The organism is Pseudomonas sp. NPDC007930 (genome assembly GCF_042958985.1).
Lineage (GTDB): Bacteria > Pseudomonadota > Gammaproteobacteria > Pseudomonadales > Pseudomonadaceae > Aquipseudomonas.
In genome coordinates, this window is record NZ_JBIBKC010000020.1 from 1 (window position 1) to 57671 (window position 57671).

The following is a 57671-nucleotide window of genomic DNA, read 5'->3' on the forward strand; positions in this document are numbered from 1 at the left end:
ACACTTGACTCGCCTCAGAACCTCTTGAAGCGGGAGGCGAATTCTACAGCGTTACAACCTGCTGTCAACCACCTTTTTCACCGTTTCAATCCGGCTATCGGCGAACCGATACTGAAGCCACTTCCTACCACTCCGTTTCGCTAACTCCTTGTTTACCAAGGCTTTTCGCGTTCCGTTGTCGCTGGAAGTGGTGCGCATTATAGGGGGATAAAAACCGGCGTCAAGCGCTGGGTGCGGAATAACTGCGTTTATTTTTCCGGCGGTGGATCCGCCGGCTGATCACGGGCACCCGCAGCAGCATCAGCAGCGCGGCAACCGCCGCATAAATGGACCACTCCTTGAGGTCCGCCCGCACGATCCAGAGAAAGTGCAGCAGCCCCAACCCCAGCACCACGTAGGTCAGCTTATGCAGGGTTTTCCATTTAGCCCCCAGCCGGCGCTGGCTGAACCGGTTCGACGTGACCGCCAGTGCCAGCAGCATCAGGAACGCCAGCGCGCCCACGATGATATAAGGCCGCTTGCTCAGCTCTACCCCCAACTGGGACCACATCAACCCGAGCACGAAGAACAGGTATCCCGCCAGGTGCAGCACTACATAGGCAAAGCACCACAAGCCCAGTTGGCGCCGCACCACTACCCAACCGGCCCATGTGGTAACGCGCTGCAGCGGGGTCATCGCCAAGGTGACCAGCAGCAACACCAGTGCACCCAGCCCAAGGCGATCAACCAGCACCTTGCCTGGGTCTGGCCCCAACGCGAAGATCCATGCCTGGTAGAGCCAGTACACCGGCCACACGGCAATCACCACGAACACCGCCAAGCGAAACCACGGGTAGCGCATCAGTAGTTCACCCGAAGGTCGAGGTTGCTATAGAGAGAGGCGACCTCATCGGCGTAGCCGTTGAACATCTGGGTTTCTCGCACGTTGGGGCTGAACAGGCTGCTGGGCAGGCGCCGCTCGCGGGCCTGGCTCCAGCGCGGGTGGTCGACCGTGGGGTTTACGTTGGCGTAAAAGCCGTACTCGCTGGGGGCGATCTGCTGCCAGGTAGTGGCGGGCTGCTGTTCCACCAGGCTGATACGCACGATCGACTTCACCCCCTTGAAGCCGTACTTCCAGGGTACGATCAGCCGCAGCGGGGCGCCGTTCTGGTTCGGCAACTCACGGCCGTACATGCCCACCGCCAGGATGGCCAGCGGGTTCATCGCCTCGTCCATGCGCAGCCCTTCTACATAGGGCCAGTTGATCAGGGCGAAATTCGAGCGTTGCCCAGGCATGTGCTCGGGGTCTACCAGGGTTTCGAAGCGGATGTACTTGGCCTTGCTGGTGGGCTCGACCTGCTTGAGCAACGCCGACAGCGGGAAGCCCAGCCAGGGAATGACCATCGACCAGGCCTCGACGCAGCGCAGCCGGTAGATTCGCTCTTCCAGTTGGTAAGGCTTCATGAAGTCTTCGAGGGCGTACTTGCCGGGCTTGCCGACCTCACCATCGACCACCACAGTCCAAGGCTCGGTTTTCAGGCTGCCAGCGTTTTGCGCTGGGTCCCCTTTGTCAGTGCCGAACTCGTAGTAGTTGTTGTAATGGGTGGCGTCGCGGAACGGGGTGATGCTTTCACCCTGGGCCGTGATCGCCTGCCATTGGGTATTGGGCAGCTTTTGCTTGAACCAACTCGGCGGGTTGCCGGCTTCGACGCCGTCGTAGGCGGCGGGGGCCGCACCCAGCGCGAGCCCCGGCAACAAGGCACCGGCGCCCGCGAGGGCTGCGCCGCCCAGCAGGCGGCGGCGGGAGAAATAAACCCCTTCCGGGGTGACCTGCGACTCGTTGCAGTCGCTGGCCCTGGACAACTTGATGAGCATCGGGCGCCCTCCACAGGCCGTTCAAAGGTTCTGCTCGAGGTGTGACGGCGCCGCGACCGGTTTATTTCATGACTTACGCCGACGCATGCGCAACAGGTGCTGAATCGGGCCCGATACCGCATAGGCGAGGAAGATCAGCAGCAGGATGCGCGGCGGGTCACTGAATACCACGGCAAACACCAGCACCACCGCGAGGATGGCCACAAAGGGTACACGCCCACGGAAGTCGAGCTCTTTGAAACTGTTGTACTTGATATTGCTGACCATCAGCATGCCGGCGGCGGCCACCAGCAGAGCCACCAGGAACGACAGCTTGGAGCCGGGGATGTTGTAGTCGCTCAGCGCCCACACGGTACCCGCGACCACGCCCGCGGCGGCCGGGCTGGCGAGGCCGATGAAGTAGCGCTTGTCGGCCTTGCCGACCTGGGTGTTGAAGCGCGCCAGGCGCAAGGCAGCACCGGCCACGTAGATGAACGCGACCATCCAGCCGACCTTGCCCATGTCACCCAGTGCCCAGCCAAAGGCGAGCAAGGCTGGCGCCATGCCGAAGGCGACCATGTCGGACAGCGAGTCGTACTCGGCGCCAAAGGCGCTCTGGGTGTTGGTCATGCGCGCGACGCGGCCGTCGAGGCTGTCGAGCACCATGGCCACGAAAATGGCGATGGCCGCATAGGAGAAGTACTTCACCGCGTCGGCGGAGTTACCCGCGCTCAGCGCGTTCTGGGCGCTGATCGAGTTGATGATCGAGTAGAACCCGGCAAACAGGTTCGCGGTGGTGAACAGGTTGGGCAGCAGGTAGATACCGCGATGGCGGACTTTGCGCCCATCCGCATCATGCCCTTCCTCGATGTGTTCATCGATCGGCAGCAGGCTATCGGCGCCTTCGGCCTTGTTTGGCTCTTCGGGACGTTCGCTCATAACAAATACCTTGCAACGATGTGAAAAATTTCGACCCACGTTGGTGACGAGTGTTCGCCTGGTGTGCTGCACCAAACGTTGCAGCTTTATACCAGAACCGCTGGCGCCCAAACGAAAAAACGCGGCCGAAGCCGCGTTTTTCATGAGCACAGAATGTGTCAGTTCTTGCTCTTGTCGACGATCTTGTTGCTGGCGATCCACGGCATCATCGAACGCAGTTGCTCACCGATCACCTCGATGCCGTGCGCAGCGTTGTTGCGGCGGCGCGCGGTCATCGATGGGTAGTTGGCAGCGCCTTCGGCGATGAACATCTTGGCGTATTCGCCGTCCTGGATGCGCTTGAGTGCGTTGCGCATGGCCTGGCGCGACTCGGCGTTGATCACTTCCGGGCCGGTGACGTATTCGCCGTACTCAGCGTTGTTGGAAATCGAGTAGTTCATGTTGGCGATGCCGCCTTCGTACATGAGGTCAACGATCAGTTTCAGTTCGTGCAGGCACTCGAAGTAGGCCATTTCCGGAGCATAGCCGGCTTCAACCAGGGTTTCGAAACCCGCCTTGACCAGCTCGACCGCGCCACCGCACAGCACGGCTTGCTCGCCGAACAGGTCGGTTTCGGTCTCGTCCTTGAAGGTGGTTTCGATGATGCCGGTACGGCCACCGCCAACGCCCGCAGCGTAGGACAGCGCGACGTTCTTGGCATTGCCCGAGGCGTCCTGGTAGATGGCGATCAGGTCAGGGATGCCGCCGCCTTTGACGAACTCGGAGCGCACGGTGTGGCCCGGGGCCTTCGGCGCGATCATGATCACGTCGAGGTCACCACGCGGAACGACCTGGTTGTAGTGGATCGAGAAGCCGTGGGAGAAGGCCAGGGTGGCGCCTTTCTTCAGGTTCGGCTCGATTTCGTCCTTGTACAGGCGGCCCTGGAATTCGTCCGGGGTGAGGATCATGACGAAGTCAGCGGCGGCAACGGCGCTTTGTACGTCGGTGACCTTCAGGCCATGGGCTTCAGCCTTGGCAACGGTCGGGGAGCCTTTGCGCAGGCCGACGGTGACGTCGACGCCGGAGTCTTTCAGGTTGCAAGCCTGGGCGTGGCCCTGGGAGCCGTAGCCGATGATGGCGACTTTCTTGCCCTGGATGATCGACAGGTCGCAGTCTTTGTCGTAATAAACTTTCATGAAATACCCCTGGTTTTTATCTGGGCCGCGCGGGCCATCTGCAAAGTGAAAAGAGTTTAGATGCTCAGGACCTTGTCGCCACGTGCAATCCCGGTCACACCGCTACGCACGGTCTCGAGGATCGACGCCGTGCCCACGGCCTGAATGAAACTGTCGAGCTTGTCGCTGGTACCCGCCAGCTGCACGGTGTACACGCTGCTGGTCACATCGACGATCTGCCCGCGGAAAATATCGGTAGTGCGCTTGATCTCGGCGCGCTGGGCGCCGGTCGCCTTGACCTTGACCAGCATCAGTTCGCGTTCGATGTGCGAGCTTTCCGACAGGTCGACGAGCTTGACCACCTCGACCAGCTTGTTGAGGTTCTTGGTGATCTGCTCGATGGTCTCATCGTGGCCGATAGTGGTGAGCGTCAGGCGCGACAGGGTCGGGTCTTCGGTCGGGGCCACGGTCAGGCTTTCGATGTTGTAGTTGCGCTGGGAGAACAGCCCGACCACGCGGGACAGCGCCCCGGGTTCGTTTTCCAGCAACAGGGAAATGATATGCCGCATGTCAGGTACGCTCCGTCTTGCTCAGCCACATGTCACGCATCGACCCGTCCTTGATCTGCATCGGGTACACGTGTTCGCTCACGTCTACCGCGATGTCGAGGAACACCAGGCGGTCTTTCATGGCGAAGGCTTCGGCCATCATCGGCTTGAGGTCTTTCAGGTCGGTGATGCGCATGCCAACGTGGCCATAGGCCTCGGCCAGCTTGACGAAGTCCGGCAGCGATTCCATGTACGAGTGCGAGTGGCGGCTGCTGTAGTTCATGTCCTGCCACTGGCGGACCATACCCAGCACGCCGTTGTTCAGGTTGATGATCTTCACCGGCAGGCCGTACTGCATGCAGGTCGACAGCTCCTGGATGTTCATCTGGATGCTGCCTTCACCGGTCACGCAGGCGACGTCCTGGTCGGGGAAGTTGAGCTTCACGCCCATGGCCGCGGGGAAACCGAAGCCCATGGTGCCGAGGCCACCGGAGTTGATCCAGCGGTTGGGCTTGTTGAAGCGGTAGTACTGCGCCGCGAACATCTGGTGCTGGCCCACGTCGGAGCTGACGAAGGCGTCGCCGCCGGTCACGTCCCACAGGGTTTCGATCACCGTTTGTGGCTTGATGATGCTGCCGTCGCCCTTGTCGTAAGGGAACAGGCCGCGGTCACCGCGCCAGTCGTCGATCTGCTTCCACCAGGCGGCGACCGTGTCACGGTCGGGTACCTGGCCGATGTCTTTGAGGGTGGCGACCATTTCGCTCAGCACGCTCTCGACCGGGCCAACGATCGGCACGTCTGCCTTGATCGTCTTGGAGATGGACGCCGGGTCGATATCGATGTGGATAACCTTGGCGTTCGGGCAGAACTTCGCCGCGCCGTTGATCACCCGGTCGTCGAAGCGCGCGCCCACGGCGAGGATCACGTCGGCGTGGTGCATCACCAGGTTGGCGGTGTAGCTGCCATGCATGCCGAGCATGCCGATGAACTGGCGGTCGGAGCCCGGGTAGCTGCCCAGGCCCATCAGGGTGTTGGTCACCGGCGCGTTGAGCGCCTGGGCCAGCTCGGTCAGCGCGGCCGAGCCGCCCCCGAGGATGACCCCACCACCGGCGTAGATCACCGGGCGCTTGGCCGCGAGCAGCATTTCGCTGGCCTTGCGGATTTGCCCGGAGTGGCCACGCACGGCCGGCGAGTAAGAGCGCAGCTTGGCTTTTTTCGGGAAGACGTATTCGTACTTCTCGCCGGGAGTGGTCATATCCTTGGGGATATCGACGACCACCGGGCCCGGGCGGCCGGACTCGGCCAGATAGAAGGCTTTTTTCAGCACGTCGGGGATTTCCGACGGGTGCTTGATCATGAAGCTGTGCTTCACGATCGGCCGGGAAATACCGATCATGTCGGTTTCCTGGAAGGCGTCGGTGCCGACCGCGGTGCTAGGCACCTGGCCCGACAGCACGACCATCGGGATCGAGTCCATGTAGGCGGTGGCAATGCCGGTGATGGCATTGGTCGCGCCCGGGCCGGAGGTCACCAGCACCACACCGGCCTTGCCGGTGGCGCGGGCGTAGCCGTCAGCCATATGCGTGGCGGCCTGCTCATGGCGAACGAGGATATGGGAAACCTCGGGCTCCTTGAACAGCGCATCATATACATGAAGAAGGGCACCCCCAGGGTACCCGTAGATGTGCTTGACACCCTCGTCACGCAAAAAGCGGACGATCATCTCAGCGCCGGATAAGAGCTCCACGTTGTTCACCTCTAACACGCCAGAATACCGCTCGTCGCGAGCGGGTCTTAAGTAGGTTTACTGCTAAGCAGAGCATGAGCGACGGTGGTCGCCGACTACGTCAGCACTGACTGAGCAAGTATCGGGAGTGCCCCAAAATGTTGCGGGGCTTTCCCACCCAGCGCGAGGTAACGCGTTGCGGGGTAAAACAGGTCGGCGCGGGTGTGCGCCTCATGATCTGCTGAGCGGGTCTGCTTCTGGCAGTCCCTTCACAGCGGACTTTGAATTGTTGTGAATAGCCCTTTGCAAGTCAAGTGATCGATGGTTTTTCTTCAATTGTGGTAGCTTTCTCGGCAGCCCTTACCCCTTGCGGAGCCCACATGCGCCTCAAACCACTCATAGCCTTGTTGTTAGCGGCAGCCAGCACCTGCTCGAGCGCGGCGCAGATCTACAAATGGGTCGATGCCAAGGGTGTGACCCATTTTGATGCACAGCCGCCGGCGGGCAGCGCTGCCCAGCCGGTGCAGATCAACGCCCCGCAACCGGCCACCCCGCCGGGGGAAAGCGGCGGCAATGCGCCCGCCCCCAGCGCCCCCAGCACTTCGCCCGGCGAAGAGGCCAAGCAGCGCAGCGTAGATGCCCAGGTGCGCCAGCAGGTGAACCAGCAGCAACAGCAGAACGACGACTATTGCCAGCAGGCCAGGACCAACCTGGCGCAACTACGCAATAACCCGCGGGTGCAGATGGAAGTCGAAGGCCAGATGCGCCGGCTGACCGAGAAAGAGCGGCAGGACCAGATCAGCACCACCCAACAGGGCATTGCCGACCACTGCAAGGATTGATCAGCCCTGGCTGATCAGTTTGTCGAACTGCTGAAGGGCCGCGCGCAGCCTTTGCGAGGCCTGCGGGCGGTCCTGCCAGGACATCTCGGCCATGGCCAGGATGCCCGAAGCGCTGGGCAGCGGCAGGTCGCGCTCGAGGATGGCTTTCATCCGCGGCAGGAAAACCCACTGCAGCCACTGCTCGAACGCCAGGGTGTCTACGCAGAACGGCTCCTGGCTGGCGAGCAGGTGGTCGGCCGGTGGCTGCGCCTCCCACCAGCCTTGCAGGCGCAGTTCACGCTCGATCAGCAGCAGGTGGTCGGCCAGTTGTGGCACGCGGCGGTCCATCAGCCGTTGGCCCGTGCCTGTTGCCGGGCCTGGGCGGCGCCGGCGCTGTCGCCTTGCTTCTCGCGGGCCTGGGCAATGGTTTCCCACAGGCTGGCTTGCAGGTCAGGGCGGCCGTTGGCGTAGGTTAGGGCGCGGCGCGCGAGCTGCTCGGCCTGAGCCGAGTCGCCCTGGGCCAGGCGCACCTGAGCCAGGCGGAACAGCACTTGGGGCTCACGTGGGGCGATGCGCTGGGCACGCTCCAGGCTGGACGACGCACCGTTGAGGTCGCCGCCACCCTGCTGCTGCTGGGCGGTGGTCAGCAACGACAACACCGGGCCGTCGAGCTGTTCGTCGGCGGCCAGGCCGCCCGTGCTGGAGCGGCTGGGAATACCACTGGGCGCGCTTGGCGTGCTGCTCGGGGTGTTGTAGCTGGTATAGCCACTGCTGCTGCTCGGCGCGGCCGCCGGCGCCGAGGCGCCACTGGAGAAACCAGGGCCAGTGGAGAAACCGGGGCCGGTCGACAACCCGGCATTGCCGGAGCTGCTGGGGGTGATCGGCTGCGAGCTGGCGCCCTGCGGCACCATCACCTGCACGTCGTTGCTCGACGGCTGGTAGGCCTGGGCCTGGGTTTGCGCCGCTGGCGCGCGGTAGGTATTGGTGCCGCGGTTGGCGGACACACGCTCACCGTTGGACACCGCCTGGCCTTGGTCGACCACCGGGATCGAACCGCTCGGCACGCTGGCGCAACCATGCAGTACGGCCAGGGACGCTAACGCGGGAAACCACCATTTGTTCACTTCAGTTCCTCATCGATCAGTTCAGCCAGCCCTTGATCCAGTCCATCACCGGCGCGGCGGGCGATGAATCGGAGCCTGCCCCGCAGGCCGGGCCGGGTGCGGGTTCACTGCCCCGAATATACGGCATCTGTACGGCATCCGGGCACCCCTCGGCCGAGCCCTGCCCGGTGTGCGAGTTGACCCAGGCATTGACCACGTTACCCGGCAGCGGGGTTTCCAGCGGCAGCGGGTCAGCCTTCTTCATGAAGGAGGTCCAGATCTGCAGCGCGCCGGTAGCGCCGGTAAAGGGCGTTTTGCCGTTGTCGTCGCGGCCCATCCAGACCACCGCGAGCAGGTCCTGGCTGAAGCCGGCGAACCAGCTGTCACGCGAGTCGTTGGTGGTACCGGTCTTACCGGCCAGGTTCAGCGATGAAGGCAATACGTTGTACACCGAGCGCCCGGTACCTTCGCGCAGTACGCGTTGCATGGCGTTCTGCAGCAGGTAGATGGAGCCGGCGTCGAAGCGCTGCTGCACCTGGAACGGGTAGCGCTTGAGTGGTTGCCCTTCGGCGGTGAGCACGCTGCGGATCGCCCGCATCGGCGTGTTGAAGCCGCCGTTGGCGATGGTCTGGTACATGGTCGCCACCTGCAACGGCGACATCCCACCGGCGCCCAGCAGCATCGACGGGTACGCCGGCCATTCGACGTCTACCCCAAGCTTGGCGATGGTCTTGAACACGTTCGGCACGCCCAGGTCGAGGCCCAGGCGCGCGCTGGAGAGGTTCAGCGAGTGCGCCAGGCCCTGATACAGGAAGATCGTGCCATTGGCGGTGCGCTCGTAGTTTTGCGGCGTCCACACCTGGCCGTCGGCGCCCTTGACCGAGAAGGGTTCGTCCTTGATCCAAGTCGTGAGCGTGTATTGGCTCGGCTGCTCCAGCGCCGTCAAGTAAATGGACGGCTTGACCAGCGAGCCGATTGGCCGCACGGCGTCCAGCGCCCGGTTGAAACCGGCAAAGCCTGGCACCCGGCTGCCCACCACGGCCTGCACTTCGCCGCTTTCCGGGTTGGTCACGACCATGGCCGACTCCATTTCGTCCACGCCCTTGCGGCCCTTGAAGCGCTTGAAGGTGTCGAGGATCGCCCCTTCGGCCTTCATTTGGGTGATCGGGTCGAAACTGGTGAAAATCCGCAGGCCCTCTTCGGTCAGGTCTTCGTCGCGGTAGTCGTCACGCAGTTGGCGCTTGACCAGGTCGATGAAGGCCGGGAAGGAGCTGTCTGCCAGGCTGCCGCGGCCGGTCACGCCCAGTGGCATTTTCTTCGCCGCGGCGACTGCTTCAGGGGTGGCCACGCCTTGCTCCTGGAGCAGGTCGAGCACCAGGTTACGCCGCTCCAGCGCGCGGTCCGGGTAACGCCGCGGGTTGTAATACGACGGCCCCTTGACCATGCCCACCAGCAGCGCCACCTGATGCAGCTTGAGCTCCGACAACGGCTGGCCGAAGAAGAACTGGCTGGCCAGGCCGAAGCCATGCACCGCGCGCTGGCCGTCCTGGCCAACGAATACCTCGTTGAGGTAAGCCTCGAGGATTTCCTGCTTGCTGTAGTGCAGTTCCAGCAGCATGGCCATCATGGCCTCGGTCACCTTGCGGGTGATGCTGCGCTCGTTGGTCAGGTAAAAGTTCTTAACCAACTGTTGCGTAAGCGTACTGCCGCCCTGGCGCATGCGCCCGGAGCTGGCGTTGATCCACATTGCCCGCACGATACCCTTCGGCGACACCCCGAAGTGGTGGTAGAAGTCGCGGTCTTCCACCGCTACCAGGGTGTCGAGCAGGTACGGAGGCACCTGGTCGATTTTGATCAGGATGCGGTCTTCGAGGTTTTTCGGGTAAATGCCGCCGATCAGCAGCGGCTCGAGCCGCGCCACGGGGAGTTTTTCCGCGCCGTTACCGGACAACTCGGCAACGAAGTCCCCAGAGAAGCGCACGCGCACCTGGCGCGCCGGCTCCAGGCCTTCGTAGAACTGGAAACCGCGGGTGTTGAGCACCACGTTGCCACCACTGACGGCGGCATCCCCCGGCCCGGCCACCGCGCTGACGCGGCGGTAGCCCAAAGCGTCGAGCTCGGTGAGAAAATCCTTCTCATCGAGCTTCTGCCCCACGAACAGTTCGAGCGGGCGCGCGTACACCTTGGCCGGAATGCTCCAGCGCTTGCCGGCGAATTTTTCCTGGACCACCGCGTCGAGGTAAACGGCAAAGCCGGCCAGCAATACGAGGCCTACCAGGCTGAGCTTGAGGGCCCATCCCAATAGGTTGCGCAGGCGGCTCGAAGGGGGGCGTTTGGGCTTGCGTGAGGTTCGGGTACGTGTCATGGGCGCGGATTATACGCATATTGCCGAAGACGGGGCAGGTGCTTGCAGGGGCGCGCACAGCGGCCATAATGTCGCGCAAATACACTTGCCACCCAAGGACCTTCCGTGAGCCAGCCCCTGATCACCGCGCTGCAAAACCCAGCGCTGTACCCGCACCCGGTCGAAGCCATCCAGGTGATAGAAACCCATATTTCGTGGGTCGTCCTGACCGGTGAATACGCCTACAAGATCAAGAAGCCCGCGGATTTCGGCTTCCTTAATTTCACCGAGCTGGCCTCGCGCAAGCATTTTTGCGAAGAAGAACTGCGCCTGAACAGCCGGCTGACCGAGAACCTCTACCTCGAAGTGCTGCCAATTACCGGCAGTGCCGAGGCGCCGCAACTGGCCGGCGATGGCCCGGCCATCGAATACGCGCTGAAAATGCGCCAGTTCCCGCAAAGCCAACTGCTGAGCAACCTGCAAGCCAACGGCGAGCTGGGCACCGCGCACATCGACGCGATGGCCAGGCAGATCGCCGAATTCCACCTGGCCGCGCCACGGGTCCCGGCCGAGCGCGCCGAGGGCACGCCCGCATTCGCCATGGCGCCGGTCACGCAGAACTTCGAGCAAATTCGCCCCTTCCTGAGTGACAAGGCCGACCTGCAACAACTCGAAGCACTCGAGGCCTGGGCCAACGCCGAGTTCACCCGCCTTCACCCGCTGCTCGAACAACGCAAGGCCGAGGGTTACATCCGCGAATGCCACGGTGACATCCACCTGGGCAACGTCACGCTGATCGATGGCAAGGTGGTGATTTTCGACTGCATCGAGTTCAACGAGCCGTTCCGCTTCACCGATACCTGGGCCGACACCGGCTTCCTGATCATGGACCTCGAGGACCGCGGCCTCAAAGGCCTGGCGCGGCGCTTCCTGAGCCTGTACCTCGAGGCCACCGGCGACTACGCCGGGCTGGAGCTGCTGAATTTCTACAAAGCCTACCGGGCGATGGTCCGCGCCAAGATCGCGCTGTTTGGCATCCCGGCGGATGCCGATGGCCTGAAAAAGGCCACCTTGCTGCGCCAGTACCGTAACTACGCCAACCTGGCCGAGAGCTACAGCGCCATCCCGTCGCGCTTTCTGGCGGTCACCAGCGGCGTGTCGGCGGTGGGTAAAAGCCATGTGGCGATGCGCCTGGTCGAGTCGCTGGGGGCGATCCGCCTGCGTTCGGACGTTGAACGCAAACGCCTGTTCGCCGATGACCTCTATAACGAACAGGCCAGCGCCACCACCTACGAGCGCCTGCACCGCCTGGCCGACGGGGTGCTGGCCGCCGGCTTCCCAGTGGTGATCGACGCCACCTACCTCAAGCGCCCACAACGCGAGGCCGCCGAGCAGGTGGCCGAGGCCCGCGGCGTGCCATTCCTGGTGCTCGATTGCCACGCCCCGCAGGCGGTGATCGAAAGCTGGCTGGCGCAGCGCCAGGCCGAGGGCAGCGACCCCTCCGACGCCACCCTGGAGGTGATCGCCGCGCAGCAGGCCAACCGTGACCCGCTCAGCGCCGAAGAGGCGCTGCTGTCACGCCCGGTGGCGACCCACGAAGGCGCCAGCCTAGACGCCCTGGTGGAGGATATCCGGCGCCGGCTACCGGGCATCTGATTTGTTTCACCCGTGACGCAATCGGCATTGTCCAACCGTCTAAGGTGTCACTATGATGGCGCCATAAAACCAACGAGGCGCCATCATGAACCAGCCCAAGCACATCGACTCGCCCCTGTTCACCCTGCTGCGGCACGAGGATGTACAGGCGTTCAACCGGGAAAAAACCGCGCATACGCCGGTGGACTTTCGCGGTGGTGACTTCCGCGGGCTCGACCTGCGCCAGCTCGACGCCGCCCAGGTCGACTTCAGCGATGCCTACTTCCGCTCCGCCGACCTGCGCGGTATCGACTTCCGTCAGTCGGCGCTGGAGGGGGCATCACTGGCCCATGCGCAAATCTCCGGCGCGTACTTCCCGGTAGAGTTGAGCGCCGATGAGATTCTCATGTCGGTGAATTTCGGTACCCGGTTGCGCTACCGCACCCGCTAAGGGGCCTGCGGCGAACCTTTGCGCGGGGGCTACACTCTCAGCAGTGTCAATGCCCCACAGCGCAGGGAGGCCGGATGAATGACGAATTGCTGCACCTGAGAAACCTGGGCAAAACTTCTGCACGCTGGTTGCATGCTGCTGGTATTCACAATGCCGCCGACCTGCGCCGGCTTGGCGCGGTGGGCGCCTACCGCGCCGTGCGCACGCGCGGGTTCCGGGCCTCGAAGGTGTTGCTGTACGCCATTGAGGGGGCTTTGCTGGGGGTGCACTGGAACGATGTGCCCGCCGCGCGCAAAGAGGCCTTGAATAAACAACTGGACGCGTTATCGTCACGGCAAGACGTTCAATGATTTCCGCGCGATTGATGGATCAACACTGACTATGTATTTACTCGGCGAACAACCGGCTTACGCCGATGCGTGGGTCAACCACCTGCAAACCCTCCCCGCCCGCCTGCTCGCCGGCCTTGCGCCGAGTGGCGCGGCGCTGAACCTCGAACCCTGCGCCGACCTGGCCCCGCACCTGGCCGCGGGCACCGTGTACTGGGTAGAAAGCGGATTGATCCACGGCCGCCTCAACGACCGGGCGCTGTTCCATGTGCAAGACGGCGACCTGCTCAACCTCGACGCCACCCCGGCGCAAATCCCGCTCAGTTGGTACTGCGACGGGCCGCTGGTGCTGGTGCCCTACTCCCGCCCCGCGCTGCTGGCGCACCTGGCCAACGCCGGCCTGCTGGCGCTGCTGATCGAGTACCAGCAAGGCCAGGCCCTGCTGCTGGCCGACGCGGTGACCCGCCTCAAGCAACCCGAGTACCGCAGCAGCAATGGCTTCAAGCGGGTGGCGCCGGGCGAAATGCTGATCCGCCAGGGCGACGCCGCCGATCATGTGTTCATCATCACCGAAGGCCACGCCGAGGCGTTCGTCGACGGGCAAAAGGTCGGCGATGTGCCCAAGGATGAGATTTTTGGCGCGATGGCGGTGTTCACCGACGAGAAGCGCAGCGCCACCGTGGTGGCCAGCACGCCGTGCACGGTGATGATCATCCCCAAGGAGCAGTTCCTCGGCATGACCCAGACCAACCCGCGCATCGCCCACAGCCTGATCGAGAGCATGGCGAAGAAAATCGACACGCTGAACAAGCAGCTCACCCGCCATGAGGAAGGCAGCCGCTGATTTTTCAAAACAGGCGCTTGACTTCGAAATGAGAATTGTTATGATTATCGCAACTGGTCGCGAGGCCAGCCAGATAATCTGGCGCCGTTTCGGTTTCAGCTTATCTCCTCATCAGGCTAATCACGGTTATTGACCCGGCTTTTTGCCGGGTCTTTTTTTGCCTGCGTGAAGGGTGATTGCGGGTGCTGCCAGCGCGGGTCAACCCCACTCAACCGCCAAGCGCCGATCCACGCACATCTCCTCCACCCCCATGCGCACCCCGTAGGCCAACACCTCCACCCCTTGCTCCCGCGCCAGCGCCAGCGCCTGGGCATAGGCCGCGTCGATCTCCAGCGCCGGGCGCACCGCCTCGACCCCATCAAGGCACACGCAGTACAACTGCACCGCGCGAATGCCTTGCCGCACTAGTGCGCCCAGCTCCCGCAGGTGCTTGGCGCCACGCTGGGTGACCGCGTCAGGGAAGGCCGCCACCGTGCTGCCAGCAAACCCCAGGGTCACGCTTTTGACTTCGACATAGGCCGGGCCGCTGGGGTACTGCAGGCAAAAGTCGATGCGGCTGCGCTCCTGGCCGTAGGGCACCTCGCGCTTGAACGACGTGAAGCCGGCCAGTTCCGGGATCACGCCGGCCAACAGCGCCTCTTCGACCAAGGCGTTGGCCCGCCCGGTGTTGATGCAGGCCAGGCGCCCCTGGGGGGTTTCACTGAGCTCCCAGGTGCCCGGCAGCTTGCGCTTGGGGTCGTTGCTGCGGCTGAACCACACGCGCCCGCCTTCGGCCATGCAGTTGAGCATCGAACCGGTGTTCGGGCAGTGCACCGTGAGCACTTCACCACTGGCCAGCTCGATGTCGGCCAGGAACCGTTTGTAGCGGCGCAACAGCCGCGCGGCTTCCAGGGGAGGCGAAAACCGCATCAGCCCTGCCACCCCTGCAAGCCCTTGGCGATGCGTTCCACTGCTTGCTCCAGGCGCGGCAAACTCTGGGTGTAGGCAAAGCGCACGTGCTGGCTGGCCAGGTGGCTGCCAAAGTCCAAGCCGGGGGTGAAGGCCACGTGCTGTTGTTCGAGGAAGTACTGGCAGAAGGCAAAGGCATCCCCGCCAAAGGCGCTGATGTCGGCGTACAGGTAGAACGCCCCCTCGGGCTCGACCGCGATGCCAAAGCCCAGCTCGCGCAGCGCCGGCAGCAAGAAGTTGCGGCGTTGCTCAAAGGCATGCCGGCGCTCTTCGAAGATGGCCAGGGTGGCCGGCTCGAAACACGCCAGCGCCGCATGCTGGGCCACGCTCGAGGCACTGATGTAAAGGTTTTGCGCCAGTTTTTCCAATTCCGGTACCGCCTCCGGGGGTGCCACCAGCCAACCCAGGCGCCAACCGGTCATGCCGAAATATTTGGAAAAACTATTCAAGACAAACGCGCCGTCGTCCACCTTCAGTACAGTGTCGGCATCTACCCCATAGGTCAGGCCGTGGTAAATCTCATCCACCACCAGGTGGCCGCCCTTGCCTTTGCACGCTTGGCTCAAGCCCTCGAGCTCGGCCAGGCTCAGCAAGGTACCGGTGGGGTTGGCCGGCGAGGCCACCAAGGCACCGGCGGTGCTGGCGTCCCATTGCTGCGCCACTGCTTCGGCGGTCAGTTGATAACGCTCCGCCGGGCCAACCGGCACCAGCTTGGCGCCGCCCTCCACCAGCCGCAAAAAATGCCGGTTGCACGGGTAGCCGGGGTCAGCCAGCAGCCAATGCTGGCCCACGTCTACCAGCAGGCTGCTGGCCAGCAGCAACGCCCCCGAGCCCCCCGGGGTGACCAGGATGCGCTGCGGGTCGAGCGCCACGCCATAGCGGCTGGCATAAAAGCCAGCGATCGCCTCGCGCAGCGCCGGCAGGCCGCGGGCGGCGGTGTAGCGGGTATGGCCGGCGGCCAGCGCGGCCTGGCCGGCGCTGACGATAGGTGCGGCGGTGGTGAAGTCCGGCTCGCCGATCTCCAGGTGGATCACGTCATGGCCGGCAGCCTGCAGCTCATTGGCGCGCGCCAGCAGGGCCATCACGTGGAACGGTTCGATCGCGCGGCTGCGTGCGCTGTAGGGCGAAGCCATGGTCGGATCCTGAGGGTGAGAAAAAACCCACATTGTACGCATCCCGCGAGGGATTTTTCCCGTGGGCTATGGTCTGATCAGCCAACGCCCAGCCCCCTCAGGGGCTGGATAACCGGGAGTAGCGCACCCTGATGCTATCTGGTAAGTTCGCCGGCTTGCAGTCGCAGGGCCGGCGGGTGCCGGAGATGGATCATCCTGCGCAGTGGATTTAGTTGAGCGAGAGGCGGTCAATTCATGCCCACCAATGAAAACCAGCAAAACAGCAATGCGCTTCGCGGCTTCGAACCTTATAAAGAAACCAAGGGCGAGGAGTACATGAGCGAGAACATGCGCAAGCATTTCACGTTCATCCTCAATAAATGGAAGCAGGAGCTGATGCAGGAAGTGGACCGCACCGTGGACCACATGAAGGACGAAGCGGCCAACTTCCCTGACCCGGCGGACCGCGCCAGCCAGGAAGAAGAATTCAGCCTCGAACTGCGCGCCCGCGACCGTGAGCGCAAGTTGATCAAGAAGATCGACAAAACCCTGCAGTTGATCGAAGACGAAGAGTACGGCTGGTGTGACTCCTGCGGCATCGAGATCGGCGTACGCCGCCTCGAGGCACGCCCCACCGCTGACCAGTGCATCGATTGCAAAACCCTTGCCGAAATCAAGGAAAAACAAGTCGGTAAATGATCCGCTTGCCAGGGGCGCGGCCAGCGCCCCTGTTAGCCGCCAGCCCTCGTGTTGGTAGAGCCTTCTTTTCCCATGAATAACCCCATCGGGCGCTTCGCCCCCACCCCCAGTGGCTACCTGCACTTCGGCTCGCTCATGGCGGCGCTGGCGTCATACCTCGACGCGCGCGCGGCCGGTGGCCAGTGGCTGCTGCGCATGGAAGACCTCGACCCGCCGCGGGAGGTGCCCGGCGCCGCCGATGCGATCCTGCGCACGCTGGAGGCCTACGGCTTCGAGTGGGACGGCCCGGTGCTGTACCAAAGCCAGCGCCACGAGGCCTACCAGGCGGTGCTCGAGCAGTGGCTGCGTGCTGGCCTGGCGTATGCCTGCACCTGCTCGCGCAAGGCGCTGGAAGGGTTCGCCGGGGTGTACCCGGGCCTGTGCCGCAACGCCGGGCACGCATGGGCCGGCAATGCCATCCGCCTGCGGGTGCCAGAGCTGCGCTACAGCTTTGAAGACCGCGTGCAGGGCCATTTCGCCCAGCACCTGGGTGGCGAGGTAGGGGATTTCATTGTGCGCCGCCGCGACGGGCTGTATGCCTACCAACTGGCGGTGGTGCTCGACGACGCCCTGCAAGGGGTGACCAGCGTGGTGCGCGGCGCCGACCTGCTCGACTCCACCCCGCGCCAGTTGTACCTGCAGGAGCTGCTCGGGCTGCCCGCACCGCAGTACCTGCACGTGCCGCTGATCATCCAGGCCGATGGCCACAAGCTCGGTAAAAGCTACCGCTCGCCGCCGCTACAGGCCGAGCAGGCCGCGCCGTTGCTGATGCGTGCCCTGCGCGCGCTGGGCCAGCAGCCGGAGCCAACCCTTGCCGGCGAAGCCCCGGCCACCCTGCTGGCCTGGGCCCGCGCGCACTGGAACGCGGCGGCCATCCCGCGCACCGCCACGCTGCCTGAAGCACACCTGGCGTGACCGCAGCGGTGCCGCTGCGCTACCATCGCCGGCTAGAATAAAAACCAGGACCGGCACGCAACCCATGAGAGGCCACTATGTACATCTATCGCCTGGTCTTGCTGCTGGTGGTGGGCATCTATCTGTTCTCCCCGGCGATCATGGACTGGTGGATCGAGCCGACCGGCGCCTGGTACCGCCCTTACCTGCTGTGGCTGATCCTCATCGTGGTCACTTTCATCCTGCAGAGCCAGCGAGACGCCGATGAGCTTTAGCCTCACCCAGATGGTGCTGGTCACCCTGGCGTACCTGCTGGTGCTGTTCGGCGTGGCCTGGATCAGCGAGCGCGGGCTGCTGCCGCGCTGGCTCACGCGCCACCCGCTCACCTACACCTTGTCGCTCGGCGTCTATGCCAGTGCCTGGGCCTTCTATGGCACGGTGGGCCTGGCCTATGAGTACGGCTACGGCTTTTTGGCCTGCTACCTGGGGGTGTCGGGCGCATTCCTGCTGGCGCCGGTGCTGCTGTACCCGATTTTGCGCATCACCCGCACCTATCAGTTGTCGTCGCTGGCCGACCTCTTCGCGTTTCGCTTTCGCAGCACCTGGGCCGGCGCGCTGACCACGGTATTCATGCTGATGGGCGTGCTGCCCTTGCTGGCGCTGCAGATTCAAGCGGTGGCCGACTCGATCGGCATCCTCACCCACGAGCCAATGCCGCACCGGATCGCCATCGGCTACTGCGTGATGGTGGCGTTGATCACGCTGTTCTTCGGCTCGCGGCACATCGCCTCGCGGGAGAAACACGAAGGCCTGGTGTTCGCCATCGCCTTCGAATCTCTCATCAAGCTGGTAGCCATGGGCGGCATCGGCCTGTACGCGCTGTACGGGGTGTTCGGCGGCCCGCACGCGCTGGAGCAATGGCTGCTGCAAAACCAGATGGCCCTGACCGCGCTGCATACCCCGTTGCAGGAAGGCCCGTGGCGCACCCTGCTGCTGGTGTTCTTCGCCTCGGCCATCGTGATGCCGCACATGTACCACATGGCCTTTACCGAGAACCTCAACCCGCGCGCGCTGGTCAGCGCCAGTTGGGGCCTGCCGTTGTTCCTGCTGCTGATGAGCCTGGCGGTGCCGTTGATTCTCTGGGCCGGCCTGCAACTGGGCGCCACCACCACGCCGGAGTACTTCACCCTGGGCATCGGCATCGCCGCCAACAAGCCGGCCCTGGCGATGCTGGCGTACGTGGGCGGGCTGTCGGCGTCCAGCGGGTTGATCATCGTCACCACCCTGGCGTTGTCGGGCATGGCCCTGAACCACCTGGTGCTGCCGCTGTACCAACCGCCGGCCGAAGGCAGCATCTACCGCTGGCTGAAGTGGACCCGCCGCGGGCTGATCATCGCCATCCTCGCCGCCGGCTATGCCTTCTATATGGTGCTGGGCACCCGCCAGGACCTCGCCCACCTGGGCATCGTCGCCTTCGTCGCGACGCTGCAGTTCCTCCCTGGGGTGCTCTCGGTGCTGTACTGGCCGGCGGCCAACCGCCGTGGCTTCATGGCCGGGCTGATGGCCGGGATCGCGGTGTGGATGCTGACCATGCTGCTGCCACTGATGGGCGACATCCAGGGCTTTTACCTGCCCGGGTTAGACCTGGTGTACGTGATGGACGACACCAGTTGGCACATGGCGGCGATCGCCTCGCTGGCGGTGAACGTGTTGATTTTCACCCTGGTGTCGCTGTTCAGCACCCCAAGCGCCGAAGAGGCCAGCGCAGCCGAGGCCTGCGCAGTGGACAACGTACGCCGCCCGCAACGCCGTGAACTGCACGCCGCCTCGCCCCAGGAGTTCGCCACCCAGTTGGCCAAGCCCCTCGGCCACCGCGCCGCGCAGAAGGAAGTGGAACAAGCCCTGCGCGACCTCTACCTGCCCTTCGACGAGCGCCGCCCCTATGCGCTGCGCCGCCTGCGCGACCGCATCGAGGCCAACCTTTCCGGGCTGATGGGCCCGAGCGTGGCGCAAGACATGGTCGAAACCTTCCTGCCGTACAAGGCCGCCGGCGGCGAGAACTACGTTACCGAAGACATCCACTTCATCGAAAGCCGCCTCGAAGACTACCACTCGCGCCTCACCGGCCTGGCCGCCGAACTCGACGCCCTGCGCCGCTACCACCGGCAAACCCTGCAAGAACTGCCCATGGGCGTGTGCTCGCTGGCCAAGGACCACGAGATCCTGATGTGGAACAAGGCCATGGAAGAGCTGACCGGCATCGCCGCGCAGCGGGTGGTCGGCTCGCGCCTGGCCACCCTGGAAGAACCCTGGCACAGCCTGCTGCTGGGGTTCATCCAGGTGCCGGACCAACACCTGCACAAACAGCAACTGGCGATTCAGGGCCATACCCGCTGGCTGAACCTGCACAAGGCCGCGATCGCCGAGCCCCTGGCCCCGGGTAACAGCGGGCTGGTGCTGCTGGTCGAAGACCTCACCGACACCCAACTGCTCGAAGACAAACTGGTGCACTCCGAGCGCTTGGCCAGCATTGGCCGGCTGGCCGCGGGCGTGGCCCACGAGATCGGCAACCCGATCACCGGCATCGCCTGCCTGGCGCAGAACCTGCGCGAAGAGCGCGAGCAGGATGGCGAGATCACCGAGCTGAGCAGCCAGATCCTCGACCAGACCAAACGGGTCTCGCGCATCGTGCAGTCGCTGATGAGCTTCGCCCACGCCGGCAGCCACCAGCAAAGCGTCGAGCCGGTGAACCTGGCCCAGGTGGCGCAGGATGCCATCGGCCTGCTGGCGCTGAACCGGCGTAACTTCGAGATACACTTTTTCAACCTGTGCGAGCCCGACCACTGGGCCGAGGGCGACCCGCAGCGCCTGGCCCAGGTGCTGATCAACCTGCTTTCCAACGCGCGCGATGCCTCCCCCCCCGGCAGCGCGGTGCGCGTGCGCAGCGAAACCCACGAACACACCGTTGACCTGATCGTCGAAGATGAGGGCAGCGGTATTCCCAAGAGCATCATGGATCGGCTCTTCGAACCCTTCTTTACGACCAAGGATCCCGGTGAGGGAACAGGACTGGGGCTTGCTCTGGTCTATTCGATCGTGGAAGAGCATTATGGACAAATCACCATCGACAGCCCGGCTGACGTAGAACGGCAACGAGGCACCCGCATCCGGGTGACCCTGCCACGCCATGTCGAAGCGACGTCCGCTGTCAACTGAGACCGTCGAGAGAATGGAATACATGCCTCATATTCTTATCGTCGAAGACGAGACCATCATTCGATCTGCCTTGCGTCGCCTGCTCGAACGGAATCAATACCAGGTCAGTGAAGCCGGCTCCGTGCAAGAGGCCCGGGAACGCTTCTCCATCCCGTCGTTCGACCTGATCGTCAGCGACCTGCGCCTGCCCGGCGCGCCCGGCACCGAACTGATCGGCCTGGGAGAAGGCAAGCCGGTGCTGATCATGACCAGCTACGCCAGCCTGCGCTCGGCAGTCGACTCGATGAAAATGGGCGCGGTCGACTACATCGCCAAGCCGTTCGACCACGACGAAATGCTCCAGGCGGTGGCGCGCATCCTCAAGGACCGCGGCCCGGCCGTGGCGCCAGCGCCCAGCGCGGCACCGGCCAAGGCAGGCGACAAACCCGCGGCCGCGGCCAACGGCGAAATCGGCATCATCGGCTCGTGCCCGCCGATGCTCGACCTCTACGGCAAGATCCGCAAGGTCGCGCCGACTGACTCGAACGTGTTGATCCAGGGCGAATCCGGCACCGGCAAGGAACTGGTCGCGCGGGCGCTGCACAACCTGTCGCGGCGCGCCAAGGCCACGATGATCTCGGTGAACTGCGCGGCGATCCCGGAAACGCTGATCGAATCCGAGCTGTTCGGCCATGAGAAAGGCGCCTTTACCGGCGCCAGCGCCGGCCGTGCCGGGCTGGTCGAGGCCGCGGACGGCGGCACGCTGTTTCTCGACGAGATCGGCGAGCTGCCGCTCGAAGCCCAGGCGCGCCTGTTGCGGGTGCTGCAGGAAGGGGAAATTCGCCGGGTAGGCTCGGTGCAGTCGCAAAAGGTCGATGTGCGTTTGATCGCCGCGACCCACCGCGACCTGAAAACCCTGGCCAAGAACGGCCAGTTCCGTGAAGACCTCTACTACCGCCTGCACGTGATCGCCCTGAAGCTGCCGCCGCTGCGCGAACGCGGCGCCGACGTGAGCGAAATCGCCGGGGTGTTCCTGGCCCGCCAAAGCGCGCGGCTGGGGCGTAGCGGCATGCGCTTCTCCGCCGAGGCCGAGAGCGCCATCCGCCATTACAGTTGGCCAGGTAACGTGCGCGAGCTGGAAAACGCCGTGGAGCGCTCGGTGATCCTCACCGAGGGTAACGACATTCCCGCCGACCTGCTGGGCATCGACATCGAGTTGAGCGACCTGGCCGAGGCCGATGACTTCCTCGGCCTGCCGCCGCAAACCTCGGCCGCCCCCAGCGCCAGCCACGACCCGACCGAAGACCTCTCGCTGGAAGACTACTTCCAGCACTTCGTGCTCGAGCACCAGGACCACATGACCGAAACCGAGCTGGCGCGCAAATTGGGCGTGAGCCGCAAGTGCCTGTGGGAACGCCGGCAACGCTTGGGCATCCCGCGGCGCAAGTCGAGCGTGGCCAACGAAAGCTGATACGTTTCAGCCAAGCAACCGCTCTAGCACGGCCCTCTCGCCAGGGAACGCAAAATTGTTACCGCAGGCGAATGGGCGTAACACCTGGCGAGGCGTACGGTAACGAAAACCCTCTGTAGCCGCGCTGGAAAATCACTACACAAATCTGCAACCTCTTGATTTTCAAGGGTTTTCAAAAGTTGGCACGGCACCTGCTATATTCTCGGTACAAGAATAAGAACAAGCGAAGCACCCATAACAAAAACAACACGAACCGGCTCAAGCACAATAAAAACAAGACGGCATGAGACGAAGCTAACTGATTCTTTTGGAGAGGCATTGATTTCGGGCTTACCCCCGCAGCCAGCGAAAAGAACAAAACTGCGATACAGCAGCTCGGCACTGGTTGGACAACGGTCATTTCACTGCGGCGTTCAAAGCAATCCGTTTGCTCTTCGCCCCCGCTATAGGGGGCATGCCCTCAAGCGATGAAGCTGCCAGGGTAGGGCATTGAACAAAAACAAAAAGCCCGCGAGAAGAATAAAAACGAGCATGCAACACTTGCTAGGGGAGCTACGGCTCCCCTTGTGGTTTCTGCGTTTTGGCAGCCCCCGCCTACCGCCCTGCCCCATCGGCCGCGGCGTCTTACACCATCGTGTTACTAAATGCTAGAATCCCCGCCCATCATGCGGCCATTACTGATCCGGCCGGTCATTCCTTCACACAGTGCATCCCATGCTGAAGAAGCTGTTCCAGTCTCTCCGCCCCTCGGCGCCTTTGGTGCATCACATTCGCACCACGCCGCAAGTGCTCAATAGCGGCCAGCATTCGCTGCAACGCCAACAGTTCAGCCGCCAGGCGGTGAACATCGTCGAACGCCTGCAACTGGCCGGTTACCAGGCCTACCTGGTGGGCGGTTGCGTGCGCGACCTGCTGTTGGGCATCACCCCCAAGGACTTCGACGTCGCCACCAGCGCGACCCCCGAGCAGGTGCGCGCGGAGTTCCGCAACGCACGCATCATCGGGCGCCGCTTCAAGCTGGTTCACGTGCATTTTGGCCGTGAAATCATCGAGGTCGCGACCTTCCGGGCCAACCACCCGGACGAAGACGCCCCCGACTCGCACCAGTCGTCCAAACACCAGAGCGGGCGCATCCTGCGCGACAACGTGTACGGCACCCTGGAAGACGACGCCCAGCGCCGCGATTTCACCATCAACGCGCTGTACTACGACCCGATCGCCGAACGCATCCTCGACTACGCCAACGGCGTGCACGACGTGCGTAACAAGCTGATCCGCCTGATCGGCGACCCGCAGCAGCGTTACCTCGAAGACCCCGTGCGCATGCTGCGCGCGGTGCGTTTCGCCGCCAAGCTGGACTTCAGCATCGAGCGCCGCACCGTGCAGCCGATCCGCGAACTGGCGCGCAGCCTGCGTGACATCCCCGCGGCGCGGCTGTTCGAAGAGTCGCTCAAGCTGTTTTTGTCTGGCCAGGCCGCAGACACCTTCGAAATGCTGGTCGACCTGCAACTGTTCGACGCGATGTTCCCGGCCAGTGCCGCGGCGCTGGAGTACAGCCCGAGCTACACCCATACGCTGATCCGCAATGCGTTGGTCAACACCGACCTGCGCGTGGCCCAGGGCAAGCCAGTCACCCCGGCCTTCCTGTTCGCTGCCCTGCTGTGGCCGGCCCTGCCGATGCGCGCCGCGCAGTTGCAAGCCAAAGGCCTGCCGCCGATACCGGCGATGCAAGAAGCCGCCCACGACCTGATCAGCGAGCAGTGCCAGCGCGTGGCGATCCCCAAGCGCTTCACCCTGCCGATCAAAGAGATCTGGGACATGCAGGAGCGCCTGCCACGGCGCACCGGCAAACGCGCCGACGTACTGCTGGAAAACCCGCGCTTCCGCGCCGGCTACGACTTCCTGCTGCTGCGCGAAACCGCTGGCGAGCAGACCGACGGCCTGGGCCAGTGGTGGACCGAGTACCAGGAAGTGCCCGACAGCGAACGCCGGGCGATGATCCGCGACCTCGCCGGCCGTGATGAAGAAGGCCCAGCCCCACGCAAAGGCCGGCGCCGGCGCCGCGGCGGCGGTGACGACGAGTGAGCCCGGTACGGGCGTTTATCGGCCTGGGCAGCAACCTCGATGCCCCGACCGAGCAGCTCCGGCAAGCCCTGGCCGCCCTGCAGGCGCTGCCCCACAGCCAGTGGGTGGGCGCTTCGGCGCTGTACAGCAGCGAATCGCTGCTGCCCGGGCAGCCGCTGTACACCAACGCCGTGGCCGCGCTCGACACCAGGCTGGCGCCGCTTGAACTGCTCGACGCCCTGCAAGGTATCGAGAACGCCCAGGGCCGGGTGCGCGGCGAACGCTGGGGCCCTCGCACCCTTGACCTCGACCTGCTGCTGTATGGGCAACAACTGATCGACGAGCCGCGCCTGGTGGTGCCGCACAACCAGCTGCACCTGCGCGCCTTCGTGCTATACCCCTTGGCAGAGTTGGTGCCGGCGCAGTTCAGCCTGCCGGATGGCCGCAGCCTGGCCAGCCTGCTCGAGGCGTGCCCGTTCGAGGGGTTGGTGCGGCTGTAGGGCCCCGCCCACCGGGCCAGTAACACCCAGGTAACATAACGGTAACAGCGGGATTGACTTGCGCGCCGCGCCTCCCGACTATAGGCCGCCGTTTGCCCCCCTCCCGGGGAACAGCACCCACCCGCCGTGGCCTAAGCCCTACCTAGAATTGGGTTACCCCACCGCGGATTTCAGGTAACGCCGCCCACTCAGGCGGCCAGCCGAGGATGCCTTTTCATGCCAGCCATCACACTGACCACCCTGCAAGGCCTCAAGCACAAGGGTGAGCCGATCACCATGCTGACCTGCTACGACGCCACCTTCGCCCACCTGGCCAGCCAGGCCGGGGTCGAGGTGCTGCTGGTGGGCGACTCGCTGGGGATGGTCCTGCAGGGCCACGACAGCACCCTGCCGGTCAGCGTCGCCGACATGGCCTACCACACCGCCAGCACCAAACGCGGCAACCAGGGCGCGCTGATCGTCGCCGACCTGCCGTTCATGGCCTGTGCCACGGTCGAACAGGCCCTGGCCAACTGCACAACGCTGATGCAAGCCGGCGCGCACATGGTCAAGCTCGAAGGCAATGCCTGGCTGGCCGACACCGTGCGCCTGCTCACCGAGCGCGGCATCCCGGTGTGCGTGCACATGGGCCTCACGCCGCAGTCGGTCAACCTGCTCGGCGGCTATAAGGTGCAGGGCCGCGAAGACGCCCAGGCCCGCCAACTGCGCGAAGACGCCCTGGCCCTGGAGCACGCCGGCGCGGCGATGATCCTGCTCGAATGCGTGCCCAGCGCCCTGGCCACCGAGGTCACCCAGGCCGCGCGGGTGCCGGTGATCGGCATCGGCGCCGGCAACGCCACCGACGGCCAGGTACTGGTGCTGCACGACATGCTCGGGCTGTCGCTCAGCGGCCGGGTGCCGCGCTTCGTGAAAAACTTCATGGCCGGCCAGGCGAGCATTGCCGGCGCCTTGCAGGCCTACGTAGAGGCGGTCAAAGACCGCAGTTTCCCTGCCAGCGAACACGGATTCAACGCATGATCACAGTCAATAACGTCGCCGCCCTGCGCGCCGCCGTGACCCAGGCCCGCGCCGAGGGCAAGCGCATCGGCCTGGTGCCGACCATGGGCAACCTGCACGCCGGGCACATCGCCCTGGTGCACACCGCGCGCCAGCACGCCGCATTCGTAGTGGCCAGCGTGTTCGTCAACCCGCTGCAGTTCGGCCCCAACGAAGACCTCGACAAATACCCGCGCACCCTCGCCGCCGACCAGGCGCAGCTCGAGGCCGCCGGCTGCGACCTGCTGTTCGCGCCCACCGTGAGCGAGATGTACCCCGACGGCACCGCCGTGCAAACCCGGGTGAGCGTGCCAGAGCTGGCCAAAGAGCTGTGCGGCGCCAGCCGCCCAGGGCATTTTGACGGCATGGCCACGGTGGTGAACAAGCTGTTCAACATGGCCCAGCCGGATGTGGCCGTGTTCGGCCAGAAGGACTACCAGCAACTGGCGGTGATCCGCGCCATGGTGCGCGACCTGAACATGCCCATCGAGATCATCGGCGAGCCCACCGTACGGGCGGATGACGGCCTGGCGTTGTCGTCGCGCAACGGCTACCTCGACGCCACCCAGCGCGCCCTGGCGCCGCTGCTGCAACGCACCCTGCAAGCCATGGCCGAGGCCATCCAGGGCGGTGAGCGCCACTACGAAGCGCTGATGACCCGCCACCGCCAGGTCATCGCCGGCAGCGGCCTGCGCCTGGATTACCTCGACATCCGCGAGGCCAGCAGCCTGCGCCCGGCCCACGCCAACGACGAGCAGTTGGTGATCCTGGTCGCCGCCTACGCCGGTAACACCCGGCTGATCGACAACCTGGTGTTCGAGCGGGCAACGGTTGCCGATAAAGCCCAGTGACCGAACGGTCGCGGCGGCGTATGCTTTTGCCGATAAACGGCGCGGCGTAGTACCCCGCGCCGTGTTCATGGGCACGCAGCTTGGGCGCTCTCCATAGCCCACCCGCCGTGGTGGCGTGAATTTCACGCAACCGGGGCGAGCCCCCCAATGTCCAAGAGGCAGTTCAAGCAATAAGGAATCCTGCAGCGATGGCGTACTACCGCACTCCTCATGACGTGACCACCCTGCCCGCCTGGCAGGCCCTGACCGACCACCGCGCGGCCATGAACGACTTCAGCATGCGCGAAGCCTTCAACGCCGACCCCAACCGCTTCAACACCTTTTCCCTGAGCGGCTGCGGTTTGTTCCTGGATTACTCCAAGAACCTGATCACCCAGCAAACCCGCGACCTGCTGGTGCAGTTGGCCGACGAGGTCAAGCTCAAAGACGCCATCAGCGCCATGCTCAGTGGCGAGATCCTCAACGCCTCGGAAAACCGCCCGGCGCTGCACACCGCGCTGCGCCGCCCGGTGGGCGACAAGCTGAAGGTCAACGGCAGCAACATCATCCCGGAAGTGCACCGGGTGCTGAACCAGATGACCGAGCTGGTCACCCGGGTGCACGACGGCCTGTGGCGCGGCTACACCGAAAAGCCGATCACCGACGTGGTGAACATCGGCATCGGCGGCTCGTTCCTCGGCCCGGAGCTGGTTTCCGAGGCGTTGCTGCCCTACGCCCAACGCGGCGTGCGCTGCCATTACCTGGCCAATATCGACGGCAGTGAATTCCACGAGCTGGCCTCGCGCATCCGCGCCGAAACCACCCTGTTCATCGTTTCGTCGAAGTCTTTCGGCACCCTCGAAACCCTGAAGAACGCCCAGGCCGCGCGCGCCTGGTACCTGGCCCAGGGTGGCTCGGAAGCCGAGCTGCACCGCCACTTCATCGCCGTGTCGAGCAACAACGCCGCCGCAGTGGCGTTCGGCATCCGCGAAGAAAACATCTTCCCGATGTGGGACTGGGTCGGCGGCCGCTATTCGTTGTGGTCGGCCATTGGCCTGCCGATCGCCATGAGCATCGGTACCGCCAACTTCAAGGAGCTGCTGTCCGGTGCCTACACCATGGACCAGCACTTCCAAACGGCACCGTTCGAGCAGAACATGCCGGTGCTGCTGGCCCTGCTCGGGGTGTGGTACGGCAACTTCTGGGGCGCGCAAAGCCACGCGATCCTGCCGTACGACCACTACCTGCGCAACATCACCAAGCACCTGCAGCAGTTGGACATGGAATCCAACGGCAAGAGCGTGCGCCAGGACGGCAGCCCGGTGGTGACCGACACCGGCCCGGTGATCTGGGGCGGCGTGGGCTGTAACGGCCAGCACGCCTACCACCAGTTGCTGCACCAAGGCACCCAGTTGATCCCGGCGGACTTCATCGTGCCGGTGGTCAGCTTCAACCCGGTGTCGGATCACCACCAGTGGCTGTTCGCCAACTGCCTGTCGCAAAGCCAGGCGCTGATGCTGGGTAAAACCCGCGCCGAAGCCGAAGCCGAGCTGCGCGAAAAAGGCATGGCCGAAGACGCCATCCAGAAGCTCGCGCCGCACAAGGTGATCCCGGGCAACCGCCCGAGCAACACCCTGGTGGTCGAGCGCATCAGCCCACGCCGCCTCGGCGCGCTGGTGGCGATGTACGAGCACAAGGTGTTCGTGCAAAGCGTGATCTGGGGCATCAACGCCTTCGACCAATGGGGTGTTGAGCTGGGCAAGGAATTGGGCAAAGGGGTGTATCAACGCCTGATCGGCGGCATCGAAGAGCCGGCCGAGGATGCCTCCACCCAAGGCCTGATCAACTTCTTCCGCAGCCGCCACCGCGGCTAAGGCTGGCCAGGGGCGCTGCGCATGGAAGCCATCCGCCGGCGCATCGAGCGGCAGGTTCTGAGCCTCACGGGCCTGTCGCTCGGCCAACTCGACCTGGAGAACCCCAAGGGTGACCCAGGCCTGTTCGGCCCAAACTCGGTCAGTTGGCAAGTGCACGCCGACTTCACCAGCATGCTGGTGGGCGGCATCGCCGCGTTAATGCTGCAAATGCTCCACCCGCTGGCGCTGGCTGGCGTGTGGGACCATTCGAATTTCCGCCAAGACATGCTCGGCCGCCTGCGCCGCACGGGGCAGTTCATTTCCGGCACCACCTTCGGCGCCACCCAAGACGCCGAATGGCTGATTGAAAAGGTCCGTACCATTCACCTGCGCGTGACCGGCACCGCCCTCGACGGCCGGCCCTACGCCGCCAGCGACCCCGACCTGCTCACCTGGGTGCACGTGGCGGAGGTCAGCCAGTTCCTCGCCGCCCACCTGCGTTACCGCAACCCGCAGCTGTCGCTGGCCGACCAAGACCGCTACTACGAAGAAATCGCCCTGATCGCCCGGCGCCTCGGCGCGCGCGAGGTGCCCACCTCACGCCAGGCAGTGGCCGACTACCTCGCCCGCCAGCGGCCACAACTGGTGTGCGACGAGCGCTGCCGCGAGGTGGTGCGGCTGCTGCTGCACGCCCCCGCCCCCAGCCGCATCGCCAGGCCAGTGGGGCAATTGATGATGCAAGCGGGCATCGACCTGCTGCCCACCTGGGCCAGCGGCATGCTTGAGCTGCACCAGGGGCCGCTGCGCCGCGAGTGCATCCGAGTGGCCATCAACCAAGGCGCGCCGATCCTGCGCTGGGCCGTGCGCGATGGCTCGGCACACCGCGCCAAGCGCCGGCTGGGCTTGCCTGTACAGTGATTTTCCGAAAGCACGATAGGCAATGAACCGTTTCGCCATGCCATACTCAAACCCACCTTTGATCGATGCAGCGAATATTTCATGCGCAAAGGATTTATCCGCGCCGTTATCGGCGTAACCGTGGCAGTGGCCCTCTATGGGCTGCTGGGCTTCCTGGTGCTGCCGGGCATTGCCCTGCGCATCGCTAACCAGCAACTGGCCCAGTACGCCACGCAACCGGCGCGCCTGGAACGCATCGAGTTCAACCCCTTCAGCCTGGAGCTGACCCTCTGGGGCCTGCACCTGGGCGCCGCGGATCACGAACAACTGGCGTTCGAGCGGCTGTACGCCAACCTGCAGGTCGACAGCCTGTGGACCGGCGCGCTGCACCTGGAGGCCATCACCCTCGACAAACCCCACACCGAGCTGGCGTTTGCCAAGGATGGCCAACTGAACCTGGCCAACCTGTTCAAACTGCCGCCTAGCGAACCAAAGCCCGCCGCGCCCGAGAGCAAGCCGTTCCCCGTGCGGATTGGCACCATCAGCCTCAACCAGGGTTACCTGCACTTCAAGGACGCCCGCCCGAGCGAGCCGATCGAGTTCGTGTACGACGCGATGAACCTGACGCTGAAAAACCTCAGCACCCTGCCCGATGACCAAGCCGACATGACCCTCAGCGCCGACGGCCCCACCGGCGGGCGGATCGACTGGACCGGGCAGGTCAGCCTTGCGCCGATTGCCTCCCACGGCACGCTGAAGGTCAGTGACGGCCGCCTGAAGGTGTGGTGGCCGTATGTGCGCGACGCCCTGCCGCTGGACCTCAAGCAAGGCCGCTTCGACTTCAGCACCGACTACCAGCTCGACCTGGCCACCACCACCCAGCTCAAGCTTGAGCGCGCCACCCTCAACCTGGCGCCGTTCAACCTCGACAGCACCGACGGCAAGCCGCTGCTGCGGCTGGAACGCCTGCAGGTGAGTGACACCTCGCTGGACCTCGCGCAACAAAAGGTCACCCTCGGCAAGGTGACCAGCGACAAGCTCGAAACCTGGGCCGCGCGCGAAGCCGACGGCCAGTTGGACTGGCAAAAGCTGTTCGCCAGCCAGGCACCCGCCACCGCGCCAAAAGCGGTGCCGGAGGCGAAAAAAACACCGCCGGCCAAGCCGTGGCAAATCCTTCTGGGCAGCGCCGCCCTGCGCGACTACCGGGTACACCTGGCCGACCGCCAACCGAAAGAGCCCGTAACCCTCGACGTAGGCCCGCTGAACCTCGACGTGCAGCACTTCGACAGCCTCGGCGGCAAGCCCTTCAACGTGAAGCTGGATACCGGCATCGGCAAACAAGGCCGCCTGGGCGCCACTGGCGAAGTGAGCCTGGCACCGGTCAGCGCGCGGCTGAAGGTCAACACCCAAGACATCGACCTGCGCGTGGCCCAGGCCTACATCAGCCCGTTCGTTCGCCTTGAGCTGCGCAGCGGGATGCTCGACAGCGACCTGGCGGTGGACCTGAAAAGCACCGAGCCCCTGGCGTTCGGCGTGACCGGCAACGCCCAGGTCAACCAGTTGCACACCCTCGACACGATCAAGTCGCGGGACTTCGTGCGCTGGCAAAAACTCGACGTGCAGGGCCTGGATTACCGCCAGGGCGCTGGCCTGACCATCGCCAGCGTGGCGCTGCAACAGCCCTATGCGCGCTTTATGATCAACGAAGACCAAACCACCAACATCGATGACCTGATCATCAAACAACCGGCAGGCGCCGCCAGCGCCAAGCCAGCGCCCCGTAGCAAAGCGGCGAGCGAAGCCGGCAGCGAGAAGCCGATGCCGATCCGCATCGGCGGCATCAGCATCAACGACGGCTCGGCCAACTTCGCCGACTTCAGCCTGACGCCGAACTTCGCCACCGCGATTGCCCAGCTGCAAGGGCAGATCGGCACCCTGGACAACACCGAACCGAAACCGGCGCGGGTCGACATCAAGGGCCGAGTGGACCGCTACGCCCCGGTGACCATCGAAGGCAGCCTGCTGCCGTTCGACCCACTCAACAGCCTCGACATCGCCACCCGCTTCAACCGCGTTGAGCTCACCACCCTCACGCCCTACTCCGGCAAGTTCGCCGGCTACCGCATCCGCAAGGGCCGGTTGAGCCTCGACCTGCATTACCAGATCCGCAAAGGCCAGTTGCAGGCGGAGAACAACGTGCTGGTGGAGCAACTGCAACTGGGCGACAAGGTCGACAGCCCGGATGCCACCACCCTCCCGGTGAAACTGGCGATTGCCTTGCTCAAAGACAGCCAAGGCAAGATCTCCCTGGCGCTGCCGGTGTCTGGCGACCTGAACAACCCGCAGTTCTCGGTGATGCCGATCGTTTGGCAAACCTTGCGCAACCTGATGGTGCGGGCGGTGGCGGCGCCGTTCAAACTGCTCGGTGGGCTGGTGCACGGCGGTGGCGGCGATGACCTGAGCAACGTGGCGTTCACCCCCGGCAGCAGCGAAATCGACGGCACCGCGCAAGCCAACCTGCTGAAGCTGGCCGAGGCCTTGAAGCAACGGCCAGAGCTGCACCTGGAGGTAGAAGGCACCAGCGCCCAGGCCAGCGACGGCAAGCTGCTGGCCAACCAGCGGCTGGAGCGCGAATACCAGAGCACCTGGTACAAGATCCTCCAACGGCGTGGGGATAAGGTCCCGGCGCAAGCGGCAGACCTCAAGGTACCGGATGCCGAGAAGCCGGCGCTGCTCGAAGGCATCTACCGCACCCGCTTGAAGCAACAGCCACCGGCCGAGTGGGAGAAGCTCGCCAGCGAGGCCCGCGAGCAGCAACTGCGCGATGCGGTGATTGGCTCCTGGAGCGACAGCACGGCGCTGCTGCGCCAGTTGGGGCAGGCCCGGGCCAGTGCGATCAAGGGCTTTTTGGTCGAGAAGGGCCAGTTGCCGGATGACCGGGTGTTCCTGATCGACGCCAGCCTGGTGCAGGCGCAGGCGGATGGGAAGGTCGAGACCAATCTGCACCTGGATGCGGAGTAGGCGCCGCCAAAAAAAGCCCCACTCAAGTGAGTGGGGCTTTAGGGTGATCAGGTCCTTCTGATCTTCGCATGAACCCAAGCAGAGGGGTCCGGGCGGTAATATCGATCAGGCGATATTACTCGGCATGCAGGCCATCGGCCGAAACCGACTTAACGCCTTTGATTTTCTTGGTGATGGCCACGGCTTGTTTCTTCTGGGACTCAGTGATGGTCACCTGGGAAGACAGCGACACAACGCCTTGGTTGGTTTCAACCTTGATGTCCGAAGCTGGAATGCCTTTCTCGGTCAGCAGGTCCGATTTCACCTTGGTGGTGATCCAGGTGTCGGAGGTGGCTTGCTTGGCCGAATCCACTTCACCGGCGGCCAGCATCATCGGCGCCGAAGTGGTTTGGGCGGCTTGGACCAGGGCAACGTTGCCCAGGGTCAGGGTCAGAGCGGTGGCGGCAGCGATAGTGAACTTTTTCATACGAAAACTCCTGTTTTTTTGAAAGCTCCCCCCGTCGTTCTAATGGGTAAAGGGGGGCAGTAACAGGGTAGTTGCAGGGGCCGTGCCAGCTTCGCTTAAAAAATAAACCTATTAAAAACAACAGCTTATAATTTCATCGCTACGCTAGGGTCGTGCATCTTGCAAGGTCGGGGTAAAAGCTTGCGTGCAAGTTGCAGCTTCCTGAAAAGTTTGGCCGGGCCCAACAGCCGGGCATAAAAAAAGGGCCCACTCGGGGCCCTTTCTACACAGCTGGGTGATTTAAACGCCCGAAGCTTCCGCTGCCGGTACGTCTTTGATCGACAGCTTGATACGGCCGCGGTTGTCCACGTCCAGTACCAGTACTTTCACTTCCTGGCCTTCTTTCAGCACGTCGGTGACTTTCTCTACGCGCGAATCGCTGAGCATGGAGATGTGCACCAGGCCGTCTTTGCCCGGCAGGATGTTAACGAACGCGCCGAAGTCGACGATGCGCTCAACCTTGCCCACGTAGATCTTGCCGATTTCAGCCTCGGCGGTGATGCCCAGTACGCGCTGGCGAGCAGCCTCGGCGGCTTCTTTGGTTTCACCGAAGATCTTGATCGAGCCATCGTCTTCGATGTCGATCGACGCCTTGGTTTCTTCGCAGATACCACGGATGGTCGCGCCACCTTTACCGATCACGTCACGGATCTTGTCGGTGTCGATCTTCATCGAGATCATGGTCGGGGCATTGGCCGACAGTTCGCTGCGCGACTGGGCAATGATGTCGTTCATCTGGCCGAGGATGTTCAGGCGCGCTTCCAGGGCTTGGCCCAGGGCGATCTCCATGATCTCTTCGGTGATGCCGTTGATCTTGATGTCCATCTGCAGCGCGGTCACGCCCTTGGCGGTACCGGCTACCTTGAAGTCCATGTCGCCGAGGTGGTCTTCGTCACCGAGGATGTCGGTCAGTACGGCGAATTTCTCGCCTTCCTTGACCAGGCCCATGGCGATACCGGCTACCGGCGCCTTCATCGGTACGCCGGCGTCCATCAGGGCCAGCGAAGCACCGCAGACCGAAGCCATCGAGCTGGAACCGTTGGATTCAGTGATTTCCGAGACCACGCGGATGGTGTACGGGAAGTCAGCGGCGCTTGGCAGCATGGCTTGTACGCCACGGCGGGCGAGGCGGCCGTGGCCGATTTCGCGGCGGCCGGCACTGCCCATGCGGCCACACTCACCGACCGAGAACGGCGGGAAGTTGTAGTGCAGCAGGAAGTGGTCTTTTTTCTCGCCTTCGAGGGTGTCGAGCAGCTGAGCGTCACGGGCGGTGCCGAGGGTGGCCACCACCAGCGCCTGGGTTTCACCGCGGGTGAACAGCGCCGAGCCGTGGGTCTTGGCCAGCACGCCAACTTCGATGTTCAGCGGGCGAACGGTGCGGGTGTCGCGGCCGTCGATGCGTGGCACGCCGTTGACGATGTTCTCGCGCACGGTGCGGTATTCGATTTCACCGAAGATCTCTTTGACTTCAGCGGCGCTCGGGGCACCTTCCTGCTCGGTGGCAAAGCGCGCCAGTACCTGCTCGCGCACTTCGCCCAGGCGGGCGTAGCGGTCAGCCTTCTGGGTGATGGTGTAGGCCTGCGAAACAGCGGCACCGAACTCGCCGCGCACGGCGTCGATCAGGGCGGTGTTGGCGGCTTTCGGCTGCCAGTCCCAGGTCGGCTTGGCGGCTTCGGCGGCCAGTTCCTTGACGGCGTTGATCACCACCTGGAACTCGTCGTGGGCGAACAGCACGGCGCCCAGCATTTGGTCTTCGGTCAGCTCTTGGGCTTCGGATTCAACCATCAGCACGGCGTCGGAGGTACCGGCCACGACCATGTCGAGGCGCGAGGCGGCCAGTTGCTCGTAGGTCGGGTTCAGCAGGTAGCCGGTGCCTTCGTGGTAAGCCACGCGCGCGGCGCCGATCGGGCCGCTGAAGGGGATGCCGGAGATCGCCAGGGCCGCGGAGGTACCGATCATGGCGGCCACGTCCGGGTCGGTCTTCTTGCTGGTCGACAGCACGGTGCACACCACCTGGACTTCGTTCATGAAGCCTTCGGGGAACAGCGGGCGGATCGGCCGGTCGATCAGGCGCGAGGTCAGGGTCTCTTTTTCAGAGGGGCGGCCTTCACGCTTGAAAAAACCGCCGGGGATTTTACCGGCGGCGTAGGTTTTTTCCTGGTAGTGCACCGACAGCGGGAAAAAGCCCTTGCTTGGGTCGGCGTGCTTGGCACCGACGACGGTGACCAGCACGGTGACGTCGTTGTCGATGCTGACCAGCACGGCACCGCTGGCCTGGCGGGCAACACGGCCCGTCTCGAGGGTTACGGTCGATTGACCGAACTGAAACTTCTTGATTACCGGGTTCACGGCTTCCTACCTTCCATTGCGCTTGGGGGAACTTGTATAAACGAATGCTTGGGCAACCGCGGGATTCGGCCCGGCGGGGGTCCAGATAAAACTTGAGGCTGGGGGCCCGCCCACCCGGCACTTGCGTACCGGGCGGCGCGGGCCGCCAACCTCATTGAGTCGCACGGCGCCCACGCCCGCCCCGGCCAAAGGCCGTTGCGAGGCGTGACACGCCATGCTCACCACTGGCCGTTCGCAATCAGCGACGCAGGCCCAGGCGGCCGATCAGGGTGCTGTAACGCGAAGCGTCTTTACCCTTGAGGTAGTCCAGCAGCTTGCGGCGCTGGTTAACCATGCGGATCAGACCACGACGGGAGTGGTGGTCTTTGCCGTTGGCCTTGAAGTGGTCTTGCAGCTTGTTGATGTTTGCGGTCAGCAGAGCAACCTGAACTTCCGGCGAGCCGGTGTCGCCAGCAGCTTGCTGATATTCGCCAACGATACGAGCTTTGTCTTCAACGCTGAGTGCCATGAGGCTTTCTCCAAATCAACGGGAAACGCCCGAGGGCGAATCCAATAGGCCGAGGATAAACTCCCCGTATTAAATAAAGAGGTATGACCGCGCCTACTGACAGCCACCCTCGTTCGGTCATTCAGACCGAATCAAACGACGCGGCGCAATGCGCCCGTCTTCGGCCACTTCACCGATACCGATGAAGCGCCCTGTGTGATCTTGCACCCGCACCATGCCAAACGCCGGTGCCTGTGGTGCGCGTACCGGTTGGCCATGCAACCAGTAGTAACTGCTGTGTTCGGAAAACTGCACCGCCGGCCAATCGAGCAGGCCGCTGTCGGACGGCAACAGGAAGCGATCGAGCGCTTCAGGGCCACCTTCGGCATGGGCCGCTTCCAGCGCTTCTAGCGTAACCGACTGCGGCAAACTGAACGGGCCCGCCTGCGTACGCCGCAGTTGGGCAACGTGCGCACCGCAGCCTAGACGCTCGCCGAGGTCTTCGACCAGGGTGCGGATATAGGTGCCTTTGCTGCAACTGACTGCCAGGGTCGCGGTGCTACCGCTGGCCTCCAGCAACTCCAGGCTGCCAATAGTAACAGAACGCGCCTCGCGCTCCACTACTTCCCCCGCGCGGGCGAGCTTGTACAGCGGCTGGCCGTCGCGCTTGAGCGCCGAATACATCGGCGGCACCTGCTGGATCGCCCCGCGGAACGCCGGCAGCGCGGCTTCGATGGCCTCGCGGCCGACCGTCACCTCGCGGCGCTGCAGCACCTCGCCTTCGGCGTCGGCGGTGGTGGTGGTCACCCCCAGTTGCATCACCGTCTGGTAGGCCTTGTCGGAATCGAGCAAGTACTGCGAAAACTTGGTCGCTTCGCCAAAGCACAGCGGCAGCACGCCAGTGGCCAACGGGTCGAGGCTGCCGGTGTGGCCAGCCTTTTGCGCGTTGAGCAACCACCGTACCTTCTGCAGCGCGGCGTTGGAGGTGAAGCCCAGGGGTTTATCCAGCAGGATGATGCCGCTGACGTCGCGGCGGACACGCTTGACCTGAGCCACCGTTTACTCCTTGTCGGCGTCGCGGTGCTGGCTGTCTTCGGCGACAGCCCGCTCGATCAGCGCCGACAGGTGGGCACCACGGGCCACACTGGCGTCGTAGTGGAAATGCAACTGCGGCACGCTGCGCAGTTTCATCTCGCGGCCCAACTGGGTGCGCAAAAAGCCCGCGGCGCTGTTGAGCACCTTGAGGCTTTGGGTGATCTGCTCTTGCGCCTCAGCGCCCATCACGGTGATGTACACCTTTGCATGGCCCACGTCGCGGGCAACGTCGACCGCGGTAATGGTGACCAGGCCCACGCGCGGGTCTTTGACTTCGCGGCGGATCAACTGGGCGAGTTCGCGTTGGATCTGGTCGCCGATCCGTTGGGTACGGCTGTATTCTTTTGCCATGGTGAAACTACCTGTGTCTGCCCCGCCTGAGGGGGGCTGAAAGCGGCAAACGCCCGGCCTGGCTAAAAGCCGGGCCGGGCGCTGCGTGTCATGGTGGCGCAGCTCGGGTTAGAGCGTACGGGCCACCTGGACTTTCTCGAAGACCTCGATCTTGTCGCCGGCCTTGACGTCGTTGTAGCTCTTGACGCCAATACCACACTCCATGCCGTTGCGGACTTCGGCCATGTCGTCTTTGAAGCGACGCAGCGATTCCAGCTCGCCTTCGAAGATAACCACGTCTTCGCGCAGTACCCGGATCGGGCGGTTGCGGTAAACGGTACCCTCGACGACCATGCAGCCAGCGACCGCGCCGAACTTCGGCGAACGGAACACTTCGCGGACTTCGGCGATACCCAGGATGTTCTCCCGAACGTCGCTGCCAAGCATACCGGTCAGGGCTTTCTTGACGTCTTCGATGATGTCGTAGATCACGTTGTAGTAACGCAGATCCAGGCCTTCCTGCTCGACGATCTTGCGCGCGCCGGCATCGGCACGCACGTTGAAGCCGAACAGGACCGCGCTCGAGGCCAGTGCCAGGTTGGCGTCGCTCTCGGTGATACCACCGACACCGCCTGCCACCACACGCACTTGCACTTCGTCGTTGCCCAGGCCCGCCAGGGCGCCTTGCAAGGCTTCCAGCGAACCACGCACATCGGACTTGAGCACGATGTTGAGGGTTTTCTTCTCTTCCTGGCCCATGGTCTCGAAAATGTTTTCGAGTTTGCCAGCCTGGGCGCGGGCGAGTTTGACCTCGCGGAACTTGCCTTGGCGGAACAGCGCAACTTCGCGGGCCTTCTTCTCGTCGGCCACCACGCTCATTTCGTCACCGGCTTCCGGCGTACCGTCCAGGCCGAGAATCTCGACCGGGATCGACGGGCCAGCTTCCTTGACGGTTTTGCCGTTCTCGTCGTACATGGCGCGGATGCGGCCGAAGTTCGAGCCGACCAGCACCATGTCGCCTTGGCGCAGGGTACCGTCTTGAACCAGCACGGTCGCGACCGGGCCACGGCCCTTGTCGAGGCGCGATTCAACCACCACACCACGGCCAGGCGCTTGCGGGCTGGCTTGCAGCTCGAGTACCTCGGCCTGCAGCAGCACGGCTTCGAGCAGGTCGTCGACGCCAGTACCCATCTTCGCCGAAACCGGCACGAACATGGTGTTGCCGCCCCACTCTTCCGGGATCACATCCAGCGCGGCCAAGCCGTTCTTGATGCGGTCGAGGTCCGCGCCCTGCTTGTCGATCTTGTTCACCGCAACGACCAGCGGCACACCGGCGGCCTTGGCGTGCGCCACGGCTTCTTCGGTTTGCGGCATCACGCCGTCGTCGGCCGCGACCACCAGGATCACGATGTCGGTCGCCTTGGCACCGCGAGCACGCATCTGGGTAAACGCGGCGTGGCCCGGGGTGTCGAGGAAGGTGACCATGCCACGGTCGGTTTCGACGTGGTAGGCACCGATGTGCTGGGTAATGCCACCGGCTTCACCGGCCGCCACCTTGGCGCGGCGGATGTAGTCGAGCAGCGAGGTCTTACCGTGGTCGACGTGGCCCATTACGGTCACGACCGGCGCGCGGGAAACGGTCTCGCCTTCGAACTTCAGCGATTCGGCCAGGGATTCTTCCAGGGCGTTGTCGCTGACCAGTTTGACGTTGTGGCCCAGTTCTTCGGCGACCAGTTGCGCGGTTTCGCGGTCCAGTACCTGGTTGATGGTCACCGGGGTGCCCAACTTGAACATGAACTTGACGACTTCAGCACCCTTGACCGACATCTGCGCGGCGAGCTCGGCCACGGTGATGGTCTCACCGAGCATCACGTCGCGCACAACTGGCCCGGTCGGGCTCTGGAAGCCGTGGGCGTTGCGTTTCTTCATCTTCGACTTGCCACCACCCCGGCGGCGGAAGCCGTCGCTTTCTTCTTCGGTGGTGCGCGGCGCGGCACGTACGGTCGGCGCTTTTTGCTTGTCGGCGGCACGGTGCGGCTGGCCCTTGGCCCGGCGCTCGTCTTCGCTGCGGGCTTTTTCCGGGCGGTTGCCGTCAACACGGCGAGGCGCGGCGTCTTCACGCTTGCGCACTTGCACGGTGGTGACCGGCGCGGCCGGGCGGTCGTTGCCGCCATTGCCGCCTGCCGGGCGAGCCGGTTCCGCGGCTGCGCTTGGCGCGGCAGCTTCGGCCGGGGCCTGAGCGGCTACCGGCTCGGCAGCTTTCGGCGCCTCGGCGGCGACCTCGGCGCGTGGCTCGGCGCTGCGCTGCGGGCGTGCCTGTTCTTCGGCCTGGGCCTTTTCACGGGCGACCGCGGCTTCGGCGGCACGGCGCTCTTCGAGCTCGCGGCGCTGTTCGGCCTCGATCTCTTCAGGGCTGCGCTTGACGAAGGTTTTCTTCTTGCGCACTTCAACGCTGATGGTTTTGCTGCCAGCAACTTTCAGGGTACTGGTGGTTTTACGCTGCAAGGTGATCTTGCGCGGTTCTTCCACTTTTGCCTTGTGGCTGCTTTTGAGATGGGCCAGCAACGCTTGCTTTTCGTTATCGGTCACAACTTGGCCAGCATCAGTGTGCGGCAAGCCTGCCTCACGCATTTGCTGCAACAGGCGCTCCACTGGGGCAGCGACCTCTTGGGCCAGTTCTTTCACCGTGACTTGCGTCATGCACTTCTCTCCTCAGGCCGCAGTAACTTACTCGAACCAATGGGCTCGGGCGGCCATGATCAACTTGCCGGCACGCTCTTGGTCGATGCCGTCGATGTCGAGCAGGTCGTCAATCGACTGCTCGGCCAGGTCTTCGCGGTTTACGACACCGCGTACCGCCAGTTCCATCGCCAGATCCTTGTCCATACCCTCAAGGGAGAGCAGGTCTTCTGCCGGATGGGCATCTGCGAGCTTTTCTTCGGAAGCGATGGCAGCGGTCAACAAACGATCCTTGGCAGAGGCGCGCAGCGCTTCGACGAGCTCCTCGTCAAAGCCATCGATGTTGAGCATTTCTTCCAGAGGAACGTAGGCGATCTCTTCCAGGCTGGTAAAACCTTCGTCTACCAGTACTTGGGCAAGGTCTTCGTCGACATTCAGCTCGTCCATGAAGTTGCGCAGGATGTCACCCGTCTCGGCCTGCTGCTTGGCCTGGATGTCCGACTCGGTCATCACGTTCAGGGTCCAGCCGCTGAGCTGGGTGGCCAGGCGCACGTTCTGCCCGCCGCGGCCGATGGCCTGGGCGAGGTTGTCTGCACCGACGGCGATGTCCATCGCATGGGCGTCTTCGTCAACGATGATCGCGACCACTTCCGCGGGGGACATGGCGTTGATCACGAACTGCGCCGGGTTTTCGTCCCACAGGACGATGTCAACGCGCTCGCCGCCCAGTTCACCGGATACCGCCTGCACGCGCGAACCGCGCATGCCGATGCAGGCACCCTGCGGGTCGATGCGTTTGTCCTTGGAGCGCACGGCGATCTTGGCCCGCGAGCCCGGGTCCCGGGAAGCGGCCATCACTTCGATCAGGCCCTCGGCGATTTCCGGTACTTCGATGCGGAACAGCTCGATCAGCATCTGTGGCGCGGTGCGCGACAGAATCAGCTGCGGCCCGCGGTTTTCACTGCGAATTTCCTTGAGCAGGGCGCGAACACGCACACCCACGCGGAAGGTTTCGCGGGAAATGATGTCTTCACGGGCCAGCAACGCTTCGGCGTTGTTACCCAGGTCGACGATAACGTTGTCACGGGTGACCTTCTTGACGGTACCGGAGATGATCTCGCCGACCTTCTCGCGGTAGGCGTCGACCACCTGGGCGCGCTCGGCCTCGCGGACTTTCTGCACGATGACTTGCTTGGCGGTCTGCGCGGCGATACGGCCGAACTCGATCGACTCGATCTTCTCTTCGATCACTTCGCCCGCCACGGCACCCGGCTTGCGCGCCTGGGCCTGGTCGACCGCCAACTGAATGGCCGGGTCGTCGAAGTTTTCATCCTCGACCACCGCCCAACGCCGGAACGTTTCGTAGCTCCCGGTGTGACGGTTGATTTCAACGCGCAGGTCGACTTCATCCTCGAACCGCTTTTTGGTCGCGGTGGCCAGCGCAATTTCCAGCGCCTCGAAAATGACTCCCGCCGGTACGCCCTTTTCATTGGACACCGACTCAACAACCAGCAGTACTTCTTTACTCATCGTACGCCTCGCCTTTCGCAAGCCCTTTTGGATCCGCGCACAGGCACGGAACCCGAAACGTCTTAGTCAAACCTTGGAATGATGTTGGCCTTGTCGATGATCTCGACCGGCAACAGGAATTCATGGTTATCGACTTGGACCACGACATCCTGTTCCTCCACACCGCGGAGCAGGCCCTGAAAATTGCGGCGCCCTTCGAACGGGCTGCGCAATTTGATCTTCACTTGCTCGCCGGCATGGGCGGCAAACTGCTCAATCGTGAACAGTGGGCGGTCCATGCCAGGAGAAGAGACTTCGAGGGTGTATTCAACGCTGATGGGGTCTTCGACATCGAGCACACCGCTGATCTGGCGGCTGACGACTTCGCAGTCTTCAACGCCGATACCGGTGTCCTTGTCGGTGTCGATGTAGACACGCAACAGCGTATGGCGGCCCTGGGAAATGTATTCGATACCCCAGCATTGATAGCCGAGGGCTTCAACCACCGGGGCCAACAAGGCCTGCAACTGTTCTAGCTTGCTCGACACCTGAACCCCCTCGTGCATGCTGTGCAAATAAAAAATGGGCGAAACGCCCATCCTGGAAACGCCCCTGTACAAGCGGCGTCAAAGACTGATCAGCTAACAAAAAGCCCCTGGACAGGGGCTTTACTACAACTGGTTGCGGGAGCTGGATTTGAACCAACGACCTTCGGGTTATGAGCCCGACGAGCTACCAGACTGCTCCATCCCGCGACAAAGCTGGGCCAAAAGTATACGACCGAACCCGAAAAGGGTCAATCTAACCTCCAGCGACAAGAAAGCCCGCATGGAGCGGGCCTTCCTGAAAAAATGGTACCGAGAAGGGGACTCGAACCCCTACACCCTATGGGCACAACCACCTCAAGGTTGCGTGTCTACCAATTCCACCACCTCGGCAAAACTACTTCGAAACCCTTTACTTCTGCCCAGGAGCCTTAGGAACATCGGCTGGCGCCGGGGTGCCTTTTTGCTCTTGAAGCACTGGTACATCATCTGAAGCAGGCTTCTGCTGCGGTGCTTCGATTGCAGCTGGCTGTTGTGGCAACCCTACTTGATTAAGCTCATGAGCTTTCTCTTTAGCAAAGTAACCTAACCCCAAGCTGGTCAAGAAGAAACAGGCCGCTAGTATAGCAGTAAGCTTACTCAAAAAGGTAGCGGAACCTTGGCTTCCGAACACAGTATTTGAAGCACCTGCGCCGAAAGATGCACCTGCTTCCGCACCTTTACCCTGCTGCAGCAACACCAGCACAACCACACCGAGCGCTGCGAGCAGATGAAACACAACTACGACTGTTTCCAGCATTTTGTCAGTTTCCCGCGGCGCGACAAATCGCACCGAACTCATCTGCATTCAGGGAGGCACCACCAATCAGCCCCCCATCGATGTCCGGCATGCTGAACAGGTCGGCTGCATTCGCCGCCTTGACACTGCCGCCGTATAGAAGCCGCGCGCCTTGCGCGACCTCAGCATTCCTGGCTGCCAGTTGGGCGCGAATGGCGGCGTGAACCTCCTGCGCTTGCTCTGGCGTTGCCGTGAGCCCTGTGCCAATGGCCCAGACTGGCTCGTAGGCGATAACCGCCTGTTTCAACACTTCGATACCCAGGGCATCAATAATGCTGGTCAACTGCTGCCCAACCACCGCGAGGGTTTCACCCGCTTCGCGCTGCTGCAGGGTTTCACCGATGCAGAGTACGGGGACCAGGCCCGCTTGCTGGGCGGCCGCAAACTTGAGGCAGAGCTCTCCGTCGCTTTCTCCCAACACCTGACGGCGCTCGGAGTGACCTACCAGAACCAGCGTACAACCTGCATCCACCAACTGGCTGGATGCGATCTCACCGGTGAGGGCGCCTTGTTCGGGCTGGCGCGCAACGTTTTGCGCACCGACCGCAACCGGCGTACCCCTCAGGGCTTCGACCACCTTGCCAATATACAGACTGGGCGGAAAAACCGCGACGTCAATATTGACAGGAAAATCAATTACTTTCAACGACTTGGTCAGCTCATCGACGCTAGCGCCGGTACCATGCATTTTCCAGTTACCAGCTACCATCTTACGACGCATGCTGTACCTCGTCGGTCAAAGTGGGCGCAGATGTTACCCAACGTTAAAGGGGCTGGCAAGCCATATTCACGCACAAACTTCACTGACGAGTTTCGCCAGCTCTTCGGCGTAACGGCGCACCTGAGGTTCTTCGTCGCCTTCGACCATCACCCGCACCAGGGGTTCGGTGCCGGATTTACGCAGCAACACACGGCCGCGGCCGCCCATGGCGGTGGTCACGCGCTCGCAGGCGAGCTTCACTTCGGGGTGCTCGACAGGGTCTACGCCGCCGCCATTGAAGCGCACGTTGATCAGCACCTGCGGGCATTTGCGCAGGCCATGGCGGGCCTGGGCGAGGGTTTCGCCACGGCGCTTGAGCGCCAGCAGCACCTGCAGCGCGGCGATGATCGCATCACCGGTGGTGGTGTGCTGGGAGCAGACGATGTGGCCGGAGTTTTCACCGCCCAGCACCCACTCGCGCTCTTGCATGTCGGCGATCACGTAGCGGTCGCCCACCTTGGCCCGGCTGAACGGGATTTCGAGCTCGCTCAAGGCCAGCTCGAGCCCCAGGTTGCTCATCAGCGTGCCGACCACCCCGCCGCCGAGGCGGCCGCGGGCTTGCAGGTCACGGGCGATGATAAACAGCAGCTCGTCACCGTCGACGATGGCGCCGCTGTGATCGACCATCAGCACCCGGTCGCCGTCGCCGTCGAAGGCGATGCCCAGGTCGGCGTGGCCCACCAGCACCGCGGCCTGCAGCGCTTCCATGTGGGTCGAGCCGCAGTTTTCGTTGATGTTCAGCCCGTCTGGCGCCGCGGAAAGCACCGTGACCTGCGCGCCCAGCTCGCGGAACACATTCGGCGCGACCTTGTAGGTGGCGCCATGGGCGCAGTCGATGACGATCTTCAGCCCGGCGAAGTCGGTGCTGGTCGGCACGCTGCTTTTGCAGAATTCGATGTAGCGCCCCGCCGCGTCATTGATGCGCGACACCTTGCCGAGCTTGGCGGATTCCACCACGGTCATCGGTTCGTCCATCAACTCTTCGATCATCAGTTCGATTTCGTCGGGCAGCTTGGTGCCCTGGCCGGAGAAGAACTTGATGCCGTTGTCGTCGTGGGGGTTGTGCGACGCGCTGATCACGATGCCGGCTTCGGCATGGAAGGTGCGCGTGAGGTAGGCGATCGCCGGGGTCGGCATCGGCCCGAGCAGCATCACGTCGGCGCCAGCGGCAGACAACCCGGCCTCCAGCGCGGACTCGAACATGTACCCGGAAATACGCGTGTCTTTACCCACCAGCACCCGGCAGGCGCCCATCTTGCGGAACGCCTTGCCGGCGGCCCAGCCCAGCTTGAGCATGAAGTCAGGAGTAATGGGGTATTCTCCGACGCGGCCCCGAATACCGTCGGTGCCAAAGTATTTTCTGCTCATGTTCACTCCAGTAGTTCTTATTCGGCCGCTTCAACGGCTTCGAGCATCCGCACCACGTCGGCGGTTTGCGCGACGTCGTGCACGCGCAGAATGCGTGCGCCCTTGACCTGGGCGAGCGCCGCCAAGGCCAGGCTGCCAAACAGCCGTTGATCGACCGGCTTGCCCAGTGCAAGCCCGACCATGCTTTTACGAGAGACCCCCACCAACAACGGGCGGCCCAGCGCGAACAGTGCTGGCATGTGCTTGAACAGGCTCAGGTTGTGCGCGTGGGTTTTGGCAAAGCCAAAGCCAGGGTCCAGGATAATGCGCGAGGCATCGATGCCCACATTCTGACAGGCCCGCATACGCTCGGCGAGAAAATCGCTGACTTCGCCCAGCAGATTGCTGTAACTGGGTGCGTCTTGCATGGTGCCAGGCTCGCCCAGCATATGCATCAGGCATACCGGCAAGCCACTCGCCGCGGCCGCTTCCAGCGCGCCTGGGCGCTGCAGCGAACGCACGTCGTTGATCAACCCGGCGCCGGCCAGGGCGGTTTCGCGCATCACCTCGGGGGTGGAGGTGTCGACCGAGATCACCACATCCAGCTCGCGGGCAATGGCCTCGACCACCGGCACCACGCGGTCGAGCTCTTCGGCCGGCAGCACCGGCGCCGCGCCAGGGCGGGTGGACTCGCCACCCACGTCGATCAGGGTGGCCCCGGCCTCGACCATGTCCCGCGCATGGGCCAGCGCCCGCTCGATGGAGCGAAAGCGCCCACCGTCGGAAAAGGAGTCAGGGGTCACGTTGAGGATACCCATGACATGGGTACGGCTTAAATCAAGAACCCGGCTGCCACAAGGCAGCCGGGTGGGGTGCAACGCTGGCATCATCGATAGCCTTAGACTTGTGCCGCCGGCCCGCCAATTGGCTTCTGCGGGCGATCGTCACGCGACTCCGGCGTTCCGGTTGGCCCGGAACCGCCCCAGTCGCGAGGTTCGCGGATGGTTCGGCCGGCCATAATATCGTCAATCTGGTCAGCGTCGATGGTTTCGTACTTCATCAGGGCGTCGGCCATGGCGTCGAGCTTGTCACGATGGTCCGTGAGGATCTGCTGCGCGGTGGCGTAGCAATGGTCGATGATGCTGCGCACTTCGCTGTCGATCAGCTTGGCGGTTTCGCCACTGACGTTGGAGTTCTGCGCACCACCACCCCGGCCCAGGTAGCCTTCGTTTTCGTCTTCGGCATACAGCAGCGGGCCAAGCTTCTCGGACAAGCCCCACTTGGTCACCATGTTCCGCGCAATCTGGCTGGCGCGCATGATGTCGTTGGAGGCACCGGTGGTCACGCCGTCGAAGCCCAAGGTCATTTCCTCGGCGATACGGCCGCCGTACAGCGAGCAGATCTGGCTGATCAACGCGCGCTTCGACAGGCTGTAGCGGTCTTCTTCGGGCAGGAACATGGTCACGCCAAGCGCACGGCCGCGCGGGATGATCGACACCTTGTACACCGGGTCATGCTCGGGCACCACACGGCCAACGATAGCGTGGCCCGCTTCGTGGTAGGCGGTGTTCTGCTTCTCTTTCTCGGACATGACCATGGTCTTGCGCTCGGCGCCCATCATGATCTTGTCTTTGGCGAGTTCGAACTCGCGCATTTCAACGATGCGCTTGCCGGCACGGGCGGCGAACAGCGACGCTTCGTTGACCAGGTTGGCCAGGTCGGCACCGGAGAAGCCAGGGGTACCACGGGCAATCACGGCGGCGTTGACGTCGTCGCTGGCCGGCACCTTGCGCATGTGCACCTTGAGAATCTGCTCGCGGCCGCGGATGTCTGGCAGGCCCACGACTACCTGGCGGTCGAAACGGCCCGGGCGCAGCAGCGCGGGGTCGAGAACGTCCGGGCGGTTGGTGGCAGCGATGACGATGATGCCATCGTTCATTTCGAAGCCGTCCATTTCAACCAGCAACTGGTTGAGGGTTTGCTCGCGCTCGTCGTGCCCGCCACCCATGCCGGCGCCACGGTGGCGGCCGACGGCGTCGATTTCGTCGATGAAGATGATGCACGGGGCGTGCTTTTTCGCTTGCTCGAACATGTCGCGCACACGGCTGGCGCCCACACCCACGAACATTTCGACGAAGTCGGAACCGGAGATGGTAAAGAACGGCACCTTCGCTTCACCGGCAATCGCCTTGGCCAGCAAGGTTTTACCGGTACCGGGCGGGCCGACCATCAGCACGCCGCGGGGAATGCGGCCACCGAGGCGCTGGAACTTGCCCGGGTCGCGCAGGAACTCGACCAACTCGCCGACTTCTTCCTTGGCCTCGTCGCAACCCGCGACGTCTGCCAGGGTGGTTTTGACCTGGTCTTCGGAGAGCAGGCGCGCCTTGCTCTTGCCGAAGCTCATGGGCCCGCCCTTGCCGCCGGCGCCGCCCTGCATCTGCCGCATGAAGAACATGAACACGGCGATGATCACCAGGATCGGGAAGCTGGCGACCAGCAGTTGGGTCCAGATGCTTTGCTGTTCAGGCTGCTTGCCTTCGATCACGACGTGGTTGTCGACCAGGTCGCCGATCAGGCCGTTGTCCGGGATGGCCGGGCGGATGGTCTTGAAGTTGTCGCCATCGTTGCGCTTGCCAGTGATGGAATAGCCGTCGACGGACACCTTCTCGATCTTGCCGTCCTTGACCTGCTGGAGGAAGTCCGAGTAGTTGAGGGTCTGCGGCTCGTTCGGGCTGGAGAAGTTGTTCATCACCGTCACAAGGACGGCGGCGATGATCAACCACAGGATGAGGTTCTTTGCCATATCGTTCAATTCACTACCCTCTGGAACGCACCACCTTTACCAGGGGCCATACGCTCCGCATGATAATCATCGGCCTAACTTACTACACAACCGCCACGAACAGCAGACGAGGTCTGTAACACGTTGTGAAACTTTGACTGCTGGATTATTCGCTTTGCTCAGCGGGCCGCACCATTTGAAAAAAGCTATCGACCTGGGCTGGCGGCCCCAATCGGCTGGATCCTACCCTCTAAACCCCCGTGCCAGCAGGTATTGTTCCCGCGAGCGATCCCGCGAGGACGAGGGCTTACGCATTTGCACCTTCTCGAACATCTGCCGAACGGTCTTCAGGTAGGTGTCGAAACCCTCTCCCTGAAAAATCTTGATAAGGAAGTCACCGCCCGGCCGCAGCGTACGCCCCGCCAGGTCCAGCGCCAGTTCACAGAGGAACATGGCCTTGGGCATGTCGACAGCGCTCAATCCACTCATATTGGGGGCCATATCGGAAATCACAAGGTCTACCTGCGAATCACCGACCGCGGCGAGGATTTGGGCCAGCACGGCGTCGTCGGTGAAATCGCCCTTGATGAAGGTCACGTCGGGGATGGCGTCCATGTCCAGGATGTCGGACGCGATCAGCCGGCCTTGACCACCGATCAGACGGCTGGTCACCTGCGACCACCCACCCGGCGCGGCGCCGAGGTCTACCACGGCCATGCCGGGGCGGATCAGTTTGTCTTTTTCCTGGATCTCCAGCAGCTTGTAGCTGGCACGCGAGCGATAGCCGTCCTTTTGCGCCATTTTGACGAAAGGATCGTTGAAATGTTCTCTGAGCCAGTTATGGCTGGATTTGGAACGGGCCACTGGGCACCTCTAAGCAGGGCGGACGTCGCGATTCCCGATGCCGTCGGGTAAAATGGCCGCCGTTTACAGTCAGATTCACTAAGGGTCAAACAATTATGCCGCTCACTCCGGAGCAGAAGAAACAGTACAAGTCCATCGGCCATCACTTGAAACCAGTGCTGATCGTGGCCGAAAACGGCTTGACCGAGGGTGTGATCGCGGAGCTTGAACGTGCGCTGGGTGATCACGAACTGATCAAGGTCAAGTTCAACATCATGGAGCGTGAAGACCGCATCGAGACCATCGCCGCGCTGTGCAAGGCCGGCCGTGCCGAACTGGTACAGACCATCGGCAAGATGGCGCTGGTGTACCGCAAGAACCCTCAGCCCAACCGGCAGCTCTCCAACATCCACCGCTACCAGTAACCGCGGGCTATGCCTGGCGCCCCGCGCCAGGCACTGGCTGCAGCACCAGCAACAGGCCACACACGCCCAGCACCGCGTAGCTGAGCACCTGCACGCGCCCGACCTGGGCACCGCTCAACACCAGCGCCAAGTATATCAGACACGCCAACAGGCTGATCAGCAGCAGCGGCCCACGCGCGCCTTCGCGCAGCGCGCGCACCCCACCGGCGCAGGCCAGCGCCAGGCATTGCACGGCAATACCAAAGCCCGCCACCCCCACCAACAATACGTTGGCCTGGGCGATGAGGTCTTGCAGCAGTAAGGGGGCGAGGCCGGTCAGGCCGAGGGCAGGCGCGACCAGCACCTGCATCATGAACAGGCCGCCGACCCAGAACACCTGGGCCAGCTGCCAGAGCGTCGCGCACAGGCGCGAGCGATCAAACGTGAGCGACTTCGACAATTTCGTACTCGACGATGCCGCTCGGCGTTTTCACGGTGACCACGTCACCCTCTTCCTTGCCAATCAGCGCGCGGGCGATGGGCGAACCCACCGACAGCTTGCCGGCCTTGATGTCGGCCTCGTCTTCGCCAACGATCTGGTACTTCACGCTCTCGTCGGTTTCAACGTTGGCGATCTCGACCGTAACGCCGAAGATCACCTTGCCGGTTTTCGGCACGTTGGTGACGTCGATCACCACCGCGTTCTGCAGGCGGCCTTCGATGTCACGGATGCGCGCTTCGGCCAGGCCCTGTTCTTCACGGGCGGCGTGGTACTCGGCGTTTTCTTTCAAGTCACCCAGCTCGCGGGCCTCGCCGATCTTGGCGCTGATCAGCGGGCGTTGCTCCTTGAGTGCCTTGAGTTCGTCTTCCAGGGCTTGCGCGCCCTGGATCGTCATCGGGTATTTATTCATGCATTGAGCCCTGCGTGAAGGTCTTGCAGGCGGCGCACGGTCTTCTCGGCACCAAACTTGAGCGCCTCGCAGATGGCTTCGCCGGCCGCGATGGTCGTGGTGCAGTAGATTTTGTGCTGCAGCGCGTTGCGGCGGATCGAGTAGGAGTCAGCGATCGACTGGCGGCCTTCGGTGGTGTTGATAATCAAGGTGACTTCGTCGTTCTTGATCATGTCGACCACGTGAGGGCGGCCTTCGGTGACCTTGTTGACGCGGCGCACCTTCAGCCCGGCGGCTTCGATCACCCGCGCGGTACCGGCGGTGGCCACGATTTCGAAGCCCAGGCTGATCAGGTCGCCCGCGACCTTGGCCACCAGCGGCTTGTCGTCGTCGCGCACGCTGATGAACGCGGTGCCGCCGGTCGGCAGCACTTCGCTGGCGCCCATCTGGGCCTTGGCGAAGGCTTCACCGAAGCTGTCGCCCACGCCCATGACTTCACCGGTCGACTTCATTTCTGGGCCGAGGATCGGGTCAACGCCGGGGAACTTGGCGAACGGGAACACTGCTTCCTTGACGCTGTAGAAGTTCGGGATGATCTCGCGGGTAAAGCCCAGCTCTTGCAGGGTTTTACCGGCCATCACGCGGGCAGCGATCATGGCCAGCGAGGTGCCGATGCACTTCGACACGAACGGCACGGTCCGCGAGGCACGCGGGTTGACTTCGATCACGTAGATCTTGTCGCCCTGCAGCGCCAGCTGCACGTTCATCAGGCCGACCACGCCCAGCTCGAGGGCCATCTTCTTGACCTGCTCGCGCACTTCGTCTTGCACGTGGGCCGGCAGCGAGTACGGCGGCAGCGAGCAGGCGGAGTCACCGGAGTGAACGCCGGCCTGTTCGATGTGCTGCATGATCGCGCCGATCACCACGTCGGTGCCGTCGCACACGGCGTCGACGTCCATCTCGATGGCGCAGTTGAGGAAGTGGTCGAGCAGCACCGGGCTGTCGTTCGACACCTGCACGGCGTCACGCAGGTAGCGGCGGATTTCGTCTTCGTTGTAAACGATTTCCATCGCGCGGCCGCCCAGTACGTACGACGGGCGCACCACCAGCGGGTAGCCGATGCGGCCGGCGGCGCGGATCGCTTCGTCTTCGCTGCGCACGGTGGCGTTCGGCGGCTGCAGCAGGTTCAGGCGCTCGACCATCTGCTGGAAGCGCTCGCGGTCTTCGGCGCGGTCGATGGAGTCCGGGCTGGTGCCGATGATCGGCACGCCGGCTTCTTCCAGGGCGCGGGCGAGCTTCAGCGGGGTCTGGCCGCCGTAGTGCACGATCACGCCTTTCGGCTTCTCGACGCGTACCACTTCGAGCACGTCTTCGAGGGTCAGTGGCTCGAAGTACAGGCGGTCGGAGGTGTCGTAGTCGGTGGACACGGTTTCCGGGTTGCAGTTGACCATGATGGTTTCATAGCCGTCTTCGCGCAGGGCGAGGGCGGCGTGAACGCAGCAGTAGTCGAACTCGATACCCTGGCCGATACGGTTCGGGCCACCGCCGAGGATCATGATCTTGTCACGGCCAGTCGGGTTGGCTTCGCACTCTTCCTCGTACGTGGAGTACAGGTAGGCGGTGTCGGTGGCGAACTCGGCGGCGCAGGTGTCGACGCGCTTGTACACCGGCAGCACGTCGAGCTTGTGGCGGTGGCGGCGCAGGTTCTTCTCGGTCACGCCGAGCAGCTTGGCCAGGCGCTGGTCAGAGAAGCCCTTGCGCTTGAGGCGGAACATGGTGTCGCGGTCGATGTCGGCCAGGCCGAGGGTTTTGACCTTCTCTTCTTCGGCGATCAGGTCTTCGATCTGCACCAGGAACCAGTGGTCGATCATGGTCAGGGCGAAGATTTCGTCGCGGCTCATGCCGGCGCGGAAGGCGTCGGCCACGTACCAGATGCGGTCGGCGCCCGGTACGGTCAGTTCGCGCTTGAGCACGCTGCGGGCTTCGGGGTCCGCCAGGTCGACTTTCGGGTCGAGGCCGACCACACCGACTTCGAGGCCGCGCAGGGCCTTTTGCATCGATTCCTGGAAGGTGCGGCCGATGGCCATGACTTCACCCACAGACTTCATCTGGGTGGTCAGGCGGGCGTCTGCGTTCGGGAATTTCTCGAAGGCGAAGCGCGGCAGCTTGGTGACGACGTAGTCGATCGACGGCTCGAACGACGCCGGGGTGCGGCCGCCGGTGATGTCGTTCTGCAGTTCGTCGAGGGTGTAGCCCACGGCCAGCTTGGCGGCGACCTTGGCGATCGGGAAGCCGGTGGCCTTCGAGGCCAGCGCCGAGGAACGCGATACGCGCGGGTTCATTTCGATCACGACCATGCGGCCGGTGTCTGGGCAGATGCCGAACTGCACGTTCGAGCCGCCGGTTTCGACGCCGATTTCACGCAGCACCGCCAGCGAGGCGTTGCGCATGATCTGGTATTCCTTGTCGGTCAGCGTTTGCGCCGGGGCGACGGTGATCGAGTCACCGGTGTGCACGCCCATCGGGTCGAAGTTCTCGATCGAGCAGACGATGATGCAGTTGTCCTTCTTGTCGCGGACCACCTCCATCTCGTATTCCTTCCAGCCGATCAGCGATTCGTCGATCAGCAGCTCTTTGGTCGGCGACAGGTCGAGGCCGCGGGCGCAGATTTCTTCGAATTCTTCACGGTTGTAGGCGATGCCGCCGCCGGTGCCGCCCATGGTGAACGAGGGGCGGATGATGCACGGGAAGCCCAGGCGCTCGAGGACAGCGAAAGACTCTTCCATGGTGTGGGCGATGCCCGAACGCGGGCATTCCAGGCCGATGGCCTTCATGGCTTTGTCGAAGCGCGAGCGGTCTTCGGCCTTGTCGATGGTGTCGGCGTTGGCGCCGATCATTTCAACGCCGAACTTTTCGAGCACGCCTTCGCGCTCGAGGTCCAGGGCGCAGTTCAGCGCGGTCTGGCCACCCATGGTCGGCAGCAGCGCGTCGGGGCGCTCCTTCTCGATGATCTTGGCCACGGTGGCCCACTTGATCGGCTCGATGTAGGTGGCGTCGGCCATGGCCGGGTCGGTCATGATGGTCGCCGGGTTGGAGTTGACCAGGATGACGCGGTAACCCTCTTCGCGCAGGGCTTTGCAGGCCTGGGCGCCGGAGTAGTCGAATTCGCAGGCCTGGCCGATCACGATGGGGCCGGCGCCGAGAATCAGGATGCTTTTGATGTCTGTACGTTTTGGCATGGTTGTCACTCAAATCCGCAGGTCAGTCGGCAGGCTGTAACGCGAGCCGCCTTGAACAATCTTTGGCAGCGCCCCGGCAGGCAGGGCGCGTTGAAATCTCAAGGCGATCGCTCAGCGCCTTTTCGCCATCGCTTCGATGAAGCGGTCGAACAGCGGCGCGACGTCGGTCGGGCCCGGGCTGGCTTCAGGGTGGCCCTGGAAGCTGAACGCACTCTTGTCGGTGCGCTCGATGCCCTGCAGGGTACCGTCGAACAGCGACTTGTGGGTGGCGCGCAGGTTGGCCGGCAGGGTGGCTTCGTCGACCGCGAACCCGTGGTTCTGGCTGGTGATCATCACCACGCCGGTGTCGAGGTCCTGAACCGGGTGGTTGGCGCCGTGGTGGCCGGTGCCCATCTTCACGGTGCGGGCGCCGGAGGCCAGGGCCAGCAGCTGGTGGCCGAGGCAGATGCCGAACACCGGCACGTCGGTTTCGAGTACGTCCTGGATCGCCTTGATCGCGTAGTCGCACGGCTCTGGGTCGCCCGGGCCGTTGGAGAGGAACACGCCATCCGGGTTCATCGCCAGCACCGCGGCGGCCGGGGTTTGCGCCGGCACCACGGTCACGCGGCAACCGCGCGCGACGAGCATGCGCAGGATGTTCAGCTTGACGCCGTAGTCCCAGGCCACCACGTGGTACGGCAGCTCGGCGTCGGTGCGCTCGGCGTGGGTGTCGCCGGCCAGCTCCCAGACGCTGGAACGCCACTCGTAGGTTTCGGTGGTGCTGACTTCCTTGGCCAGGTCCATGCCCTTCAAGCCCGGGAACGAGCGCGCGGCGGCGATGGCGGCTTCTTCGGTGACGTTGTCACCGGCCAGGATCGCGCCGTTCTGCGCGCCCTTCTCACGCAGGATGCGGGTCAGGCGGCGGGTGTCGATGCCGGCGATGGCCACCACGTTGTTGGCTTTGAGGTAGTCAGACAGCGACTGGGTGTTGCGCCAGTTGCTGGCCAGCAGCGGCAGGTCGCGGATCACCAAACCGGCCGACCAGACCCGCGACGACTCAGCGTCGAGCGCGGTGGTACCGGTGTTGCCGATGTGCGGGTAGGTCAGGGTTACGATCTGCTGGGCATAGGAAGGGTCGGTAAGGATTTCCTGATAACCGGTCATAGCGGTGTTGAACACCACCTCTCCGACGGTCTGGCCATCGGCTCCGATCGCTTCACCGCGAAAGATGCTGCCGTCGGCAAGGGCGAGTATGGCTGGCTTAGTCAAGAAGACCTCCGAAATTCAAGCCTGAAAGGGCGATCGCAGGTTGTAAAAAAGCGGAATGACGTAGTTAACGTCACCCCGCTTCTTTGAACGAATTTTTCTGCGCGCTTTTAGTGGACACACTAAAGCTGTAGCTTACAGAAAAACTGTTTTTTGGTCCACCGCGAAAACGCCTTGTTTTCCGGGCGCTGCCGGAAAGGTGGTATCAGTGTAGCCCCAGAACGTCTTGCATGTCGTAAAGCCCCGGTGCGCGGCCGTCGAGCCACATGGCCGCGCGCACCGCGCCCTTGGCGAAGGTCATGCGGCTGGAGGCCTTGTGGGTGATCTCGACGCGCTCGCCTTCGGTGGCGAACAGCACGGTGTGGTCGCCCACTACATCGCCGGCGCGCACGGTGGCAAAGCCGATGGTCTGGCGGTCGCGGGCGCCGGTCTGGCCTTCGCGGCCGTACACGGCAACTTCACGCAGGTCACGGCCCAGGGCCTTGGCAACGACCTCACCCATGCGTAGCGCGGTACCCGAGGGCGCATCCACCTTGTGCCGGTGGTGCGCCTCGAGGATTTCAATGTCGGCGTCTTCGGCCATCACCCGCGCGGCGGTGTCGAGCAGTTTCAGGCAGAGGTTGACGCCCACGCTGAAGTTGGCGGCGAAGACGATCGGGATGTCTTTGCCGGCTTCGGCCAAGCGGGCTTTTTCGTCTTCGGTAAAGCCGGTGGTGCCGATGATCATCGCCTTGCCAGCCTTGCGGCAGAAGGCCAGGTTGCGCAGGGTCACCGAAGGGTGGGTGAAGTCGATCAGCACGTCGAACTCATCGCCCACCCGGGCCAGGTCGCCCGACAACGGCACGCCGATGCGGCCCAGGGCCGCCAGCTCGCCGGCGTCAGCCCCGACCAGGGTGCTGTCGGGGCGGTGGATGGCCGCGGTCAGGCCGGCACCGGCCTCTTTGTGTACGGCTTCAATCAGGGCCTTGCCCATGCGGCCGGCGGCGCCGGTCACAGCTATACGTCGCATGTGTGCGTTCCTTCCAAACCGTCAAAGATCGCCGAAAAAGCGCTTCATGCCTTCGAACCAGCCACTGGCCTTCGGCGAGTGGGAGCTGTCGCCCTCGAGCGTGGCGCGGAACTCTTCGAGCAGCTCGCGCTGGCGGCGGTCGAGGTTCACCGGGGTTTCGACGGCCACGCGGCACATCAGGTCACCCGGGCCACCGCCACGCACGGGGGCCACGCCCTTGCCGCGCAGGCGGAACTGCTTGCCGGTCTGGGTGCCCTCGGGGATTTTCAGCTTCACCCGGCCATCGAGGGTCGGCACTTCGAGCTCGCCACCCAGGGCGGCATCGGTGAAGGCGATCGGCACTTCGCAGAACAGGTGCTTGCCGTCACGCTGGAAGATCGCGTGCTCGCGCACGCTGATCACCACGTACAGGTCGCCGGTCGGGCCGCCATGGGCACCGGCCTCGCCCTCGCCCGCCAGGCGGATACGGTCGCCGGTGTCGACGCCCGCCGGCACCTTGACCGAGAGGGTTTTGAATTCTTCGACACGGCCTTCGCCGTGGCAGCTGTCGCACGGGTCGGAGATGATCCGGCCCTGGCCGTGGCAACGCGGGCAGGTTTGCTGCACCGAGAAGAAGCCCTGCTGCATGCGCACCTGGCCAACACCACCGCAGGTGGGGCAGGTGATCGGCGCGGAGCCTTTTTTCGCGCCGCTGCCGTCGCAGGGCTTGCAGTTGACCAGGGTGGGCACGCGAATGCTGACCGTGGTGCCGCGCACGGCTTCTTCGAGGTCGAGCTCGAGGGTGTAGCGCAGGTCGGCGCCGCGCTGGGCACCGCCACGGGCGCCACCACGGCCGCCGCCAAAGAAGTCACTGAACACATCGCCGAAGATGTCGGAGAAGTTCGCCCCACCGAAGCCCGCGCCGCCGGCGCCGCCGCCCATGCTCGGATCTACCCCGGCATGGCCGTACTGGTCGTAGGCGGTGCGTTTGCTGGTGTCAGACAGCACTTCGTAGGCCTCGTTGGCCTCCTTGAACTTGTCTTCGGCTTCTTTATCGCCCGGGTTGCGGTCCGGGTGAAATTTCATCGCCAGGCGGCGATACGCCTTCTTCAGGTCGGCTTCACTGGCGCCGCGCTCGACCCCCAGCACTTCGTAATAATCACGCTTGGCCATAAGTTCTTTTTCACACTCTCGATGACGTTTGGCAGCGAACTGCCTGGCATGCCCCAGGCGGCACACCGTGAGTAGAAAGCGGGGAAACGGCAACCCTGGTCACGGGCTACCTGCCGCAATGGCCCGCGCCATGGGTGCGCGGGCAAGAGAAAAAAGGTGTTGCAAAAGCCGGACGCCAGACGCGCCAACGCGGGGGCAAGGCCCCCGCGCGGCGACATCCTACCAGCCACCACGCAAGCGTAGGGAACCGGCGATCAACAAGCGGTTACTTGTTGTCTTTCACTTCTTCGAACTCGGCGTCGACCACGTCGTCGTGCTTCTTCGGCTCTTCGGCGCCACCGGCAGGCTGCGCGCCCGCTTGGGGTTGCTCGGCCTCGGCGTACATCTTCTGCGCCACCGGCGCGGAGACTTTCGACAGTTCTTCGATCTTCGCTTCGATGGCCGCCTTGTCGTCGCCCTTCACCGCGGCTTCCAGCGCCGACAGTGCTGCTTCGATGGCGGTTTTTTCTTCGGCGGTGACTTTGTCGCCGGCTTCGGAAATCATCTTGCGGGTCGAGTGCACCAGCGCGTCACCCTGGTTGCGGGCAGCGGCCAGCTCTTCGAACTTGCGGTCTTCCTCGGCGTTGGCCTCGGCGTCACGCACCATGCGCTCGATTTCTTCGTCCGACAGGCCCGAGTTGGCCTTGATCACGATCGACTGCTGCTTGCCGGTGGCTTTGTCTTTGGCGCCGACGTGCAGGATGCCGTTGGCGTCGATGTCGAAGGTCACTTCGATCTGCGGCACGCCACGCGGGGCTGGCGGGATCTCGGCCAGGTCGAACTTGCCCAGCGACTTGTTCTGCCCGGCTTGCTTGCGCTCGCCCTGCAGCACGTGGATGGTCACGGCGCCCTGGTTGTCGTCGGCGGTGGAGAACACCTGCGACTTCTTGGTCGGGATGGTGGTGTTCTTCTCGATCAGCGGGGTCATCACGCCGCCCATGGTTTCGATACCGAGGGTCAGCGGGCTGACGTCGAGCAGCAGCACGTCTTTCACGTCGCCGGCCAGTACCGCGCCCTGGATGGCAGCACCCATGGCCACGGCTTCGTCCGGGTTGACGTCTTTACGGGCTTCTTTGCCGAAGAAGTCGCTCACGGCCTTTTGCACCATCGGCATGCGGGTCTGGCCGCCGACGAGGATCACATCGTCGATTTTCGACGGGTCGATGCCGGCGTCTTTCAGGGCGATGCGGCATGGCTCGATGGTGCGGGTGACCAGGTCTTCGACCAGGGCTTCGAGCTTGGCGCGGGAGATCTTCACGTTCAGGTGCTTCGGCCCGGTGGCGTCGGCGGTCACGTACGGCAGGTTGACGTCGGTGCTCTGGCTCGACGACAGCTCGAT

At 63.7% G+C, this 57671-nt stretch carries 50 protein-coding genes and 2 tRNA genes (1 of these 52 running past the window's edge); 18 read left to right on the forward strand and 34 right to left on the reverse strand.

Going from position 1 to position 57671, the window contains the following annotated elements; genetic code table 11:
- Positions 1-220: 220 nt before the first annotated feature.
- The 6 genes from msrQ to ACFZCE_RS24335 all read right to left on the reverse strand — a co-directional run bounded on the left by msrQ (position 221) and on the right by ACFZCE_RS24335 (position 6221).
- Positions 221-841, reverse strand: coding sequence for a protein-methionine-sulfoxide reductase heme-binding subunit MsrQ (gene msrQ / locus ACFZCE_RS24310; RefSeq protein ID WP_390943099.1), 621 nt, complete (start codon positions 839-841; stop codon positions 221-223).
- A complete protein-coding gene (msrP, locus tag ACFZCE_RS24315) occupies positions 841-1854 on the reverse strand; it encodes a protein-methionine-sulfoxide reductase catalytic subunit MsrP (protein WP_390943100.1) in 1014 nt (337 codons plus the stop codon). The genes msrQ and msrP overlap by 1 nt, the downstream gene beginning before the upstream one ends.
- Positions 1855-1920: 66 nt before the next feature.
- Positions 1921-2772 carry a CDP-diacylglycerol--serine O-phosphatidyltransferase gene (pssA, locus tag ACFZCE_RS24320; protein WP_390943101.1) on the reverse strand — a complete coding sequence of 284 codons (852 nt, stop codon included), beginning with the start codon at positions 2770-2772 and terminating at the stop codon, positions 1921-1923.
- A gap of 158 nt (positions 2773-2930) precedes the next feature.
- A complete protein-coding gene (gene ilvC / locus ACFZCE_RS24325) occupies positions 2931-3947 on the reverse strand; it encodes a ketol-acid reductoisomerase (RefSeq protein ID WP_390943102.1) in 1017 nt (338 codons plus the stop codon).
- 56 nt (positions 3948-4003) lie between these two features.
- On the reverse strand, positions 4004-4495 hold the full coding sequence (gene ilvN / locus ACFZCE_RS24330; RefSeq protein WP_390943103.1) for an acetolactate synthase small subunit: 492 nt from the start codon (positions 4493-4495) through the stop codon (positions 4004-4006).
- Position 4496: 1 nt separating this feature from the next.
- Positions 4497-6221, reverse strand: a complete 1725-nt coding sequence (locus ACFZCE_RS24335; RefSeq protein WP_390943104.1) for an acetolactate synthase 3 large subunit — start codon at positions 6219-6221, stop codon at positions 4497-4499.
- Between the two features lie 359 nt (positions 6222-6580).
- Between ACFZCE_RS24335 and ACFZCE_RS24340 the strand changes: the two genes are divergently transcribed.
- Positions 6581-7042, forward strand: coding sequence for a DUF4124 domain-containing protein (locus ACFZCE_RS24340; RefSeq protein WP_390943105.1), 462 nt, complete (start codon positions 6581-6583; stop codon positions 7040-7042).
- Here ACFZCE_RS24340 and ACFZCE_RS24345 read toward each other — a convergent pair whose 3' ends face one another.
- From ACFZCE_RS24345 to mrcB, 3 genes are read right to left on the reverse strand one after another with little or no spacing between them, the layout of a single operon-like run.
- A complete protein-coding gene (locus ACFZCE_RS24345; protein WP_390943106.1) occupies positions 7043-7369 on the reverse strand; it encodes a YqcC family protein in 327 nt (108 codons plus the stop codon).
- Positions 7369-8145: a tetratricopeptide repeat protein gene (locus tag ACFZCE_RS24350; RefSeq protein ID WP_390943107.1), complete on the reverse strand. Its 777-nt coding sequence runs from the start codon at positions 8143-8145 to the stop codon at positions 7369-7371. The genes ACFZCE_RS24345 and ACFZCE_RS24350 overlap by 1 nt, the downstream gene beginning before the upstream one ends.
- Positions 8146-8161: 16 nt before the next feature.
- A complete protein-coding gene (gene mrcB / locus ACFZCE_RS24355) occupies positions 8162-10489 on the reverse strand; it encodes a penicillin-binding protein 1B (protein ID WP_390943108.1) in 2328 nt (775 codons plus the stop codon).
- A 105-nt stretch (positions 10490-10594) separates the two neighbouring features.
- On the opposite strand from mrcB, the gene ACFZCE_RS24360 reads away from it, so the two are divergent.
- From ACFZCE_RS24360 to ACFZCE_RS24375, 4 genes are all read left to right on the forward strand, one after another.
- A complete protein-coding gene (locus ACFZCE_RS24360) occupies positions 10595-12124 on the forward strand; it encodes an AAA family ATPase (RefSeq protein ID WP_390943109.1) in 1530 nt (509 codons plus the stop codon).
- A gap of 85 nt (positions 12125-12209) precedes the next feature.
- Complete coding sequence (locus ACFZCE_RS24365; protein WP_390943110.1) at positions 12210-12554, forward strand: pentapeptide repeat-containing protein; 345 nt, start codon at positions 12210-12212, stop codon at positions 12552-12554.
- A gap of 74 nt (positions 12555-12628) precedes the next feature.
- Positions 12629-12904: a TfoX/Sxy family DNA transformation protein gene (locus ACFZCE_RS24370; RefSeq protein WP_390943111.1), complete on the forward strand. Its 276-nt coding sequence runs from the start codon at positions 12629-12631 to the stop codon at positions 12902-12904.
- 31 nt (positions 12905-12935) lie between these two features.
- The gene (locus ACFZCE_RS24375; protein WP_390943112.1) at positions 12936-13727 is read left to right on the forward strand and encodes a cyclic nucleotide-binding domain-containing protein; all 792 of its coding nucleotides are present in this window, start codon (positions 12936-12938) and stop codon (positions 13725-13727) included.
- Positions 13728-13925: 198 nt separating this feature from the next.
- Here the strand turns inward: ACFZCE_RS24375 and sfsA are convergent, their stop codons facing one another.
- The gene (sfsA, locus tag ACFZCE_RS24380) at positions 13926-14636 is read right to left on the reverse strand and encodes a DNA/RNA nuclease SfsA (protein WP_390943113.1); all 711 of its coding nucleotides are present in this window, start codon (positions 14634-14636) and stop codon (positions 13926-13928) included.
- On the reverse strand, positions 14636-15808 hold the full coding sequence (locus tag ACFZCE_RS24385) for a pyridoxal phosphate-dependent aminotransferase (RefSeq protein ID WP_390943114.1): 1173 nt from the start codon (positions 15806-15808) through the stop codon (positions 14636-14638). Before ACFZCE_RS24385 ends, sfsA begins: the two co-directional genes overlap by 1 nt.
- Before the next feature lie 234 nt (positions 15809-16042).
- Between ACFZCE_RS24385 and dksA the strand changes: the two genes are divergently transcribed.
- The 12 genes from dksA (at position 16043) to ACFZCE_RS24445 (ending at position 32285) form a co-directional block, all read left to right on the forward strand.
- The gene (gene dksA, locus ACFZCE_RS24390; protein WP_390943115.1) at positions 16043-16486 is read left to right on the forward strand and encodes an RNA polymerase-binding protein DksA; all 444 of its coding nucleotides are present in this window, start codon (positions 16043-16045) and stop codon (positions 16484-16486) included.
- A gap of 72 nt (positions 16487-16558) precedes the next feature.
- On the forward strand, positions 16559-17440 hold the full coding sequence (gene gluQRS, locus ACFZCE_RS24395; RefSeq protein ID WP_390943116.1) for a tRNA glutamyl-Q(34) synthetase GluQRS: 882 nt from the start codon (positions 16559-16561) through the stop codon (positions 17438-17440).
- A gap of 77 nt (positions 17441-17517) precedes the next feature.
- Positions 17518-17694 carry a hypothetical protein gene (locus ACFZCE_RS24400; protein WP_003250005.1) on the forward strand — a complete coding sequence of 59 codons (177 nt, stop codon included), beginning with the start codon at positions 17518-17520 and terminating at the stop codon, positions 17692-17694.
- Positions 17684-20635, forward strand: coding sequence for an ATP-binding protein (locus ACFZCE_RS24405; protein ID WP_390943117.1), 2952 nt, complete (start codon positions 17684-17686; stop codon positions 20633-20635). Before ACFZCE_RS24400 ends, ACFZCE_RS24405 begins: the two co-directional genes overlap by 11 nt.
- Positions 20636-20657: 22 nt before the next feature.
- Positions 20658-22085, forward strand: a complete 1428-nt coding sequence (locus tag ACFZCE_RS24410) for a sigma 54-interacting transcriptional regulator (protein WP_390943118.1) — start codon at positions 20658-20660, stop codon at positions 22083-22085.
- A gap of 714 nt (positions 22086-22799) precedes the next feature.
- Positions 22800-24170, forward strand: coding sequence for a polynucleotide adenylyltransferase PcnB (locus ACFZCE_RS24415; protein ID WP_390943119.1), 1371 nt, complete (start codon positions 22800-22802; stop codon positions 24168-24170).
- Positions 24167-24649 carry a 2-amino-4-hydroxy-6-hydroxymethyldihydropteridine diphosphokinase gene (gene folK, locus ACFZCE_RS24420; protein ID WP_390943120.1) on the forward strand — a complete coding sequence of 161 codons (483 nt, stop codon included), beginning with the start codon at positions 24167-24169 and terminating at the stop codon, positions 24647-24649. Before ACFZCE_RS24415 ends, folK begins: the two co-directional genes overlap by 4 nt.
- Positions 24650-24865: 216 nt before the next feature.
- Positions 24866-25666 carry a 3-methyl-2-oxobutanoate hydroxymethyltransferase gene (gene panB / locus ACFZCE_RS24425; protein WP_390943121.1) on the forward strand — a complete coding sequence of 267 codons (801 nt, stop codon included), beginning with the start codon at positions 24866-24868 and terminating at the stop codon, positions 25664-25666.
- On the forward strand, positions 25663-26535 hold the full coding sequence (gene panC, locus ACFZCE_RS24430; RefSeq protein WP_390943122.1) for a pantoate--beta-alanine ligase: 873 nt from the start codon (positions 25663-25665) through the stop codon (positions 26533-26535). The genes panB and panC overlap by 4 nt, the downstream gene beginning before the upstream one ends.
- Positions 26536-26723: 188 nt before the next feature.
- Positions 26724-28388 (forward strand): glucose-6-phosphate isomerase, encoded by a 1665-nt coding sequence (pgi, locus tag ACFZCE_RS24435; protein ID WP_390943123.1) that lies wholly within the window; start codon positions 26724-26726, stop codon positions 28386-28388.
- Positions 28389-28409: 21 nt separating this feature from the next.
- Entirely contained in the window at positions 28410-29285 is an 876-nt protein-coding gene (locus ACFZCE_RS24440) for an oxygenase MpaB family protein (RefSeq protein WP_390943124.1), read from the forward strand.
- An 81-nt stretch (positions 29286-29366) separates the two neighbouring features.
- The gene (locus tag ACFZCE_RS24445; protein ID WP_390943125.1) at positions 29367-32285 is read left to right on the forward strand and encodes a DUF748 domain-containing protein; all 2919 of its coding nucleotides are present in this window, start codon (positions 29367-29369) and stop codon (positions 32283-32285) included.
- Between the two features lie 115 nt (positions 32286-32400).
- Here ACFZCE_RS24445 and ACFZCE_RS24450 read toward each other — a convergent pair whose 3' ends face one another.
- The 16 genes from ACFZCE_RS24450 to rlmE form a co-directional block, all read right to left on the reverse strand.
- Positions 32401-32751 (reverse strand): BON domain-containing protein, encoded by a 351-nt coding sequence (locus tag ACFZCE_RS24450; protein ID WP_390943126.1) that lies wholly within the window; start codon positions 32749-32751, stop codon positions 32401-32403.
- 279 nt (positions 32752-33030) lie between these two features.
- Positions 33031-35139, reverse strand: coding sequence for a polyribonucleotide nucleotidyltransferase (gene pnp / locus ACFZCE_RS24455; RefSeq protein ID WP_390943127.1), 2109 nt, complete (start codon positions 35137-35139; stop codon positions 33031-33033).
- Between the two features lie 238 nt (positions 35140-35377).
- Positions 35378-35647: a 30S ribosomal protein S15 gene (rpsO, locus tag ACFZCE_RS24460; protein ID WP_390943128.1), complete on the reverse strand. Its 270-nt coding sequence runs from the start codon at positions 35645-35647 to the stop codon at positions 35378-35380.
- Between the two features lie 117 nt (positions 35648-35764).
- On the reverse strand, positions 35765-36682 hold the full coding sequence (gene truB, locus ACFZCE_RS24465; protein WP_390943129.1) for a tRNA pseudouridine(55) synthase TruB: 918 nt from the start codon (positions 36680-36682) through the stop codon (positions 35765-35767).
- A gap of 3 nt (positions 36683-36685) precedes the next feature.
- Complete coding sequence (gene rbfA / locus ACFZCE_RS24470; protein WP_390943130.1) at positions 36686-37072, reverse strand: 30S ribosome-binding factor RbfA; 387 nt, start codon at positions 37070-37072, stop codon at positions 36686-36688.
- 108 nt (positions 37073-37180) lie between these two features.
- Positions 37181-39751 (reverse strand): translation initiation factor IF-2, encoded by a 2571-nt coding sequence (infB, locus tag ACFZCE_RS24475; protein WP_390943131.1) that lies wholly within the window; start codon positions 39749-39751, stop codon positions 37181-37183.
- A 27-nt stretch (positions 39752-39778) separates the two neighbouring features.
- A complete protein-coding gene (nusA, locus tag ACFZCE_RS24480) occupies positions 39779-41260 on the reverse strand; it encodes a transcription termination factor NusA (protein WP_390943132.1) in 1482 nt (493 codons plus the stop codon).
- A gap of 62 nt (positions 41261-41322) precedes the next feature.
- Positions 41323-41787 carry a ribosome maturation factor RimP gene (rimP, locus tag ACFZCE_RS24485; protein WP_390943151.1) on the reverse strand — a complete coding sequence of 155 codons (465 nt, stop codon included), beginning with the start codon at positions 41785-41787 and terminating at the stop codon, positions 41323-41325.
- 130 nt (positions 41788-41917) lie between these two features.
- Positions 41918-41994: transfer RNA gene (locus tag ACFZCE_RS24490), tRNA-Met, on the reverse strand.
- Positions 41995-42091: 97 nt separating this feature from the next.
- Positions 42092-42177, reverse strand: a tRNA-Leu gene (locus ACFZCE_RS24495).
- Between the two features lie 19 nt (positions 42178-42196).
- Positions 42197-42583, reverse strand: coding sequence for a preprotein translocase subunit SecG (gene secG / locus ACFZCE_RS24500; RefSeq protein ID WP_390943133.1), 387 nt, complete (start codon positions 42581-42583; stop codon positions 42197-42199).
- Between the two features lie 4 nt (positions 42584-42587).
- Complete coding sequence (gene tpiA, locus ACFZCE_RS24505; RefSeq protein ID WP_390943134.1) at positions 42588-43343, reverse strand: triose-phosphate isomerase; 756 nt, start codon at positions 43341-43343, stop codon at positions 42588-42590.
- 66 nt (positions 43344-43409) lie between these two features.
- Positions 43410-44750 (reverse strand): phosphoglucosamine mutase, encoded by a 1341-nt coding sequence (gene glmM, locus ACFZCE_RS24510; protein ID WP_390943135.1) that lies wholly within the window; start codon positions 44748-44750, stop codon positions 43410-43412.
- Positions 44751-44767: 17 nt separating this feature from the next.
- Positions 44768-45619, reverse strand: coding sequence for a dihydropteroate synthase (gene folP, locus ACFZCE_RS24515; RefSeq protein ID WP_390943136.1), 852 nt, complete (start codon positions 45617-45619; stop codon positions 44768-44770).
- 8 nt (positions 45620-45627) lie between these two features.
- Positions 45628-47532: an ATP-dependent zinc metalloprotease FtsH gene (gene ftsH / locus ACFZCE_RS24520; protein ID WP_390943137.1), complete on the reverse strand. Its 1905-nt coding sequence runs from the start codon at positions 47530-47532 to the stop codon at positions 45628-45630.
- 222 nt (positions 47533-47754) lie between these two features.
- Positions 47755-48375, reverse strand: coding sequence for a 23S rRNA (uridine(2552)-2'-O)-methyltransferase RlmE (gene rlmE, locus ACFZCE_RS24525; RefSeq protein WP_390943138.1), 621 nt, complete (start codon positions 48373-48375; stop codon positions 47755-47757).
- A gap of 95 nt (positions 48376-48470) precedes the next feature.
- Between rlmE and yhbY the strand changes: the two genes are divergently transcribed.
- Complete coding sequence (gene yhbY, locus ACFZCE_RS24530; RefSeq protein WP_390943139.1) at positions 48471-48779, forward strand: ribosome assembly RNA-binding protein YhbY; 309 nt, start codon at positions 48471-48473, stop codon at positions 48777-48779.
- Positions 48780-48786: 7 nt separating this feature from the next.
- Here yhbY and ACFZCE_RS24535 read toward each other — a convergent pair whose 3' ends face one another.
- The 7 genes from ACFZCE_RS24535 to dnaK form a co-directional block, all read right to left on the reverse strand.
- Positions 48787-49218: a hypothetical protein gene (locus tag ACFZCE_RS24535; RefSeq protein WP_390943140.1), complete on the reverse strand. Its 432-nt coding sequence runs from the start codon at positions 49216-49218 to the stop codon at positions 48787-48789.
- Positions 49196-49669, reverse strand: coding sequence for a transcription elongation factor GreA (gene greA, locus ACFZCE_RS24540; protein WP_390943141.1), 474 nt, complete (start codon positions 49667-49669; stop codon positions 49196-49198). The genes ACFZCE_RS24535 and greA overlap by 23 nt, the downstream gene beginning before the upstream one ends.
- Positions 49666-52887, reverse strand: coding sequence for a carbamoyl-phosphate synthase large subunit (carB, locus tag ACFZCE_RS24545; RefSeq protein WP_390943142.1), 3222 nt, complete (start codon positions 52885-52887; stop codon positions 49666-49668). Before carB ends, greA begins: the two co-directional genes overlap by 4 nt.
- Before the next feature lie 111 nt (positions 52888-52998).
- Entirely contained in the window at positions 52999-54135 is a 1137-nt protein-coding gene (gene carA / locus ACFZCE_RS24550; RefSeq protein ID WP_390943143.1) for a glutamine-hydrolyzing carbamoyl-phosphate synthase small subunit, read from the reverse strand.
- Positions 54136-54337: 202 nt separating this feature from the next.
- Positions 54338-55141 carry a 4-hydroxy-tetrahydrodipicolinate reductase gene (gene dapB, locus ACFZCE_RS24555; protein WP_390943144.1) on the reverse strand — a complete coding sequence of 268 codons (804 nt, stop codon included), beginning with the start codon at positions 55139-55141 and terminating at the stop codon, positions 54338-54340.
- 21 nt (positions 55142-55162) lie between these two features.
- A complete protein-coding gene (gene dnaJ, locus ACFZCE_RS24560; RefSeq protein ID WP_390943145.1) occupies positions 55163-56293 on the reverse strand; it encodes a molecular chaperone DnaJ in 1131 nt (376 codons plus the stop codon).
- Positions 56294-56558: 265 nt separating this feature from the next.
- Positions 56559-57671, reverse strand: partial view of a molecular chaperone DnaK gene (gene dnaK, locus ACFZCE_RS24565; protein ID WP_390943146.1) — the 3' portion only. The gene runs 810 nt beyond the window's last position; the window shows 1113 of its 1923 coding nt (coding positions 811-1923); its start codon lies beyond the right edge, outside the window; the stop codon is at positions 56559-56561.

Bases quoted from the DNA above. Each gene is read 5' to 3' on its own strand.
- panB (WP_390943121.1), top strand. From the start codon at position 24,866: ATGCCAGCCATCACACTGACCACCCTGCAAGGCCTCAAGCACAAGGGT.
- panC (WP_390943122.1), top strand. From the start codon at position 25,663: ATGATCACAGTCAATAACGTCGCCGCCCTGCGCGCCGCCGTGACCCAG.
- pgi (WP_390943123.1), top strand. From the start codon at position 26,724: ATGGCGTACTACCGCACTCCTCATGACGTGACCACCCTGCCCGCCTGG.
- rbfA (WP_390943130.1), bottom strand. From the start codon at position 37,072: ATGGCAAAAGAATACAGCCGTACCCAACGGATCGGCGACCAGATCCAA.
- tpiA (WP_390943134.1), bottom strand. From the start codon at position 43,343: ATGCGTCGTAAGATGGTAGCTGGTAACTGGAAAATGCATGGTACCGGC.
- dapB (WP_390943144.1), bottom strand. From the start codon at position 55,141: ATGCGACGTATAGCTGTGACCGGCGCCGCCGGCCGCATGGGCAAGGCC.
- dksA (WP_390943115.1), top strand. From the start codon at position 16,043: ATGCCCACCAATGAAAACCAGCAAAACAGCAATGCGCTTCGCGGCTTC.
- dnaJ (WP_390943145.1), bottom strand. From the start codon at position 56,293: ATGGCCAAGCGTGATTATTACGAAGTGCTGGGGGTCGAGCGCGGCGCC.
- mrcB (WP_390943108.1), bottom strand. From the start codon at position 10,489: ATGACACGTACCCGAACCTCACGCAAGCCCAAACGCCCCCCTTCGAGC.
- ftsH (WP_390943137.1), bottom strand. From the start codon at position 47,532: ATGGCAAAGAACCTCATCCTGTGGTTGATCATCGCCGCCGTCCTTGTG.
- ACFZCE_RS24410 (WP_390943118.1), top strand. From the start codon at position 20,658: ATGCCTCATATTCTTATCGTCGAAGACGAGACCATCATTCGATCTGCC.
- ilvN (WP_390943103.1), bottom strand. From the start codon at position 4,495: ATGCGGCATATCATTTCCCTGTTGCTGGAAAACGAACCCGGGGCGCTG.
- infB (WP_390943131.1), bottom strand. From the start codon at position 39,751: ATGACGCAAGTCACGGTGAAAGAACTGGCCCAAGAGGTCGCTGCCCCA.
- ACFZCE_RS24365 (WP_390943110.1), top strand. From the start codon at position 12,210: ATGAACCAGCCCAAGCACATCGACTCGCCCCTGTTCACCCTGCTGCGG.
- msrP (WP_390943100.1), bottom strand. From the start codon at position 1,854: ATGCTCATCAAGTTGTCCAGGGCCAGCGACTGCAACGAGTCGCAGGTC.
- ACFZCE_RS24405 (WP_390943117.1), top strand. From the start codon at position 17,684: ATGAGCTTTAGCCTCACCCAGATGGTGCTGGTCACCCTGGCGTACCTG.
- ACFZCE_RS24375 (WP_390943112.1), top strand. From the start codon at position 12,936: ATGTATTTACTCGGCGAACAACCGGCTTACGCCGATGCGTGGGTCAAC.
- nusA (WP_390943132.1), bottom strand. From the start codon at position 41,260: ATGAGTAAAGAAGTACTGCTGGTTGTTGAGTCGGTGTCCAATGAAAAG.
- greA (WP_390943141.1), bottom strand. From the start codon at position 49,669: ATGAATAAATACCCGATGACGATCCAGGGCGCGCAAGCCCTGGAAGAC.
- ACFZCE_RS24370 (WP_390943111.1), top strand. From the start codon at position 12,629: ATGAATGACGAATTGCTGCACCTGAGAAACCTGGGCAAAACTTCTGCA.
- carB (WP_390943142.1), bottom strand. From the start codon at position 52,887: ATGCCAAAACGTACAGACATCAAAAGCATCCTGATTCTCGGCGCCGGC.
- glmM (WP_390943135.1), bottom strand. From the start codon at position 44,750: ATGAGCAGAAAATACTTTGGCACCGACGGTATTCGGGGCCGCGTCGGA.
- ACFZCE_RS24415 (WP_390943119.1), top strand. From the start codon at position 22,800: ATGCTGAAGAAGCTGTTCCAGTCTCTCCGCCCCTCGGCGCCTTTGGTG.
- yhbY (WP_390943139.1), top strand. From the start codon at position 48,471: ATGCCGCTCACTCCGGAGCAGAAGAAACAGTACAAGTCCATCGGCCAT.
- secG (WP_390943133.1), bottom strand. From the start codon at position 42,583: ATGCTGGAAACAGTCGTAGTTGTGTTTCATCTGCTCGCAGCGCTCGGT.
- ACFZCE_RS24345 (WP_390943106.1), bottom strand. From the start codon at position 7,369: ATGGACCGCCGCGTGCCACAACTGGCCGACCACCTGCTGCTGATCGAG.
- ACFZCE_RS24450 (WP_390943126.1), bottom strand. From the start codon at position 32,751: ATGAAAAAGTTCACTATCGCTGCCGCCACCGCTCTGACCCTGACCCTG.
- ACFZCE_RS24400 (WP_003250005.1), top strand. From the start codon at position 17,518: ATGTACATCTATCGCCTGGTCTTGCTGCTGGTGGTGGGCATCTATCTG.
- ACFZCE_RS24445 (WP_390943125.1), top strand. From the start codon at position 29,367: ATGCGCAAAGGATTTATCCGCGCCGTTATCGGCGTAACCGTGGCAGTG.
- folP (WP_390943136.1), bottom strand. From the start codon at position 45,619: ATGATGCCAGCGTTGCACCCCACCCGGCTGCCTTGTGGCAGCCGGGTT.
- sfsA (WP_390943113.1), bottom strand. From the start codon at position 14,636: ATGCGGTTTTCGCCTCCCCTGGAAGCCGCGCGGCTGTTGCGCCGCTAC.
- ACFZCE_RS24440 (WP_390943124.1), top strand. From the start codon at position 28,410: ATGGAAGCCATCCGCCGGCGCATCGAGCGGCAGGTTCTGAGCCTCACG.
- pssA (WP_390943101.1), bottom strand. From the start codon at position 2,772: ATGAGCGAACGTCCCGAAGAGCCAAACAAGGCCGAAGGCGCCGATAGC.
- ACFZCE_RS24385 (WP_390943114.1), bottom strand. From the start codon at position 15,808: ATGGCTTCGCCCTACAGCGCACGCAGCCGCGCGATCGAACCGTTCCAC.
- rpsO (WP_390943128.1), bottom strand. From the start codon at position 35,647: ATGGCACTCAGCGTTGAAGACAAAGCTCGTATCGTTGGCGAATATCAG.
- msrQ (WP_390943099.1), bottom strand. From the start codon at position 841: ATGCGCTACCCGTGGTTTCGCTTGGCGGTGTTCGTGGTGATTGCCGTG.
- ilvC (WP_390943102.1), bottom strand. From the start codon at position 3,947: ATGAAAGTTTATTACGACAAAGACTGCGACCTGTCGATCATCCAGGGC.
- ACFZCE_RS24340 (WP_390943105.1), top strand. From the start codon at position 6,581: ATGCGCCTCAAACCACTCATAGCCTTGTTGTTAGCGGCAGCCAGCACC.
- gluQRS (WP_390943116.1), top strand. From the start codon at position 16,559: ATGAATAACCCCATCGGGCGCTTCGCCCCCACCCCCAGTGGCTACCTG.